This window comes from Candidatus Sphingomonas phytovorans, from assembly GCA_029202385.1.
Classification (GTDB): domain Bacteria; phylum Pseudomonadota; class Alphaproteobacteria; order Sphingomonadales; family Sphingomonadaceae; genus Sphingomonas; species Sphingomonas phytovorans.
The window spans coordinates 1,834,559-1,890,797 of the sequence record CP119314.1 but is presented as its reverse complement, the minus strand read 5'-3'; the positions used below and the strand labels follow the sequence as shown (position 1 = coordinate 1,890,797).

Annotated in this window: 57 protein-coding genes and 1 tRNA gene (2 of these 58 cut by a window edge); 38 read left to right on the top strand and 20 right to left on the bottom strand. The window is 65.0% G+C overall.

Features of this window, described 5'->3' with window-relative positions; translation table 11 throughout:
* Together astD and P0Y59_08705 are read right to left on the bottom strand one after the other, a co-directional pair.
* Window positions 1–97, bottom strand: the start of a protein-coding gene (gene astD, locus P0Y59_08710; GenBank protein WEK01738.1) for a succinylglutamate-semialdehyde dehydrogenase. Its footprint begins 1,316 nt before the window's first position; only the first 97 of its 1,413 coding nucleotides appear in the window; it begins with the start codon at window positions 95–97; its stop codon lies beyond the left edge, outside the window.
* A 48-nt stretch (window positions 98–145) separates the two neighbouring features.
* Window positions 146–1,519, bottom strand: coding sequence for a YdiU family protein (locus P0Y59_08705; protein WEK01737.1), 1,374 nt, complete (start codon window positions 1,517–1,519; stop codon window positions 146–148).
* A gap of 37 nt (window positions 1,520–1,556) precedes the next feature.
* Here P0Y59_08705 and P0Y59_08700 point away from each other — a divergent pair, with 37 nt between their 5' ends.
* The 11 genes from P0Y59_08700 (at window position 1,557) to queE (ending at window position 12,347) form a co-directional block, all read left to right on the top strand.
* A complete protein-coding gene (locus P0Y59_08700; protein ID WEK01736.1) occupies window positions 1,557–2,447 on the top strand; it encodes an alpha/beta hydrolase in 891 nt (296 codons plus the stop codon).
* A 33-nt stretch (window positions 2,448–2,480) separates the two neighbouring features.
* Entirely contained in the window at window positions 2,481–3,239 is a 759-nt protein-coding gene (locus tag P0Y59_08695; GenBank protein WEK01735.1) for an SDR family NAD(P)-dependent oxidoreductase, read from the top strand.
* Entirely contained in the window at window positions 3,236–4,351 is a 1,116-nt protein-coding gene (locus tag P0Y59_08690; protein ID WEK01734.1) for a glycosidase, read from the top strand. The genes P0Y59_08695 and P0Y59_08690 overlap by 4 nt, the downstream gene beginning before the upstream one ends.
* Before the next feature lie 80 nt (window positions 4,352–4,431).
* Complete coding sequence (locus tag P0Y59_08685; protein WEK01733.1) at window positions 4,432–5,568, top strand: glycosyltransferase; 1,137 nt, start codon at window positions 4,432–4,434, stop codon at window positions 5,566–5,568.
* Window positions 5,569–5,634: 66 nt separating this feature from the next.
* Complete coding sequence (locus P0Y59_08680) at window positions 5,635–7,038, top strand: nitronate monooxygenase (protein WEK01732.1); 1,404 nt, start codon at window positions 5,635–5,637, stop codon at window positions 7,036–7,038.
* A gap of 121 nt (window positions 7,039–7,159) precedes the next feature.
* Window positions 7,160–8,350: an aspartate aminotransferase family protein gene (locus P0Y59_08675; protein ID WEK01731.1), complete on the top strand. Its 1,191-nt coding sequence runs from the start codon at window positions 7,160–7,162 to the stop codon at window positions 8,348–8,350.
* 7 nt (window positions 8,351–8,357) lie between these two features.
* Complete coding sequence (gene argF, locus P0Y59_08670; protein WEK01730.1) at window positions 8,358–9,275, top strand: ornithine carbamoyltransferase; 918 nt, start codon at window positions 8,358–8,360, stop codon at window positions 9,273–9,275.
* Window positions 9,276–9,407: 132 nt separating this feature from the next.
* Complete coding sequence (locus tag P0Y59_08665) at window positions 9,408–10,319, top strand: Hsp33 family molecular chaperone HslO (GenBank protein WEK01729.1); 912 nt, start codon at window positions 9,408–9,410, stop codon at window positions 10,317–10,319.
* Window positions 10,320–10,412: 93 nt separating this feature from the next.
* Complete coding sequence (locus P0Y59_08660; GenBank protein WEK01728.1) at window positions 10,413–10,844, top strand: hypothetical protein; 432 nt, start codon at window positions 10,413–10,415, stop codon at window positions 10,842–10,844.
* Between the two features lie 170 nt (window positions 10,845–11,014).
* Window positions 11,015–11,704, top strand: a complete 690-nt coding sequence (gene queC / locus P0Y59_08655) for a 7-cyano-7-deazaguanine synthase QueC (GenBank protein WEK01727.1) — start codon at window positions 11,015–11,017, stop codon at window positions 11,702–11,704.
* A 10-nt stretch (window positions 11,705–11,714) separates the two neighbouring features.
* Complete coding sequence (gene queE, locus P0Y59_08650) at window positions 11,715–12,347, top strand: 7-carboxy-7-deazaguanine synthase (protein ID WEK01726.1); 633 nt, start codon at window positions 11,715–11,717, stop codon at window positions 12,345–12,347.
* Between the two features lie 24 nt (window positions 12,348–12,371).
* Here queE and P0Y59_08645 read toward each other — a convergent pair whose 3' ends face one another.
* The 3 genes from P0Y59_08645 to lipB form a co-directional block, all read right to left on the bottom strand.
* A complete protein-coding gene (locus tag P0Y59_08645) occupies window positions 12,372–13,055 on the bottom strand; it encodes a hypothetical protein (GenBank protein WEK01725.1) in 684 nt (227 codons plus the stop codon).
* A 176-nt stretch (window positions 13,056–13,231) separates the two neighbouring features.
* Complete coding sequence (locus P0Y59_08640) at window positions 13,232–13,486, bottom strand: hypothetical protein (protein ID WEK01724.1); 255 nt, start codon at window positions 13,484–13,486, stop codon at window positions 13,232–13,234.
* Between the two features lie 101 nt (window positions 13,487–13,587).
* Window positions 13,588–14,295: a lipoyl(octanoyl) transferase LipB gene (gene lipB, locus P0Y59_08635; protein ID WEK01723.1), complete on the bottom strand. Its 708-nt coding sequence runs from the start codon at window positions 14,293–14,295 to the stop codon at window positions 13,588–13,590.
* A gap of 69 nt (window positions 14,296–14,364) precedes the next feature.
* On the opposite strand from lipB, the gene P0Y59_08630 reads away from it, so the two are divergent.
* Both P0Y59_08630 and P0Y59_08625 read left to right on the top strand, forming a co-directional pair.
* Window positions 14,365–15,186 (top strand): hypothetical protein, encoded by an 822-nt coding sequence (locus tag P0Y59_08630; GenBank protein ID WEK01722.1) that lies wholly within the window; start codon window positions 14,365–14,367, stop codon window positions 15,184–15,186.
* Window positions 15,183–15,929 carry a hypothetical protein gene (locus P0Y59_08625; protein WEK01721.1) on the top strand — a complete coding sequence of 249 codons (747 nt, stop codon included), beginning with the start codon at window positions 15,183–15,185 and terminating at the stop codon, window positions 15,927–15,929. Before P0Y59_08630 ends, P0Y59_08625 begins: the two co-directional genes overlap by 4 nt.
* On the opposite strand, the gene P0Y59_08620 is transcribed toward P0Y59_08625, so the two are convergent.
* The 3 genes from P0Y59_08620 to P0Y59_08610 form a co-directional block, all read right to left on the bottom strand.
* Complete coding sequence (locus P0Y59_08620; protein WEK01720.1) at window positions 15,896–16,492, bottom strand: GNAT family N-acetyltransferase; 597 nt, start codon at window positions 16,490–16,492, stop codon at window positions 15,896–15,898. The genes P0Y59_08625 and P0Y59_08620 overlap by 34 nt on opposite strands.
* Entirely contained in the window at window positions 16,483–17,322 is an 840-nt protein-coding gene (hemF, locus tag P0Y59_08615) for an oxygen-dependent coproporphyrinogen oxidase (protein ID WEK01719.1), read from the bottom strand. Before hemF ends, P0Y59_08620 begins: the two co-directional genes overlap by 10 nt.
* A 76-nt stretch (window positions 17,323–17,398) precedes the next feature.
* Window positions 17,399–17,848, bottom strand: a complete 450-nt coding sequence (locus P0Y59_08610; protein WEK01718.1) for a tRNA (cytidine(34)-2'-O)-methyltransferase — start codon at window positions 17,846–17,848, stop codon at window positions 17,399–17,401.
* Between the two features lie 184 nt (window positions 17,849–18,032).
* Between P0Y59_08610 and petA the strand changes: the two genes are divergently transcribed.
* From petA to P0Y59_08575, 7 genes are all read left to right on the top strand, one after another.
* Complete coding sequence (gene petA, locus P0Y59_08605; GenBank protein WEK01717.1) at window positions 18,033–18,617, top strand: ubiquinol-cytochrome c reductase iron-sulfur subunit; 585 nt, start codon at window positions 18,033–18,035, stop codon at window positions 18,615–18,617.
* A 10-nt stretch (window positions 18,618–18,627) separates the two neighbouring features.
* On the top strand, window positions 18,628–19,917 hold the full coding sequence (locus tag P0Y59_08600) for a cytochrome b/b6 (GenBank protein WEK01716.1): 1,290 nt from the start codon (window positions 18,628–18,630) through the stop codon (window positions 19,915–19,917).
* Between the two features lie 15 nt (window positions 19,918–19,932).
* Window positions 19,933–20,781, top strand: coding sequence for a cytochrome c1 (locus tag P0Y59_08595; protein WEK01715.1), 849 nt, complete (start codon window positions 19,933–19,935; stop codon window positions 20,779–20,781).
* Between the two features lie 4 nt (window positions 20,782–20,785).
* Window positions 20,786–21,358, top strand: a complete 573-nt coding sequence (locus tag P0Y59_08590) for an adenine phosphoribosyltransferase (GenBank protein WEK01714.1) — start codon at window positions 20,786–20,788, stop codon at window positions 21,356–21,358.
* 126 nt (window positions 21,359–21,484) lie between these two features.
* The gene (locus P0Y59_08585) at window positions 21,485–21,856 is read left to right on the top strand and encodes a hypothetical protein (protein ID WEK01713.1); all 372 of its coding nucleotides are present in this window, start codon (window positions 21,485–21,487) and stop codon (window positions 21,854–21,856) included.
* Window positions 21,857–22,036: 180 nt separating this feature from the next.
* A complete protein-coding gene (locus P0Y59_08580; GenBank protein ID WEK01712.1) occupies window positions 22,037–22,540 on the top strand; it encodes a DUF5681 domain-containing protein in 504 nt (167 codons plus the stop codon).
* A gap of 149 nt (window positions 22,541–22,689) precedes the next feature.
* A complete protein-coding gene (locus P0Y59_08575; GenBank protein ID WEK01711.1) occupies window positions 22,690–23,052 on the top strand; it encodes a hypothetical protein in 363 nt (120 codons plus the stop codon).
* Between the two features lie 22 nt (window positions 23,053–23,074).
* Here P0Y59_08575 and P0Y59_08570 read toward each other — a convergent pair whose 3' ends face one another.
* From P0Y59_08570 to P0Y59_08535, 8 genes are all read right to left on the bottom strand, one after another.
* Window positions 23,075–23,524 (bottom strand): MaoC family dehydratase, encoded by a 450-nt coding sequence (locus P0Y59_08570; GenBank protein WEK02538.1) that lies wholly within the window; start codon window positions 23,522–23,524, stop codon window positions 23,075–23,077.
* A gap of 2 nt (window positions 23,525–23,526) precedes the next feature.
* On the bottom strand, window positions 23,527–24,810 hold the full coding sequence (locus P0Y59_08565) for an ectonucleotide pyrophosphatase/phosphodiesterase (GenBank protein ID WEK01710.1): 1,284 nt from the start codon (window positions 24,808–24,810) through the stop codon (window positions 23,527–23,529).
* Window positions 24,811–24,916: 106 nt separating this feature from the next.
* Window positions 24,917–26,017 (bottom strand): redox-regulated ATPase YchF, encoded by a 1,101-nt coding sequence (gene ychF / locus P0Y59_08560; GenBank protein ID WEK01709.1) that lies wholly within the window; start codon window positions 26,015–26,017, stop codon window positions 24,917–24,919.
* Window positions 26,018–26,123: 106 nt separating this feature from the next.
* Complete coding sequence (locus P0Y59_08555) at window positions 26,124–26,726, bottom strand: TIGR02466 family protein (GenBank protein ID WEK01708.1); 603 nt, start codon at window positions 26,724–26,726, stop codon at window positions 26,124–26,126.
* On the bottom strand, window positions 26,723–27,298 hold the full coding sequence (pth, locus tag P0Y59_08550) for an aminoacyl-tRNA hydrolase (protein WEK01707.1): 576 nt from the start codon (window positions 27,296–27,298) through the stop codon (window positions 26,723–26,725). Before pth ends, P0Y59_08555 begins: the two co-directional genes overlap by 4 nt.
* A gap of 115 nt (window positions 27,299–27,413) precedes the next feature.
* Window positions 27,414–28,106 carry a 50S ribosomal protein L25/general stress protein Ctc gene (locus tag P0Y59_08545; protein ID WEK01706.1) on the bottom strand — a complete coding sequence of 231 codons (693 nt, stop codon included), beginning with the start codon at window positions 28,104–28,106 and terminating at the stop codon, window positions 27,414–27,416.
* Between the two features lie 246 nt (window positions 28,107–28,352).
* Window positions 28,353–29,282, bottom strand: coding sequence for a TraB/GumN family protein (locus tag P0Y59_08540; protein ID WEK01705.1), 930 nt, complete (start codon window positions 29,280–29,282; stop codon window positions 28,353–28,355).
* A 49-nt stretch (window positions 29,283–29,331) separates the two neighbouring features.
* A complete protein-coding gene (locus tag P0Y59_08535) occupies window positions 29,332–30,477 on the bottom strand; it encodes a TraB/GumN family protein (protein ID WEK01704.1) in 1,146 nt (381 codons plus the stop codon).
* A gap of 145 nt (window positions 30,478–30,622) precedes the next feature.
* Between P0Y59_08535 and P0Y59_08530 the strand changes: the two genes are divergently transcribed.
* The 7 genes from P0Y59_08530 to P0Y59_08500 all read left to right on the top strand — a co-directional run bounded on the left by P0Y59_08530 (window position 30,623) and on the right by P0Y59_08500 (window position 43,261).
* Window positions 30,623–31,462, top strand: a complete 840-nt coding sequence (locus P0Y59_08530; GenBank protein ID WEK02537.1) for a glycine--tRNA ligase subunit alpha — start codon at window positions 30,623–30,625, stop codon at window positions 31,460–31,462.
* Window positions 31,462–33,822, top strand: a complete 2,361-nt coding sequence (gene glyS / locus P0Y59_08525; protein ID WEK01703.1) for a glycine--tRNA ligase subunit beta — start codon at window positions 31,462–31,464, stop codon at window positions 33,820–33,822. The genes P0Y59_08530 and glyS overlap by 1 nt, the downstream gene beginning before the upstream one ends.
* 81 nt (window positions 33,823–33,903) lie before the next feature.
* Complete coding sequence (gene ppdK / locus P0Y59_08520; protein ID WEK01702.1) at window positions 33,904–36,570, top strand: pyruvate, phosphate dikinase; 2,667 nt, start codon at window positions 33,904–33,906, stop codon at window positions 36,568–36,570.
* 156 nt (window positions 36,571–36,726) lie between these two features.
* Window positions 36,727–38,223 (top strand): NAD(P)/FAD-dependent oxidoreductase, encoded by a 1,497-nt coding sequence (locus tag P0Y59_08515; GenBank protein WEK01701.1) that lies wholly within the window; start codon window positions 36,727–36,729, stop codon window positions 38,221–38,223.
* Between the two features lie 561 nt (window positions 38,224–38,784).
* Window positions 38,785–40,257: an EAL domain-containing protein gene (locus tag P0Y59_08510; protein ID WEK01700.1), complete on the top strand. Its 1,473-nt coding sequence runs from the start codon at window positions 38,785–38,787 to the stop codon at window positions 40,255–40,257.
* Window positions 40,258–40,321: 64 nt separating this feature from the next.
* Window positions 40,322–42,805 carry an ATP-binding protein gene (locus P0Y59_08505; protein ID WEK01699.1) on the top strand — a complete coding sequence of 828 codons (2,484 nt, stop codon included), beginning with the start codon at window positions 40,322–40,324 and terminating at the stop codon, window positions 42,803–42,805.
* Window positions 42,806–42,871: 66 nt separating this feature from the next.
* The gene (locus P0Y59_08500) at window positions 42,872–43,261 is read left to right on the top strand and encodes a response regulator (GenBank protein ID WEK01698.1); all 390 of its coding nucleotides are present in this window, start codon (window positions 42,872–42,874) and stop codon (window positions 43,259–43,261) included.
* Here the strand turns inward: P0Y59_08500 and P0Y59_08495 are convergent.
* Entirely contained in the window at window positions 43,258–44,103 is an 846-nt protein-coding gene (locus P0Y59_08495) for a methyltransferase domain-containing protein (GenBank protein WEK01697.1), read from the bottom strand. The two genes, P0Y59_08500 and P0Y59_08495, sit on opposite strands and share 4 nt — an antisense overlap.
* A 43-nt stretch (window positions 44,104–44,146) precedes the next feature.
* On the opposite strand from P0Y59_08495, the gene P0Y59_08490 reads away from it, so the two are divergent.
* The 5 genes from P0Y59_08490 (at window position 44,147) to P0Y59_08470 (ending at window position 46,589) form a co-directional block, all read left to right on the top strand.
* On the top strand, window positions 44,147–44,881 hold the full coding sequence (locus P0Y59_08490; GenBank protein ID WEK01696.1) for a ComF family protein: 735 nt from the start codon (window positions 44,147–44,149) through the stop codon (window positions 44,879–44,881).
* A gap of 31 nt (window positions 44,882–44,912) precedes the next feature.
* Complete coding sequence (gene grxC, locus P0Y59_08485; protein WEK01695.1) at window positions 44,913–45,170, top strand: glutaredoxin 3; 258 nt, start codon at window positions 44,913–44,915, stop codon at window positions 45,168–45,170.
* Window positions 45,167–45,991 (top strand): carbon-nitrogen hydrolase family protein, encoded by an 825-nt coding sequence (locus P0Y59_08480; GenBank protein ID WEK01694.1) that lies wholly within the window; start codon window positions 45,167–45,169, stop codon window positions 45,989–45,991. Before grxC ends, P0Y59_08480 begins: the two co-directional genes overlap by 4 nt.
* On the top strand, window positions 45,988–46,443 hold the full coding sequence (locus tag P0Y59_08475; protein WEK01693.1) for a DUF1178 family protein: 456 nt from the start codon (window positions 45,988–45,990) through the stop codon (window positions 46,441–46,443). Before P0Y59_08480 ends, P0Y59_08475 begins: the two co-directional genes overlap by 4 nt.
* Before the next feature lie 69 nt (window positions 46,444–46,512).
* A tRNA-Arg gene (locus P0Y59_08470) sits at window positions 46,513–46,589 on the top strand.
* Window positions 46,590–46,636: 47 nt separating this feature from the next.
* Here P0Y59_08470 and P0Y59_08465 read toward each other — a convergent pair.
* Together P0Y59_08465 and P0Y59_08460 are read right to left on the bottom strand one after the other, a co-directional pair.
* Window positions 46,637–46,909 carry an SWIB/MDM2 domain-containing protein gene (locus P0Y59_08465; GenBank protein ID WEK01692.1) on the bottom strand — a complete coding sequence of 91 codons (273 nt, stop codon included), beginning with the start codon at window positions 46,907–46,909 and terminating at the stop codon, window positions 46,637–46,639.
* Between the two features lie 264 nt (window positions 46,910–47,173).
* Window positions 47,174–49,771 carry a TonB-dependent receptor gene (locus P0Y59_08460; GenBank protein WEK01691.1) on the bottom strand — a complete coding sequence of 866 codons (2,598 nt, stop codon included), beginning with the start codon at window positions 49,769–49,771 and terminating at the stop codon, window positions 47,174–47,176.
* 225 nt (window positions 49,772–49,996) lie between these two features.
* Here P0Y59_08460 and folE point away from each other — a divergent pair, with 225 nt between their 5' ends.
* From folE to P0Y59_08445, 3 genes are read left to right on the top strand one after another with little or no spacing between them, the layout of a single operon-like run.
* Window positions 49,997–50,623: a GTP cyclohydrolase I FolE gene (folE, locus tag P0Y59_08455; protein ID WEK01690.1), complete on the top strand. Its 627-nt coding sequence runs from the start codon at window positions 49,997–49,999 to the stop codon at window positions 50,621–50,623.
* A 3-nt stretch (window positions 50,624–50,626) separates the two neighbouring features.
* Window positions 50,627–51,403: an SDR family oxidoreductase gene (locus P0Y59_08450; GenBank protein ID WEK01689.1), complete on the top strand. Its 777-nt coding sequence runs from the start codon at window positions 50,627–50,629 to the stop codon at window positions 51,401–51,403.
* Entirely contained in the window at window positions 51,396–51,767 is a 372-nt protein-coding gene (locus P0Y59_08445) for a dihydroneopterin aldolase (protein ID WEK01688.1), read from the top strand. The genes P0Y59_08450 and P0Y59_08445 overlap by 8 nt, the downstream gene beginning before the upstream one ends.
* Before the next feature lie 498 nt (window positions 51,768–52,265).
* Here the strand turns inward: P0Y59_08445 and P0Y59_08440 are convergent, their stop codons facing one another.
* The gene (locus tag P0Y59_08440; GenBank protein WEK01687.1) at window positions 52,266–52,964 is read right to left on the bottom strand and encodes an alpha/beta hydrolase; all 699 of its coding nucleotides are present in this window, start codon (window positions 52,962–52,964) and stop codon (window positions 52,266–52,268) included.
* Window positions 52,965–53,621: 657 nt separating this feature from the next.
* Between P0Y59_08440 and paoA the strand changes: the two genes are divergently transcribed.
* The 3 genes in view from paoA to P0Y59_08425 are tightly spaced (each overlapping or abutting the next) and all read left to right on the top strand, a layout consistent with a single transcriptional unit that may run on beyond the window.
* Window positions 53,622–54,251 (top strand): aldehyde dehydrogenase iron-sulfur subunit, encoded by a 630-nt coding sequence (gene paoA, locus P0Y59_08435; protein ID WEK01686.1) that lies wholly within the window; start codon window positions 53,622–53,624, stop codon window positions 54,249–54,251.
* The gene (locus P0Y59_08430) at window positions 54,248–55,204 is read left to right on the top strand and encodes a xanthine dehydrogenase family protein subunit M (protein ID WEK01685.1); all 957 of its coding nucleotides are present in this window, start codon (window positions 54,248–54,250) and stop codon (window positions 55,202–55,204) included. The genes paoA and P0Y59_08430 overlap by 4 nt, the downstream gene beginning before the upstream one ends.
* Window positions 55,201–56,239, top strand: the 5' end (the start) of a protein-coding gene (locus P0Y59_08425; GenBank protein WEK01684.1) for a xanthine dehydrogenase family protein molybdopterin-binding subunit. The gene runs 1,166 nt beyond the window's last position; the window shows 1,039 of its 2,205 coding nt (coding positions 1–1,039); its start codon is at window positions 55,201–55,203; its stop codon lies off the right edge, out of view. The genes P0Y59_08430 and P0Y59_08425 overlap by 4 nt, the downstream gene beginning before the upstream one ends.

Genomic DNA, 56,239 nt, shown 5'->3' with positions numbered 1-56,239 from the left:
CCCGGGCCATCGCCACCTCGGCATCGACATCGCCGATCTCGCGCCGCCAGAGGATCGCGCCGGTCGCGGGTTCTGTCGAAACGATCTCGGATGCCATCTTGTCCCGGTCTTGCCCTAGTTCATCAGCGAATTCCACTGGTCCGGCTCAATCGGTCGATAGCGCCGCACCCATTTGGCGTATCGCGGCGATCTTGGCGTGGAAAGCCGACCAGTCGTCGTGCCGGTCGATTGTCGACCAGATCGCCTCAACCTCGTCGATCAGCATCGAGCAAGGCGAGCCGGCCTGCCAATAAGCGTGGCTGCGCTCGCTGCGGGGCTCATATCCGGCCAGGACCGCGCGCACCTCGTCGAACGCGGGGCCATAGGTATCGGGCAAGGCCCCGCCGAAGGCGTCGAAGAAGAACCGGTCGATCGAGGCATCGTCGCCGCGGAGCGCCCGTTCCACCGCCTGCACAAGCCCGCGATCGCTTTCCGCGTCGCGCGGGCGCAGCCCAAGCCGCCAGAGAATCGCATTCGCCACCGCCGGCTGATAATGCTCGCCGAACCGCTCGATCACGGCGATCAGCGGCTCCGCTTCGCTGACCAGGCGGAGCGACACGGCAAGCTGCATCACGTCCCAATGGATCGCCTCGGGCTGTCGACCGAAGGCATAGAGCCCGGCATGGTCGAAATAGGCGGCGGTGAAGGCGGGGTCCCACGTCGGGGCGAAGCGCCAGGGGCCATAGTCGAAGCTCTCGCCCGTAACGTTAATATTATCGCTATTGAGCACGCCGTGGACGAAGCCGGCGGCCATATAGCTCGCCGCCAGCCGCGCGCCACGCCGGACGACATGGTCGAGCAGCCGCACGGCTGCATCGTCTCCCGCTTCCTCGCCATAATAATGGCGCAGCACATAGGCGACGAGCGCGCGGATGCCGCCCTCGTCACGGCTATAGGCTAGCCGCTGGAAGGTGCCGATGCGGATATGTCCGTGGCTCAGCCGAACCAGAACCGCTGAGCGGGTGGGGGAGGGCTCGTCGCCGCGCTCGAGCGCCTCGCCGGTCTCGATGAGCGAGAAGCTGCGCGATGTCTCGACGCCCAGCGCCTCGAGCATCTCGGTCGCCAGCACTTCGCGCACGCCACCCTTCAGGGTCAGGCGCCCATCGCCGAACCGGCTCCATGGGGTTTGCCCGGAGCCCTTGGTGCCCAGGTCCACGAGACGTCCACGATCGTCGCGAAGCTGCGCGAACAGAAAGCCGCGACCGTCGCCGATATCGGGATTGTACACGCGGAACTGGTGCCCGTGGTAGCGGAGCGCCAGCGGCTGGGCCAGGCTACCCACAAGCGGCTTGAACCGGCCGAAATGCCCGACCCATTCGGCGTCGCTCAACGCCATCAATCCGATGCCGGCGGCGGCGCGGTCGTTGCGGAAGCGCAGCTTCGTTTCCGGAAAATCGGCTGCTTCGACCGGATCGTAGAAACCGCTCCCCAACTCCAGAATCGCGGTTTCGGGCCGATACGCTTGCGGGGGCAGGGTCATCCGGTGATATGGGAGGTGCAAACCGCAGGATGCAACCATGTCCGCCCCAGAAAATCGTCATTGGGAAAATCGTTACTGGTGGTCGAACGACGGACTGCGCCTTCACTATCGCGACTATCCGGGACGGGAGGATCGGCCGCCGATCGTCTGCCTGCCGGGCCTGACGCGCAACGCGCGTGATTTCGAGGATCTGGCGGCGCGGCTTTCCCCGGAATGGCGAGTCATCGCGGTCGATCTGCGCGGGCGTGGCGAAAGCGCTTATGCCAAGGATCCGATGACCTACGTCCCGCTCACCTATGTGCAGGATGTCGAGGCGTTGCTCGGCGAACTGGCGGTGCCTTCCTTTATCGCGTTCGGGACCTCGCTCGGCGGGATCGTTACCATGCTGCTCGCCGGCACCGCGCGGGAGAAGATCGCGGGCGCCCTGCTCAACGACGTGGGACCGGAGATCGAGACGGCGGGCCTGTCACGTATCCGCACCTATGTCGGCAAGTCGAACACCTGGCCGACCTGGATGCACGCCGCGCGCGCCGTCGCCGAGGCCAATGGCGATGTCTATCCGCACTATGAGATCGAGGACTGGCTGGCGATGGCCAAGCGGCTCTACCGGCTGAACAGCGCGGGTCGCATCGTGCTCGACTATGACATGAAGATCGCCGAACCGTTCCGTGTCCCCGGCAACGAGGCCGGGCCGGATATGTGGCGTGCGCTGGAGCAGTTGAAGGAGGTGCCGGTGCTGATCCTGCGCGGCGGCCGTTCGGACGTGCTCGGAGCAAGGACGGCTGAACGCATGGCTGCGGCGCTTGAGGATGCGGAACTGGTGACGGTGACTGGCGTCGGCCATACGCCTGCGCTCGACGAACCCGAGGCGGTCGCGGCGATCGACCGCCTGCTCGGTCGCATCCCGAGGGAACCCGTCACCGCCTGAGCGCGTCTTCCTCCCACACGCTCGGAGGCACGCATGCTCGATCTGTCGGATGCCCATACCGAGGTGGTCGGCCTTGCCGGCAAGCGGGCCATCATCACCGGCGGCACCACCGGTATCGGTCGCGCCATCGCAGTGCTGCTCGCTTCCGAAGGGGTAAGGGTCTTCATCTGCGGCCGCGATCCGACGCATCTGAAGAACGCGCTGGACCGTATCAGGCAGGTCGGCGAGGGGAACGGCATCGCCATCGACCTGGCCGACACCGACAATGTGGCCGCCCTCGTGGAAAAGGGTGTGGCGTGGCTGGGTGGTCTCGACATCGCCGTAATCGATGCCGCCATCCCGGCTGACGGGCTGAGCGAAATGTCGGAGTCCGACCTGCGCTACGCCATCGCGACTGATTTCACCGCCTATCTGCTGACCGCGCATGCGGCGGTGGAGAAGCTCGACGGGCAGGGCGATATCGTCCTGATCGGCTCGATGAGCGCGCACGTGCTCGGCGCTCACTCGACCGTCTATGCCGGGATCAAATACGGCATCCAGGGCTTTGCCGAAGCCTTTCGCCGTGAGATGGGGCCAAAGGGCGTGAAGGTGTCGCTCGTCGAGCCGGGCAAGACGGGTTCGGACATGCAATTGCCCGATATTCCACCAGACAAGCAGCGCGAGATGATCCGCGCGGAAGAATCGCTCCGGGCGGAGGACATCGCCGTCGGCGTCCACTACATCCTCACTCAACCCAACCGCGCCGTCGTCCAGCAATTGACGATCGCCCCTCGTGCACAGGCCAGCGAATGAGCTTCACCGTCGATCGTCTCGTTTTCGGCCCGCGCGACGTGGATCTGTCGCGCTCGCCGCTCGCCGGCAAGCTCGGTGCCGAAACCTATGTGCTCGGCGCGTTCAATCCGGGCATGACCCGCCTGCCCAACGGCAATTTGCTGCTCATGGTGCGCGTGGCCGAGGCATTGCGCACGCCGATCGCCGATGGTCACATCCATGCGATCCGCAGCGATGGCGACGGCTATGTGCTCGACGCCTGGCCGCTCGATTTCGTCGACACCTCCGACCCGCGGAAATTCATGATGCGCGGCGGTGGCTGGAAGGTGATGGCATTGACCTCGCTGTCCTGGCTGCTCCCCGTTGAACTGTCCGCTGACAGCTGCGGGGTGGTTGCGGTGCATTACGACCGGGCGGTCACGCCGCGCGCGCCCTATCAATGCTACGGCGTCGAGGATGCACGGATCAGCAGGGTCGGTGGCCGCTATCTGATGACGACCTGTTCCGTCAGCCCCGAACGCCATTCCACGACGCTCTACAGTTCCGAGGACGCGATGGACTGGACGCTGGAGGGAATCGTTCTCGATCACCAGAACAAGGATATGCTGATCTTCGAGGGACTGATCGGCGGCAAACACTGGGCGCAGACCCGGCCGCTCGGCGATCTTTATTTCGCCTATCCGCCGGGCAGCGAATGGCGCGCCGGGCCGTCGATCAACCTGGCCAGCTCGCCCGACGCGCTTCACTGGAAGCCATTCGACAAGCCCGGCATCCGCCCGCATTCGGCGACCATGGCGACGGCGCGCATGGGCGGCGGTGCGCCTCCCGTCCTGACCGACGATGGCTGGCTCAGCCTGTGGCACGGCGTGGAACCGCTCGGCGTGATCGGCATCTATCGCACCTATTGGTCGCTGCTCGATCGCGACGATCCGTCACAGGTGGTCCGCAGCAGCCACGGACCGCTCATCGAACCGGCTCCGGCACTGACCGAGCCGCTGAAGAATTTGATGTATATCGACAATGTCGTCTTCACGACGGGGATCGCCGACGCGGGCGACCATTACATCGTCGCAAGTGGCGAGGCGGATCTGGCCTGCCGGATCACTCACGTGCCGAAGACGATGTTCGCCTGATCCCATCCCGCCTTCGGGAAGCGGGCAGGATGGCACTCAGTAATGACGCACCAATCTTTTCCCGCTAACGCACCCTCCCGATGCCGCAGCCCGTCAACATCCTGCACCTCCATTCGACCTTCAGCCTGGGCGGCAAGGAGGCGCGGGCGGTTCGCCTGATGAATGCGTTCGGCGAACGCGCGCGGCACACTATCGTCTCCGGCATGCCCGACCAGCTTGGTGCGCGCGACGCGATCGCCGCGGGAATCAGATACGAGATCGCGCAGAATCCGCCGCCGTTGACCGGCAAGCCTTCGGTCTCGCGCTACGAGGCGCTGGCGAAGTTCATGCGGCGTTTCGACCTGGTGCTGACCTATAATTGGGGCGCGGTGGACGGTGTGATGGCGCGACGTGTCTTTTCGAAGGGCATGCCGCCGCTGGTCCATCACGAGGACGGTTTCAACGCCGACGAGGCCAGCGGGCTGAAGATCGAGCGCAACATGTATCGGCGTCTCGCGCTGCCGGCTATGTACGCGCTGGTCGTGCCGTCGCAGACGCTGGAGAAGATCGCCCTGCGCAGCTGGAAGCAGCCGCCGGAGCGTATCCACCGCATCCCCAATGGCATCGATACGGCCCTCTATGCGGGGAAGCCGGATCCAAAGGCGATTCCCGGCTTCCGTCGCAAGCCTGGCGAGGTCGTGATCGGCACGCTTGCCGGCCTGCGCGAGGTGAAGGACCTTCCTGCCCTGGTCCGCGCGGTCGGCGGCGTATCGTCGCGCGTGCGGCTGGTGATTGTCGGAGAGGGGCCCGAGCGAGAGCGGATCATGGATACGGCGGAGGCGATGGGCATGGAGGACCGGCTCCATCTGCCCGGCTTCCTGCCGGAGCCGCATCGCTATATCGGCCTGTTCGACATCCTCGCGCTCTCGTCGAAAAGCGAACAGTTCCCGATCGCCGTCATCGAGGGGATGGCGGCGGGGCTGCCGATCGCGGCGCCGAAGGTGGGGGATATCCCGCACATGGTAGCGCCCGAGAACGACGCTTATATCGTCGATCGGACCGAAGTCCGGCTGCGGGATTCGCTTCAGGCGCTTGCCGGATGTCCGCCGGCCGCCCGTGCCTTTGTCGGGTCCCGAAACAGGGCAAAGGCAGTGGTGGACTATGATGAGGGCGTGATGATCGCCCGCTATGCTGCACTCTACGAAGAGGCGATGGGCAGGCCGGGGACCCTGGCCTGAGTCGCAATTTTCTCGCTAAGCGCAACCCAAACGCTATATCGAACGTAAGTCAAAGTCGGAGGTCGTGTGTTCAAAGGTCTTAAGCCCATCATCTATAACGGCCAGGAAGTCTGGCCGCTGGTGGAGGGCGGAAAAGGCGTCGCCGCGACCAACCACGCGTCAGCCGGCGCCTGGGCGGCGGCCGGTGGTATCGGTACCGTGTCCGCCGTCAACGCCGACAGCTACGATCCCGACGGCAAGATCATTCCGCAGATCTATCGGGCGCTCAACCGCCGCGAGCGGCACGAGGAACTGATCGAATATGCGATCGAGGGCGCCGTGCAGCAGGTCAGGCGCGCATTCGACATCGCGGGTGGCAAGGGCGCGATCAACATCAACGTGCTGTGGGAAATGGGCGGTGCCCAGCGCATCCTGCACGGCGTGCTGGAGCGGACGCGCGGCATGGTCGCGGGCGTCACCTGCGGCGCCGGCATGCCGTACAAGCTGTCGGAGATCGCGGCGTCCTATAACGTCAACTATCTGCCTATCATCAGCTCCGGCCGCGCCTTCCGCGCGCTGTGGAAGCGGGCCTATTCCAAGGCCGCGGACTGGCTCGCTGCGGTGGTCTATGAGGACCCCTGGCTCGCCGGGGGGCATAACGGCCTGTCCAATGCCGAGGACCCGCTGAAGCCCGAGGATCCCTATCCCCGGGTGAAGGCGTTGCGCGAGACGATGCGCGAAGGTGGCATATCCGATGACGTGCCGATCATCATGGCCGGCGGCGTCTGGTATCTGCGCGACTGGAACAACTGGATCGACAATCCCGAACTCGGCAGCATTGCCTTCCAGTTCGGCACGCGCCCGCTACTGACTCAGGAAAGTCCGATTCCCGAAGGCTGGAAGGCCAAGCTCACCAATATCGAGGAAGGCGAGGTCCTGCTTCACCGCTTCTCGCCCACCGGTTTCTATTCAAGCGCGGTCCGCAATCCCTTCCTGCGCTCGCTCGAGGCGCGGTCAGAACGCCAGATCGCCTTTTCCACCCAGGAGGCTGGCGATCACGTCTTCCAACTCGACGTGGGCGTGAAGGGCAAGAATTTCTGGGTGACGCGCAACGACCTGCTCCGCGCCCGTCAATGGTTCGGCGACGGTTTCACCGACGCGCTGAAGACTCCCGACAACACGCTCGTCTTCGTCACGCCCGAGGAGAAGAGCGTGATCCGCAAGGACCAGGCGGATTGCATGGGCTGTCTCAGCCAGTGCGCCTTCTCGTCCTGGGCTGACAGCGAAACCAATTCGACCGGCCGCCTCGCCGATCCGCGCAGCTTCTGCATCCAGAAGACGCTTCAGGACATTGCCCATGGCGGGCCGATCGACCAGAATCTGATGTTCGCCGGGCACGGCGCGTATAATTTCAAGAGTGATCCGTTCTATTCGAACGGGTTCGTGCCCACGGTGAAGCAGCTCGTGGACCGCATCCTGACCGGCGATTGATGGTGTCGGGCGCAGTTTCGACGTGCCCGGACCTTCATATTGACGCGGGGGGCCGCTGCCTCGTAAACACCCGCTCCGGGCGGCCCGGCTGGGCCGCCCTTTTCTGTTGAGGAGACCTGCGGTGCCCATCACCCCACTCATGCCCGTCTATCCCCGCTGCGGGGTGCGGCCGGTTCGAGGCGAGGGCTGCTACCTGATCGGGGAGCAGGGCGAACGCTATCTCGATTTCGCCAGCGGCATCGCGGTCAATGCACTTGGCCATGGTCACCCCAGGCTGGTGAAGGCGATCGCCGATCAGGCCGTGACGCTGATGCATGTGTCGAACCTGTACGGCAGCCCGCAGGGCGAGCATTTCGCGCAGCGGCTGATCGACGCGAGCTTCGCCGATACGGTGTTCTTCACCAATTCGGGCGCCGAGGCGGTCGAATGCGCGATCAAGACCGCGCGGCGGTATCACCATGCCAACGGCAATCCGCAGCGGCACACGCTGATCACCTTCGACACTGCGTTTCACGGCCGCACGCTCGGCACGATCAGCGCGACGAACCAGCCGAAGATGCGCGACGGTTTCGAGCCGCTGCTGCCGGGCTTCGCCTACGCGACGTTCAACGATCTCGCCGGTGCGCTGGCGCTGATCGACGACAATACCGCCGGTTTCCTGGTCGAGCCGATCCAGGGCGAGGGCGGCATTCGTCCGGCAAGCGAGGAATTCCTCCAGGGCCTGCGCAAGGCGTGCGACGAGCATGGCCTGCTGCTGGTGCTCGATGAAGTCCAGGCGGGCTATGGCCGCACGGGCAAGTTGTTCGCGCACGAACTCTATGGCGTCACGCCTGACATCATCGCGGTCGCCAAGGGCATTGGTGGCGGCTTCCCGCTTGGCGCCTGCCTGGCAACCGAAGAAGCGGCCAAGGGCATGGTGATCGGTACGCACGGCTCGACCTATGGCGGCAACCCGCTCGCCATGGCGGCGGGCGAGGCAGTGCTCGACGTGATCCTGGAGCCGGGCTTCCTTGAGCATGTGACTGCGATGGGCGACCGGCTGCGCGCCGGCCTTGAGCAGATGATCCCCAATCACGATCATCTGTTCGACAGCGTGCGCGGCAAGGGGCTGATGCTCGGCATCAAGCTCAAGTCCGACAGCCGGCGCTTCGTTGCGCATTGCCGCGACAATCACGGCCTGCTGACCGTCGCTGCCGGCGAGAATGTCGTGCGGATCCTGCCGCCATTGGTGATCGACGAGAGTCATATCGCCGAGTGCATCGAGAAGCTGTCCGAGGCGGCGCGGGTCTATGTACCCGCCAGCGACGACTAGAGTGGCCGTGCGCCATTTCGTCGACCTGTCCGACGCAGGTGCGGACGGCATCGCCGCGATCCTCGCTGACGCGCTTGATCGCAAGGCGGCTCGCGCCGGCTGGCCGAAAGGCAGGGCGGACGCTGACGCGCCGCTCGCCGGTCATGCGCTGGCAATGGTGTTCGAGAAGAACTCGACCCGAACCCGCGTGTCTTTCGACATGGCGATTCGCCAGTTGGGCGGCAGTTCAGTCGTCATGGACGCCGGCACGACGCAGCTTGGCCGCGGCGAGACGGTTGCCGACACCGCGCGCGTCCTGTCCGGCTATTGCGACGCGATCATGATCCGCACCGACGATCATGCGAAGGTAGAGGAAATGGCGGCGCACGCCAGCGTGCCCGTCATCAACGGGCTGACCGATGCATCGCATCCCTGCCAGATCGTCGCCGATCTGCTGACGATCATCGAAAGCGGCAAGTCGCTCCCCAGGCTCAAGGTCGCCTGGCTGGGCGATGGCAACAATGTCCTCACCTCGTTCGTCGAGGCAGCGTCGCTGCTGCATTTCGACGTCGTGGCCGCCTGTCCGCAAGGGTTCCAGCCCGATGAGGATATGATCGCCCGCGCCAACGGTCGTGCCCGGGTCGTCGCCGATCCGCGCGAGGCGGTCGAGGGCGCCGACATCGTCGTGACCGACACCTGGATTTCCATGGGCCAGCTTCATGCCGAGACCAAGCTTGCGGCAATGATGCCCTATCAGGTCACCGAGGCGCTGATGGAGATGGCTAGGCCCGAGGCGAAGTTTCTCCATTGCCTGCCGGCCCACCGCGAGGAAGAAGTCGTCTCCGCGGTGATCGACGGCCCGCAATCGCTGATCTGGGAAGAGGCGGAGAATCGTCTCCACGCCCAGAAATCGATCCTGCGCTGGTGCTTCGGCCAGATCGGCTGAGTTGTACGGGCCATTTCGCGCCCTATCTTTTGGCTGATAAGGAAACCCGTTCGCCCTGAGCTTGTCGAAGGGCTGTTCTTCCCGTCGACGGAAGGACAGGGCTTCGACAGGCTCACCGAACGGATTTGCTCGATGGAAACACCCAATGCCGATCTCGACCGCGCGCTCGGCTTCACCATTCCGGCGCGTCATGCGCGCGGCCGGATCGTGCGACTTGGCCCGGTGCTCGACGAGATCCTCACGGCGCACGCCTATCCGCCGGCGATCGAGGCTTTGCTCGCCGAGGCGTTGACGCTCGCCGCGCTGATCGGGTCCACGCTGAAGGATGCGGGCGGCCAGCTCACTCTCCAGGCCCAGACCGACGGCGGCGTCGTGAAGCTGCTGGTCTGCGACTATCGCGGCGGCGAACTGCGCGGCTATGTCCAGTTCGACGAGGAGCGGCTCGCTGAAGGGCCTCAGGATCCAACCCTGTTCGCGCTGTTCGGCCAGGGCTATCTCGCGATCACCTTCGACCAGGCGGCTACCAAGGAGCGTTATCAGGGTATCGTGCCGCTCGATGGCGCGACCCTCGCCGAGGCGGCGCAGAATTATTTTATCCAGTCGGAGCAGATCCCGACCCTGGTCCGCGTTGGCATTGCGCGCGGGGCCGACGGCCGTCATGTCGCGGGTGGACTGTTCCTCCAGCATCTGCCCGAGGGCGAGGATGGCCGCGAACGCCTGCATACCCGGCTCGATCACCCGGAATGGGAGCATGTCGCGGTGCTCGGCCAGACCATGGGGGCCGACGAGTTGGCCGATTCGACCATTCCGCTCGATGCGCTGGTGTGGCGGCTGTTCAACGAGGAGGATGAGGTGCGGCTGCTGCCAACCGCGCCGCTCCTGCGCGGCTGCCGCTGCTCGCCCGACTACATCGCCTCGGTCCTGTCGAAATTTCCCGCGGAGGAGCAGCGCTCCATGGCGGACGAGAACGGCATGATCGTGGTCGATTGCGCTTTTTGCGCACGCAAATTTCCCGTGCCCGTGGCCGATCATTACGCTGCCTGAACATTGTTGAATCTCGTTCGCAACTGCGGCAGACATGATGCGGGTCGCTGGCTTGATGCCCTGAGGGGGCACCTGTGGCGAGCGAGGTTCTAGATGTTCGATGTTCAGCGTATCGCCCGGCGCATGGTGGCCGGACTGCTCCTTGCGGCGGCCCTCGGTACGGCCGCACCCGCGCGTGCGCCGCAGCTTGCGGTGCTGGCGCACATCGAGACGGGGCAATGGCAGCTCAGGGAAGCGGGTTCTACTGCCCCGGCGCGATCGCTGTGCGTGTCGGACCCGGCGGTGCTGTTGCAGGTCGGCCATGTCGGCGTGCAATGCTCGCGCTTCGTGATTGACGACACGCCGGAGAGCGCCACGGTCCATTATACCTGCCCGGGTTCGGGCCATGGCCGAACCACCCTCTCGCTCGAGACTCCGCGCCTGCTGCACCTGCAGACTCAGGGCATTGCGGGCGGCGCCCCCTTCGACCTCGATTACGAAGCGCGCCGGACGGGTGCGTGCACGCCGCGGGGGCCCGGGCATTAACGCGTTGGTTACCGCGTCGCGCTACGAGAAGGTCCGTGTCATTCGTGGGCACGGTTTTCTCCCTAGTCGCTCCGAGGAGCATCCCTGGGTCGCTCAAGGGCGGCCCGTTTTTTGTTCGGGGCATAGCGGGATTGCGGATCGGCGCCTCAAGGCCTAACTCTCGCCCCATCATGAGAAATTCAACGACCCTGGCGGTCGCCCTGGTGTCGGGCGGCCTGGATTCAATGGTGGCGGCGGCGCGTGCCCGCGAGGATGGCCACCGCCTGCTCGCCCTTTCGGTGGACTATAATCAACGCCACCGGCTCGAGCTTGCAGCTGCGCGGCGTATCGCCAAGCTCCTCGATGCGGAGCGCCACATCGTCCTGCCGCTGGATCTCTCGGCATTCGGTGGTTCAGCGCTCACCTCGGACATCGCGGTGCCCAAGACCGGCGTTGAGGAAGGCATTCCCGTCACCTATGTCCCGGCGCGCAACACGATCTTCCTCAGCCTGGCGCTGGGCTGGGCCGAGGCGACCGGTGCGCGCGACCTCTATATCGGCGTCAATGCGCTCGACTATTCGGGCTATCCCGACTGCCGTCCCGAATTCATCGCCGAATTCGAAAGACTGGCCGAGGTCGCGACCAAGGCAGGGGTGGAGGGCCATCCTTTCCGCATCCATGCCCCACTCCAGCACATGACCAAGGCCGATATCGTACGCGAGGCGGCACGTCTCGGGCTCGATGCGGGGATCAGCTGGTCCTGTTATGATCCGGCGCCGGGCGGCGTGCATTGCGGGCTGTGCGACAGCTGCCGCCTGCGCGCCAAGGGCTTCGAGGAAGCGGGTATTCCCGATCCGACACGCTACGCCGAACTGCTCTGAGATTCCGGCGATGAGCTATGCGGTCAAGGAGATGTTCCTCACCCTGCAGGGGGAGGGCGTGAATGCCGGCCGGCGCGCGGTGTTCGTGCGTTTTGCCGGCTGCAACCTCTGGTCGGGACGGGAGCAGGATCGCGATGCCGCGATCTGCCGCTTCTGCGATACCGATTTTGTCGGCACCGATGGCGCCGGCGGGGGCAAGTTCGCCGATGCCGCGGCGCTGGCGGCGGCGGTGTCGAGTCATTGGGGCGAGGGCAGGGCCGAGCGTTTTGTCGTGCTGACTGGCGGCGAGCCAATGCTCCAGGTAGATGATGGGCTGGTCGAGGCGCTCCATGCCGCGGGCTTCGTCATTGCCATCGAGAGCAACGGCACGATCGCCGCGCATCCCGGCATCGACTGGGTCTGCGTCAGCCCCAAGGCAGGCAGTGTGGTCGTGCAGCAATCAGGCGACGAGCTCAAGCTGGTCTGGCCGCAGGCCGGTACTGATGTCGCGGTGATCGAAGGCTGGGATTTCCGCCATTTCCTCGTCCAGCCGATGGATGACGCCCGGCAGGTGGAAAATCAGGCGGCCGCGATCGATTTTGTCCTCGCGCGTCCCCATTGGCGCCTGACGTTGCAGGCGCACAAGGCCTTGGGGTTGCGGTAGGGCGCTCGGACTAGCGTCCGGGTCCTAATTGATGGAGCTGAGCTGGAAGGCGCCGCATTTCTTCGCGACCCAATTGCCCTTCTTGTCCCAGCACAGATCGTCGAACCGGGGCAGGGTGCCGGCCTGGCGCGCATATAGCATGCCACGCGGATAGCGCTGCTCGCCGCTTGGGATCAGGCTCTTGCGCAATTCGCGCGTGCGGTTCTCGGCGATCTGGTAGAAGGAGCCGCGCGGCAGGAAGATCGCTTCCCGTGCGATCGACGCTGCCGTCTGGCAAAAGCCATACTGGGCGGCGACGGTGGTGAAGCCAGAATAGGTCCGCGTACCGAATTGGTCGAGCGCCAGCTGGCCCGCCTTGGGCGTCTTGGCCGTACGCACGAAATATTTGGTCAGCGTATCGTAGGACCTTTTGAGCTCGTCATCATGATTGAGCAGGATCACATTGTAATTGGCCTGCGTCAGGAGGCTCGGTTCGAACTGGCATTGCAGCGCCGCGACGTTGAGCGCCGCACGCATGTTCCATACCAGCGCCGCGCGCTGTTCCGCCTCGGTCGCGCCCGGCAGTGCCTGACCCAGGCCGGTTTCGTGGCCGCGCACTGCCTCTGCCTTCATGTCCGGCTCGGCCAGGAAGAACTGGGCCGAAGCGGGGACGGCGGAGAAAGCGCCCATCGCGACGGCGGACGCACAAAGAATACGCAACAGCTTCATGATCGCCTCTTCATCCTCTCGAAGACCTGTCGGGTGTGGTTAAGGCTTTTCGATTCCTAACCCAAGCCCTTTCCTGCACATCGATTTTCGGGTCCCGGCATCGCGCCGGCCTCAGAATCGAAAGGGGCCGCCCGGCGTACCGGACGGCCCCCAACCAATCAAACCCTGGCGGGCGATCAGTGCGAGTTGGTGGTCGTCGTGGTCGAGGTCTCGTTGGTGACGACTGCGGTGTCGTTCGCCATCATGTTGCCGTCCATCGAGGTGCTGTCGACGGTGGTCATGTTGTCGGAGATCGTGGCGTCGTTGCCCATCTCGGTGATGGCGGTGTCGTTGGTCGTCGTCGTCTCGGTCTTCGGGCCGCAAGCCGAAACCATCAGCGCCGCGCCGGCGATCATCGAACCGGTAACGACCTTGGAAATGAATGCACGCATTGGAAAGCTCCCTAGATAGTGGATCTGGATGGTCTCGAGACCTTTAATACCCAAACCGTGGTGGACATTAGTCTGATATCGAGCGCCCCTCAAGCCTCGTTTTATCGGGCAGAAGAAAGAGTTTCGAGAAAGGCGGGAAGGGCAAACGCCAGCGCGGCGTCAAAGGTTGCAAGACCTGCAGGCTTTCCAAGCGCGGTGGCGCTGGTGACCGGGTAGTCGGGCAGGCCGCAGGGGACGATTCCGGCGAAGTGCGAAAGATCGGGCGACAGGTTCACCGAGAAGCCGTGCAGCGTGACCCAGCGTCGTACGCGAACCCCGATCGCCCCGATCTTGGCTTCGGCGATGCCGCCAGAGGAAGCGGGCACGTTCGTCCAGATTCCAACGCGGCCTGGCGCGCGAAACGCCTCGATGCCGATTTCCGCCAGCGCGGCGATCAGCCAGCCCTCCAGGCTGTGCACGAAATGCCGCACGTCGCGCCCGCGCTTGTTGAGATCGAGGACGAGATAGCCGATCCGCTGGCCGGGGCCGTGATAGGTATAGCGCCCGCCGCGCCCCGTCTGGACGACGGGAAAGCGCGGATCCAGGAGTTCGGCCGGGTCGGCGCTGGTGCCGCCGGTATAGACGGGCGGGTGTTCAAGCAGCCAGATCAGCTCATTGGCTTCCCCTGCGCCTACCGCCGACGCACGCGCCTCCATGATGGCGATCGCTTCGTCATAGGGCATTGGCGCAGGCTCGACGCGCCATTCGATGTCGTCGGGAAGAGCAGTCACGCCGGATCGATGCGCTAGTCCGGCCCCATGCGCAAGCATGGCGTGACGTAGGAAGCTGCGCTAACAGGGCCCGCGCGCCGATGCGTGACGGAGGACGGAAAGAACATGGTGAGCATGGGAACGGTCTGGGATCGCACGACCGAATTCTTGAGTGACAATCTTTCCGCGATCACGCCGATCGCCTTCTTCGCGATCTTCATTCCCGCCGCGCTTTCGGCAAGCCTCGAGCCGCTGACGGCTGTTTTCGGCACCACCGCGATGGCGATCCAGATCCTGTCCCTCGGGCTTTCGATCGTATCGCTCTGGGGGCAGCTCGCGATTACCGCCCTGGTGCTCGATCCGGCGGGGGGCAGGAGCGCGGCGACGGCCGTGGCTGGCAAGCGGCTCGTGCCGGTCATTGGCCTCCTGGTCGTGCTGCTCGTCGGGGTTATGGTCCTGATGCTGCCAATCCCGGTCGCGCTTGCCGCCTCCGGCTTCGATTTCCAGACGGCGGTGAACAGTAGAGCGGCAGAGCTCCCGTCCGGCATCGGTGGTTTCGTGCTGCTCTATTCCCTCATCTTCCTGGTCGTCCTGTTGTGGCTTGGTGCCCGGTTGGCCCTCATCACGCCGGTCGTGCTGATGGAGGGGCTCTGGTTCGGGGCACTCGCGCGCTCGTTCAAGCTGACCCGGCCGATCCTGTGGAGGATCATCGGCGTGGTCATCCTCTATATGATCGTCGGCGGAGTCTCGTTCCTGGCCGCGAAGCTCGTCTTCGGATCGATCTTCGGACTGGTCGCCGGTGGCGACGGGCCGGTAACGGTCGGCAGCGTGCTCGCCGCGATCATGGTCAGCATGGTCGTCACTGCGTTCAGCGTGCTGGCTTCGGCGTTTACCGGAAGGCTCTATCTGGCTGTTCGCGATGCGCGCGAGTCGATCGTCGACTCGCTATGACCCTCAATGTGATCGGCGTCTTCAACGACGCCTGGAGGCTGTGGAAGCGCGATCGCGAACTGCTGATCGGCGTGGCGGGATTCTTTCTGTTCGTCCCGCAACTTGCCTTGAAGCTGTTCGTGCCCCTGCCGCCGAATCTGCCCGACTTCGGCGAGGCAGCCAAGGTCAGGGCCTGGGTCGACGCGGCTGAATCCTGGTCTTCCCAATACAGCCTGATCGTCATCCTGCTCTGGCTGGTCACGCTGTTCGGCAGCCTCGCGGTCTTCACGCTCTATCTCGATCGGGATCGGCCCGAGGCGCGGCGTGCCCTGGCGCGGGCGCTGTGGCTCTCCCCACGCTTCCTGCTGCTCACGATCCTGGTCGCGCTGCCCGTTCAATTCGGCCTGATCTTCCTCCTCCTGCCCGGCTTCTATGCGCAGGGGCGCCTCTTGGTTGCCTTGCCCGCGGGCGTGGCGGAACAGCCCCAGGGTGCGCTCGCCTCGATCTCGCGCAGCCTCGCGCTGACCCGCGGCCATGGCATGGTCCTCGCCGGCATGGGGTGCATCGTGCTGCTCGCCGGCGACCTGCTCTCCCGGCCGTTCATTGCCATGGGCAAGATGCTGGGGGGCGCCCCCATGGCCAATCCGGTGGTCGCCGGCCTGCTCGATACCGCTGCCGCAATGGGCGTTGCCGTCGCGTTGCTCGGCGGCATCCTGATCCAGGTCGCGCTTTACCGGCGGCTGGTGTCGAGCCGGGGTATCTGAGGCGCGGCGTCGGGCGGCAGGAAGCCGGTCGCGCGCGGATCGGGGAATGTCTCGATCGTCCTTGAGATCGCGGTGAAGCCCGAGGCGCGATAGAAGCCGAGCGCGGACGGGTGATCGAGCGTGCAGGTATGGACCCAGACTCGTTCGACGCCTTTCGTCCAGCCGCGCGTCAGCGCCTCCGCCATCAGCCAGCGGCCATGGCCTTGCCCGGCCAGTTCGGGAATCAGCCCGAAATAGGAAATCTCGCACTGGTGCCGGGCACGGAAATCAAGTTCGAGCATGCCAACCTCGACACCTGCCGGATCGACCGCCGCGAAGATCGCTATGTCCGGATCATGGATGATTCGGGTGAGCGTCGCCTCGTCCATCACCAGCCGCGAGAACCACAGCCACGGCGCTCCGATTCGCCGGAACAGCGCGCGATATTTGTCGGTAGACGGCTTTTGCCACGCGACGAGCCGCAGGCGCGAGGCCGGCATCGGCCGCAGCGGCGGGCGTCGCCGCATCTCGAGCGTCGTGACGATCGTCGCCACGTCGTTCGGAGAAACGGGACTCAGTCCCATGTGGCGACCGGCGGCAGGCTCATTAGGATCGCGTCGATATTGCCCCCGGTCTTGAGCCCGAACAGCGTGCCGCGATCATGGACAAGGTTGAATTCGGCGTAGCGACCGCGCCATGCGCGCTGGGTCTTGAGGTCGGCGTCAGTGAAGCTGTCGCCCATCCGTCGCCGGACGATTCGCGGATAGGTGTCGAGAAAAGCGCGTCCGACATCTTGGGTGAAGGCGAAGTTCGCCGTGAAGTCGCCTTCCAGATGATCGTAGAAGATGCCGCCGACACCGCGATGGACCTGGCGGTGCGGGATGTAGAAATAATCGTCCGCCCATTGCTTGAAGCGCGGATAATGCGCCGGGTCGTGCGCATCGCACGCTGCCTTCAGCGTTGCGTGGAAATCCTCCGTGTCCTCGGCGCGGGGCAGGGGAGGGTTGAGATCGGCGCCGCCACCGAACCACCGCTTGGTCGTGACGAGGAATCGCGTGTTCATATGCACGGCCGGCACATGCGGGTTCGCCATATGGGCGACCAGGCTGATGCCGGTGGCGAAGAATCGCGGATCCTCGCCGGCGCCGTGGATCGACTTGGCGAAGTCGCCCTCGAAGCTGCCGCCGACGGTCGAGACGTTGACCCCGACCTTCTCGAATATCCGGCCTTTCATCACCCCGCGCACGCCGCCGCCGCCGGGCTCGCCCGAGGGATCGGTCCGGTCCCAGGCGATATAGTCGAATCGCGCATCCGACCCGGCCTCGCGCTCGATCGATTCGAATTCGGCGCAAATCTGGTCGCGCAGGCTTTCGAACCAGGCGCGCGCGGTGGATTGTTCGGAGTCGAGTTCCATGCGCCAGCCTTTGCCGATGGATTCCGTGGAAGTCGAGAAGACGGATTGTCCCAGGCGAAGCCGGTGCCGGGTTGAATCAGGCGGGCCAGCCTCCGGTCTGGCGAAGGGCTTCCCCCAACGCGATTCCCGCGGCGACGGCGACATTCAGCGATCGCCTGCCTGAAACGAGCGGGATGCGCACCGCCAGATCGGCGCGGGCATGGACGTCCGCCGGCACGCCCGCGCTCTCGCTCCCGAGCAGCAGCACATCGTCCGCAAGGAAGGCGGCTTCGTCGATGCGCACGCCGCCCCGCGTCGTCAGCAGCACGATCCGGCCGGGGACCTGCGCTTCGAACGCCGCCCAGTCGACATGGCGGACCACGTCGACGGCCCCGACATAGTCCATTCCGGCCCGCGCGAGCGCGCGATCGGACCAGGCGAATCCCATCGGCTCGATCAGGTCGACGCCCACGCCAAGACAGGCTGCGAGCCGCAGGATCGTGCCGACATTGCCGGCGATATCGGGCTGGTAAAGTGCGATGCGCATGGTGCGGGCATAGGCCTTTGGGCGTAGCCGTAACAACAGGGCTAAAATGCAGTTGGCAAAGCGTGCCCCCCGCGTCTATCAGGCCGCCAGCCTCCGTGGGGACGGAGGATCGGTGGGCGTGCGCGGACAAATCGCATCGCGCTTCTCCGAACGTCGCCGCGACCTGAAGTGCAAGGGCAAGTGAATGGCAATTGTTGATACCGCCGTACCGCCTGGGGAAGACCCGGCACCGTTCCATGAGGAGGTGGAAGATCCCCGCCGCCGCGATTTCATCAATATCGCGGCCGTGGCCTGGATCGGCGTCGGCGGTGCTGTCACCGTGCTGCCCCTGCTCAACCAGATGAATCCGTCGGCCGACGTGCTCGCACAGTCGACCACCGAGATCGACCTGTCGAAGATCCAGCCTGGACAGGCGATCAAGACCTCGTTCCGCAAGCAGCCCTTGTTCGTGCGCAACCTGACGCCGAAGGAAATCGCCGAGGCGGACGCCGTGCCGGTCAGTTCGCTGCGCGACCCGCAGACGCTTGAGCAGCGCACCAAGGCAGGCCACAAGAACTGGCTGATCACGCTGGGCGTGTGCACCCATCTCGGCTGCGTGCCGCTGGGCGCGGGCGAGGGCGAGAATCGCGGGCCTTTCGGCGGTTATTTCTGTCCCTGCCACGGGTCGGCCTACGACACCGCGGCGCGCATCCGCAAAGGCCCGGCGCCGAAGAATCTGGCGGTGCCCGACTATAAATTCAATTCTGCCACCACCGTAACGGTCGGTTGAGGACGCACCCATGAGCTTTCCCTGGGCCAAGCATTACGCACCCACCAACCCGCTGATGAAGTGGGTCGACGAACGGCTGCCGGTTCCGCGCCTCGTCTATAACGCCGTGGGTGCCGGTTATCCGGTGCCGCGCAACCTCAATTATTTCTGGAATTTCGGCGTTCTCGCCGGTGCCGCGCTCGGCATCCAGATCATCACCGGCATCGTCCTCGCCATGCATTATGGCGCGACGGCGGACGGTGCGTTCAACTCGGTCGAGCATATCATGCGCGACGTGAACGGCGGCTGGTTCCTGCGCTACGCGCACGCGAACGGCGCCTCGATGTTCTTCATCGTCGTCTATATCCATATCTTCCGCGGCCTCTTCTACGGTTCCTACAAGGCGCCGCGAGAGATGGTCTGGCTGCTCGGCGTCGTCATCTTCCTGCTGATGATGGCAACCGCCTTCATGGGCTATGTGCTTCCCTGGGGTCAGATGAGCTTCTGGGGCGCGCAGGTGATCACCGGCTTCTTCTCGGCGATACCCGTGGTCGGCGAATATATCCGCATCTGGCTGCTCGGCGGCTACGCTCCGGACCAGGCAGCGCTGAACCGCTTCTTCTCGCTGCATTACCTTCTGCCGTTCGTGATCGCCGCGGTCATCGTCCTGCACATCTGGGCGCTGCATATTCCGGGTTCGAACAACCCGACCGGCGTTGAAGTGAAGGGCGAGCAGGATACGGTTCCGTTCCACCCCTATTACACCGCCAAGGACGGCGTCGGTCTCGGCGTGTTCCTGCTGCTGTTCGCGGTGCTGCTGTTCTTCGCGCCGAACTATCTCGGCCATCCGGACAACTACATCCCGGCGAACTCGCTCTCGACGCCCGCGCACATCGTACCCGAATGGTATTTCTGGCCGTTCTACGCGATCCTGCGTGCCTTCACCTCGGACTTCATCCTCCCGGCGAAGCTGTGGGGCGTGCTGGCGATGTTCGGTTCGATCCTGCTGCTGTTCTTCCTGCCCTGGCTGGACAGTTCGCCGGTGCGCTCGGCCACTTACCGGCCGACCTATCGCACCTTCTTCTGGATCCTGGTGGTCGACGTCCTGATCCTCGGCTGGTGCGGTGGATCGCCCGCGACGCCGCTCTACGTCATCCTCAGCCAGATTTGTGCGGCTTATTATTTCGCGCATTTCCTGATCATCCTGCCGATCATCTCGCGGGCGGAACGCCCCACGCCGCTGCCCAACTCGATCACCGAGGCGGTGCTGGCGAAGCATGGCGGCAGTTCGTCGGCGCAGACCGCGCTCGCGGCCGAATAAGGGGCAATAGGTACAATGGTCCGCAATCTCGCAATGCTGGTCGGCGCCGGGTTCGTCGCCGTACTCGCCTGGGCTCTCTTCTGGACTGTCCAGAGCCAGATCACCGATCCGGCGCCTGCGTCGATCGAGACGACGGAGTGGCACAAGCATCCGAAGGAGCTCGAACTCGACTCCAATGGCTGGTTCGGCAATCTGAAGAACACCCGGCAGCTGCAGCGTGGCTTCCAGGTGTTCAAGGAAGTCTGCGCGGCATGCCATTCGCTGCACCAGGTCTCGTTCCGCGATCTGAAGCAGATCGGCTATAACGATGCCCAGGTGAAGGCGATCGCCAACCAGTGGGTCATCGAGCAGCCATCGATCAATCCGGATACCGGCGAGCCCGCGACCCGCAAGAACATCCCGTCGGATCGTTTCCCGTCGCCCTTCGCGAACGATATCGCAGCGCGCGCCGCCAACAACAACGCGGTTCCGCCTGATCTCTCGCTGATGACCAAGGCGCGTCATGACGGCCCGGCCTATATCTACTCGCTCCTGACCGGCTACCAGGCTCAGTCGGCCGAGATGATCAAGGAATTCCCGGACGTGAAGACGCCCGAGGGCCTGCACGCGAACCCCTATTTCGCGACGATGAACATCGCGATGCCGCCGCCGCTGACCAGCGAAGGCCAGGTGCAGTATCTCGATGGCACCAAGCCGACCGTCGACCAGATGGCGAAGGATGTCTCCGCATTCCTCGTGTGGACCGCCGAACCCAATCTCACGGCGCGTCACTCCGCTGGTTTCGCCGTGGTGATCTTCCTGCTGATCTTCTGCTTCCTTGCCTGGGGAGCGTATCAGAATGTCTGGCGCGACATTAAGCACTGAGACAATGGCGCCCGGCGCCGGTGACGTTGGAGCCAATGACGATCGGGCCAATGACGATCTCAGGGCTCTGATCCGGACGATCCCCGACTTTCCGAAGCCGGGGATCATGTTCCGGGACATCACCACCTTGCTGCTCGATGCACGGGGCTTCGCCCTGAGCATCGACCGCATGGCGGCCTCGGTGGGCGGCAAGGTCGATCTGGTCGCCGGCATCGAGGCCCGCGGCTTCCTTTTCGCCGCGGCGCTTGCGATTCCGCTGAACGCGGGCGTGTTGCTGATCCGCAAGGACGGCAAGCTGCCCGGTGCGACGATCGCCGAGGATTATGCGCTCGAATACGGTACCGACCGGATCGCGATTCATGCCGATGCCTGTACGCCGGGCTCGACCGTCCTGCTGGTCGACGACCTGATCGCGACGGGCGGTACCGCGCGGGCGGCCGTGCGGCTGTTGCGGAAGGCGGGAGCGATCGTGACCCAGGCCGCTTTCGTGGTCGACCTGCCCGAACTCGGAGGCGCCGATGCGCTTCGCGCGGACGACATCGACGTTCGCTCGCTGGTGGCGTTCGACGGGCATTGATCTGCGAGCCCTTGCGGGCATCGCCTTACCCCAGGTTTCCGGACGACGGATTGCGAGCCAGGTGAGGGCAGCAGTCACATTCGCCGGAATCCGCTCACGCCAGACCATGACGATCGGCTCCTCGGCATGGGCAGGGACGATCGTCCTGCTCCTTTTCCGTTCGAAACCGATCGCGCGCTGATAGAGCGAGCCTTCGACCCGGTCGTCGGCAGCGCGCCGGCCGGCAGCGATGCCGGCGGCGAAATCGGGGTATCGCCGGCGCCACGCCTCGCAGGTTTCGATTCCCACCTCGAAAAAATCGGCGATACCGGCCTCGTCAGCGCCGAGCATGCAAAGCTTGCGCGCCTGCCGGGCATATGCCGGCCGGTAGGCAGGTTCCCGCGCCGCCCCGCGTCCCGGGGAATTCCCTGTTCCGGCTTTGGTAACAGGGAAAATAACAGGGAATTCGGGCTTTTCACCCGTCCGCGGGGCCCTGTCCGATACCGAATTATGTCCTGAAACCAATGCGCTGCGTGCAGATTCCCTGTTCCGGTGGAACAGGGAATTCGTCGAACCCGAACAGGGAACGGGACGACCGGAACAGGGAAATCCCGAGTCCGGCAGGATCACGGCTTGATTCAACCATGCGGCGGAATCGGGTTTGTGCGGAGCGACCATCATCATGGAAGGAGTCGTCGCATGGCAAAGGGCAAGCTTGAATCAAGGGCGACCGGATATGGCAATCCGCCGGTCGAGCATCGATTCCGCAAGGGACAGTCCGGTAATCCCGCGGGAAGGCCGCGCGCGACCGGGGCGCTGGGGGATCGGCTGCCAGGATCGACCGAACCTGGCCGGCAGATGATCCTGGCCGAAGCCTATCGCCGCGTGACGGTCGAGGAGGATGGCGTAGCACTCGAACTGTCGACGCATGAGGCGGTGTTGCGCGCGATGGCGACAGCGGCGCGCGAGGGCAACCAGATCGCGCAACATCGCTGGACCCAGTTGGTGAAGGCGGCCGAGGCGGAGCAGAAGCGCGCGCAGATTGCGCTCTACAATGTGCTCGAACGCGACCATCTCGAACGGGAGTGGTCGGACCTCGAGGGGAAGATGGTGGCGCGTACATCCTATGCGGACGACATCGTCGCTGATCCCCGGACCGGTGCCGTCGTCGTACGGGAGGTGCCGGATGGGGGCGAGGCGTAGCGCTGGACATGTCGACCCGGTCTGGTTTGGCGCAAAGGAGGCGTTCGCCGGAACCGTCGCGTCCTTTTTCCGTTGATGACGCATCGAAGCGCCGCTTCGAAGCGCCGCTGCCGCACCACATCGGCGCTCCCATCATGGGAGTTGCGTCAATGTCACCCTTCAAGCTTTCCGTTGCAGGTCTCGCGCTTGCCGCCGGGTTCGGTCTCTCCGGCTGCGCGACCGACGGCTATGGCTATGGCGGAATCTCCGCCGGCTATAGCGACTGGGATCCCTATTATGGCGGCTACCGAGCCGATCCCTATTGGGGCTGGTATGGCGACTATTATTATCCGGGCACCGGCTATTACGTCTATGATCGCTACAACCGCCGTCATCGCTGGAACGACGGTCAGCGCGGCTATTGGCAGGGCCGATCGCAGAACTGGCATCGTGACCACCGCGACATCCGGCCCGTCTGGCGCGACTATGGCGTGAATCGCGGCCAGCATCGCGGCGGTGGACGACGCCGCTGATATAGCGGCGGACCGTCCCGCCTCAATCGGCGGGACGGGTCCTGATCAGCCCGATCGAGGTGAAAGTCATCACCGGGACGTCGTCCTGGTTGATGACGGTCATCCTGCTTCGATAGCTGCCCATCTCCGGCCGGCTTTGCGAGGCGCGCTTGTCGAGGATCTCGGTCTCGCACCGAAGCACGTCGCCGGGATAGACCGGCTTGAGCCAGCGCAGCTCGTCGACACCGGGCGATCCAAGGCCGGCCTGACGGTTCGCCTTCAGATTCTCCACGACCATCGACATGGTCATCGCGCAGGTTTGCCAGCCGCTGGCGGATAGCCGGCCGAAATGCGTGGTCGCCGCTGCCTCGTCCGACAAATGGAACGGCTGCGGATCATATTTCGACGCGAACTCGATCACCTCTTCGCGGGTGACCTCATAACGGCCGAAGCTGCCCTTCGTCCCCACCACGATATCCTCGAAATACTGCATCGTCACTTGCCTCGATTGCCGATCAATATTCCTTGGAACGGCGCGTCGTCGCCGTCCAGTCCGGTTGCCCGGGGGAGGCCGATCAGGTCGCGCACCAGGGGCGCGACATCGACATTGTCGAAGCTCGGCAGGGTGCCGGCGGCACGGATCGCCGGACCGCTGGCGATGAACAGGGCAGCCATTTCCGGCGCCATATTGTCATAGCCGTGATTGCCGCGGTCGCTCATCCTGGCGGACGCGGACTTCACCACCACCCAGCCGGTATCGGCCAGGCAGAGATAAGGCGGGACACGCGGGTTGGCCCCATAATGAAACCGCGCCGGAATGTCGGCCTTGCGCCAGCAGGTGAGGTGATCGTGCGGCTTGAGCAGCGACGCCTCGAGCGCTGCCTCATGGCCGGGCACGGCGGCAAGCGAGACATAGGTCGTCGCCTCGACCACGCGATAGTCCGCGGGGTTGGCGATCCGGTCGATCGGGATGGTTCGGTCCTGGCTTGTCTCCGCCATGCCGTGATCGGCGACGATCACCAGATTGGCCGCCTGGCCCATCCCGGCAAGCCCCCGGACCAAAAGGCCGATCGCCGCATCGACTTCGCCGACCGCCGCCGTCGTTCGCGCATCACCGGGGCCGAAATGATGACCGGCGGTATCGACCGTATCGAAATAGAGGGTGACGAATTGCGGGCGGATGGATGCCGGGCGACGGAGCCAGTCCAGCACGGCGTTGACCCGCTGGGTGTTGTCCACCTGGATGTTGAATTGCTGCCAGTCCTCGGGCCGCGTGCCGCCGGTGATGTCGTTGGGCCATTCCTTTGCGCGGGTGCCGCCGACCGCGACGTTCGATCCCGGCCAGAACATCGTCGCGGTGCGGATGCCGGCCTTTTCAGCGGTTACCCAGACGGGTTCGGCCTCGCTCCACCAGAAAGGGTCGTCGGTCTGCATATCGAAGACCTCGCCCGGCCGTTGGCTGTCCTCCATCTTGTTGGCGACGATGCCGGTGCGATCGGGCCGGAGGCCGGTCACGAGCGTCCAATGATTGGGGAAGGTCTTGGACGGGAAGGAAGGGCGCATCGCAGCCCTGACGCCGGTCGAGGCAAGCGCGGTCAGGTTCGGGGTCACGCCCCGATCGAGATAATCGGGGCGGAAGCCGTCGATCGAGACGAGGATGGTGACAGGTGCGCGAGCCTCGACCGGCGCCTGGGCGAGGGGTGCGGGGGGCGGGACCGCGGCGCAGGCTGACGCGCCGACGGCAAGCAGGGCGGCAAGAAGCAGGCGAATGCTGGCCATCGGGCGACTCCATCGGGATTCGCCGCCTATTGCCCGAGTGAGCGTCCGGGGAACAGCAGGTAACTGGCCGGCGAGCGCGATTGGGCCGCCCGTCCGGCTCGCGCCGTCACACGTTGAAGCGGAACAGCATCACGTCGCCATCCTGGACGACATATTCCTTACCCTCGGCGCGCAGCTTGCCCGCGTCGCGCGCGCCGGCCTCGCCCTTGAACGCGACATAATCGTCGAACGCGATCGTCTCGGCGCGGATGAAGCCGCGTTCGAAATCGGTGTGGATCTCGCCTGCCGCCTGCGGTGCCTTGGCGCCGACATGGACCGTCCAGGCGCGCGCTTCCTTGGGACCCACGGTGAAGAAGGTGAGGAGGTGGAGCAGCTTGTAGCCGGCGGTGATCACGCGGGCGAGGCCGGTTTCCTCAAGCCCCAGCTCCGACAGGAACTCGCCGCGCTCGTCCGGCGCCATGGTGGCGATCTCGGCCTCGATCGCGGCGGAGACGACCACTGCCTCGGCACCCTCTGCCCTGGCCTTTTCGAACACCCTGGCCGACAGGGCGTTGCCGTGCGCCGCATCGCCCTCGTCGACATTGCAGACATAGAGGACGGGCTTTGACGTCAGCAGCTGCGCCTGGGCGAACACGCGCGCTTCTTCCTCATCCTTCGGCACGGTCAGCCGCGCCGGCTTGCCCTCGCGAAGCAGCTCGAGCGCCTGGCCGAGCACCGAGGCGGCGATCTTCGCTTCCTTGTCGCCCTGCTGGCCCTTCTTGATATAGTTGGGCACGCGCTTTTCGAGGCTCTCCAGGTCGGACAGCATCAACTCGGTCTCGACCGTCTCCGCATCGGCGATCGGATCGACCTTGCCCTCGACATGAGTCACGTCGCCATTCTCGAAGCAGCGCAGCACATGGACGACGGCGTCCACCTCGCGGATATTGCCGAGAAACTGGTTGCCCAGGCCTTCGCCCTTGGACGCGCCGCGTACGAGACCGGCGATGTCGACAAAGCCGAGCTGAGTCTCGATGATCTTGGCCGATCCGGCGATCGCCGCGAGCTGATCGAGGCGCTTGTCGGGCACCGCGACGTTGCCGACGTTCGGCTCGATCGTGCAGAACGGATAGTTCGCCGCCTGCGCCGCCGCCGTCTCCGTCAGCGCGTTGAACAGCGTCGACTTGCCGACATTGGGCAAGCCCACGATACCACAACGGAAACCCATCTTCGTTCCTTGTCAGATTGTCGCGACCATTGCCCTTGCGGGGTCGCTCATGATTGCGCGGCCAGATAGGCGTTTCGCCGAGCCAATGCCAGCGTCAGCGCCAGGATCATCTATAGTTGAAGCTGATGCTGATGCGTTCGTCCTTCGCGGTGCCCGCCGGGACCTCATGGCGCAGCCAGCTTTCCCATAGAAGCACGGTGCCTGCCTGGGGCTCGACATAGACGAAGCTGCGCAGATCTTCCGGCGCGTCGTCCAGCCGGGTAGGGGCGGCCATCATCAGCGGCAGGCGTGGATCCTCCAGCTTGAGCGCCCCGGCGCCCGGCGGCACCGCCACATACACCGTCCCCGACACCACGCTGTGCGGATGGATATGGCCCGAATGGGTGCCGCCCGGCTTCAGCACGTTCACCCAGAAGCTGTCGAGCTTCAGCTTGCGCCCGCCCAGATCGAACGCGCATTCGGCCGCGAACGCGGCGACATGCTTGTTGAGCCGCTTCGCCAGCTCGCCGAAGGTCGGATCACGCTGCGGCAAATCGTCGAGCGACGCGTAGCTGGTATAGCCGCGATACCCGTTCGCCCTAGACCAGTGCCGCCCGGCACGGTCGTCCTCGGCCAGCACGCGGCAGGCATGGTCGAGCTCCGCCACGAAATCGGCATCGTTCAGCGCGCCTTCGTAAAGCCGAGTCGCGAACAGGCTGCGCACCGTCATTTCGAATCTCCCAGCCGCAGCGCGACATCGCTCATGAAACGGGCGTCATTGCCCTCGGCGAGCCACTTCGCCTCGGCCGCCACCGCGCCGAGCAGGTCGGCCAGCGGGTCCATCTCCGCCTTGGCGTAGTTGCCCAGCACATAGGGGCTGACCTTGTCCTTGTGCCCGGGATGACCGATGCCGATCCGCACCCGGCGGAATGCGTTGCCGATATGCGCCTCGGTCGAGCGCAGGCCGTTATGCCCGGCGGTGCCGCCGCCGGTCTTCACCTTCACCTTGAACGGCGCGAGATCGAGCTCGTCATGGAAGACGGTCACGTCGCCGACATCGAGCTTGTAGAAGCGCATCGCCTCGCCGATCGAGCGGCCGCTCTCGTTCATGAAGGTCGCCGGCTTGAGCAGCAGGATCTTCTCGGGGCCGATCCGGCCTTCCTGGGTCCAGCCCTGGAATGCCTTCTTCACCGGGCCGAAATCATGCAGGTCGGCAATCGTGTCGGCGATCATGAAGCCGACATTGTGCCGTTGGAGCGCATATTGCGCGCCGGGATTACCGAGGCCGACCCAGATCTGCATTTAGAAATCACCCCTCCCCTTCAGGAGAGGGGCAGGGGGTGGGGGAGTCGCAAACGACGTCGCCCGGTACTGCCCCACCCCAACCCCTCCCCTGAAGGGGAGGGGCGTTTTATATTCAGCCTTCCGAGGCTTCGCCTTCGGCGGCTTCGGCAGCAGCCTCGACTTCGGCGGCATGCTCTTCAGATGCTGCCTCGGCTTCGGCTGCCTCTTCGGCTGCCTGCTCGATCGCTTCGGACTTGAGCGCCGACGGGGCGACCAGCGTGGCGATGGTGAAGTCGCGATCGTCGATCGCCGACGTGACGCCCTTGGGCAGCTTCACGTTCGAGATGTGGATCGAATCGCCCACGTCGGTGCCCTTGAGCGAGATGCTGATCTCGTCGGGGATCTCGGCCGCGTCGCAGATCAGCTCGAGCTCGTGGCGGACGATGTTGAGCACGCCGCCGCGCTTGATGCCCTTGGACAGCTCTTCATCGGTGAACACCACCGGCACGTTGACGTGCACGGTCGCATGCTCGGAGATGCGCAGGAAATCGGCATGGACGGGACGATCGGTGACGACGTCGAACGCAACATCCTTGGGCAGGGTGCGCACGGCCTTGCCGTCGATTTCGATCATCACGACGGAATTCATGAAATGACCCGTCATCAGGGCGCGCATCAGCGCCTTTTCCTCGATATGGATCGAGGCGGGGTCTTGCTTGTTGCCGTAGATCACGGCGGGTACGCGGCCTTCACGACGAAGCGAACGGGAGGCTCCCTTGCCAACCTGTCCACGCGTCTCGGCTGCGAGCGTAAGCTGTTCGCTCATTGCAGTCTCCGATATGCTTGGTTCAAATCTCCGGGCAGGCCTCCAGGGATGACCCTGACCGGAAGCGCGCGCCTATAGGGGAACAAGGGGTGTGAGGCAAGCTTTGCCCGTCTTGGGAGGTATCGCCCATTTTCGTCTGCCGGATCTATTCCGGCATCCACCGTCCCGCTTGCTCTCCGGCTGCTTGTCTGCGGGGCGGTAGACCCCGGACAAGTCAGGGGTGCCGGAGAATATGTGGCGGCCGGATCAGTATTTCACCCGCTTCGCGTTGAGCCGATAGCCCTTGAGCTGTTCCTGCACGCTGTCGTTGCCCGCAAGATGCCCTGCGCCGACCGCGATGAACACCACGCCGGGCTGCTTCATCCGCTGGCTGATCCAGTACGCCCAGCGCTTGTTGCGATCGACCAGCAGGACCTTCTTCACCTCGGGCGAGGCATTCAGATCGTCGTTCAGCGTCTTGCCCAGCGCATCGGGATCGCCCCTGGCCCAGCTGTCGACCATCGAGGTCATCGTCGCATCGAGCTTCGGCAGCTCGTCGATCGTGTTCGAGAGAAAGGCGACCTGAGCCGGCATCGAAAGGCTGTCGAAGAAATTGAGCTGCTCCTCCGCCGTCTCGAGCCCGATCACCGGCTTGCCCTGCGCCGCCGCCGCCTTGGTGATCGACTGTTCCGGCCCGTTGGTGACGTCATAGCCCTTCTTCATCAGCGGCAGCAGCGACAGGTTGGTCGCCGCATACCAGGGCTCCATCGAATCGAAAGCGGTCGCGGGCAGGCCGAGGTCGGTCAGCGCCTTGCCCAGCACGGGGCGCTTCGCCTCGGGCAGCCGCTGAGTCAGGGCGATTCCGTCACGCGCCATGCCCTTGGACGTCACCAGCGCCTGCATGGCGGCCGCGTCGGGCATCACCAGTTCGAGCACGACCTGGCCGGAGGCATCGAACGCCTTCTTCACGGCACCGTCGAACCAGCTCAGGCCGGGCTTCAGCACATGGATCGTGCCGAACAGATAGATGGTCGTGTCCTTGTCCCTGATCACCCACAGGGCCGGATCGGCTTTCCGCACCGCTGCCTTGCCCGCTGCCGCCACTGGCGTCGGCGTCGCTTTGGGGGCGGGCTGGGCGCAGGCTGGCGCCGTGAGCAACAACATCAACGGCGCGATCAGCTTGCCGAGCATCTTCATACACGTGTCCCGAAAGGAATGACGCGCGTGCTTATCGGCAATCCGGGCGTCACTCCACCCGCTTTACCGTGATTCCGCGCTGGCGAAGCAGGTCGAGCACTGACCCCGGGCCGACGAAATGCCCCGCGCCTGCCGCGAACAAGGCCGTGCCGGGCAGGCGCAGGCGTTGCACGAGGCTGTCGGCCCATGCCCGGTTGCGGTTGGTCAGCAGGGGGACGGACAAGGCATCGGTCCCGCTCGATCCAACCATATCCACCGTCAGGGCCGAGTCCGGTCCGACCTCGCCCTTGGCCCAGGCGTGGATCGGTGCGCGCAGTTCGGCCCGGCTCCGCTCTGGCGCGTCGAGCGCCAGATCGAGCATGCGGCGCTGCTCGGCTTCCGGAATTGCGCTGGCCGCCGCATAGACCCTGGTGCCGTCCTCGATCGGCACGACCGGCTTGCCCGCGGCGCGGAACCGGTCGGTCAGCCAGTCGTCGGCGCCGGGCCCCGGGATCTCGCCGGCGCGGAAGTCGCGGACATAACCGATCGCGACCGCGGCGATCCAGGTCGGCATGCCGTCAAGCGCCGCGGCAGCTTCCGGGGCGAGCCCGTCGGTGAATCGCTTGAGCGCGGCGCGATGATCGGGCGAGACGCGAGTCCTGAGCGGCGGCAGCGCGAGGGCAGGCTGACCGGCCAGCACATCGGCCGGGCTCTTCTCCTCAACCGATTCGACGATCAGCGACCCTGACTGGCGCACCACCCGATCGAGCGTCGGGCTGCGCCACTGGAAACCGGGCGGCAGGATATGGATCGTGCCGAACAGATAGATCGTCGAATCACGATCCCCGATCTTCCAGATCGCCGGGCGCGGCCGGTAATTCTGCGAAAGCTGCGCCAGCGCGATCCGGGCATCGGCGGCGCGCATCTCGACGGGGGAGGGGATGTCGCCCGATTCAACGCTGCCGAGCGCATAGCGGACCGGCGCGATCCGTTCGTCCGGCGGCAGTATCGGATAGGCGATGCGCGGCGGCCCCACCTTGTGCCCGCGCCAGATGACGAGGCCGGGCTCGCTGATCGGAGGATAGGCGATCCGCTGCGCCGCCGCGGGGAGGGGCCCCGCGACGGACACGATGAGCGACACGATTCCCGCGAGCCCCACAGCGATGCGCCGTACCCCAAAGCCGTTTTCCGGCCCCCGCGCACCAGTTCGGGCCATATGGTTAACACGCCCCAAACCATGATCGCTGTCAATTGGTGGCGGTTGACCCTTTTCGGGGCATGCGCCAAAGCGGCGCGCATTGTTTTACCGCATCTGCGAAGGGTTTTCCTCGACCGTGACCGAGCCGCTGAGCTTCCAGCGCATGATCCTCAAGCTCCATGACTATTGGAGCGAGCGCGGCTGCCTCATCCTCCAGCCCTATGACATGGAGATGGGGGCAGGCACCTTCCACCCGGCGACGACGCTGCGCGCGCTCGGCCCGGAACCGTGGAACGCTGCCTTCGTCCAGCCCTGCCGCCGCCCGACCGACGGCCGCTACGGCGAGAATCCCAATCGGGGACAACATTATTATCAATATCAGGTGATCCTGAAGCCGAGCCCGCCCGACCTGCAGGAACTGTATCTCGGATCGCTGGCCGCGATCGGCATCGATTTCACCCGCCATGACATCCGTTTCGTCGAGGACGACTGGGAAAGCCCGACGCTCGGCGCCTGGGGGCTCGGCTGGGAAGTCTGGTGCGACGGCATGGAGGTGACTCAGTTCACTTATTTCCAGCAGATGGGCGGCTTCGACTGCAAGCCGGTCGCGGGCGAGCTGACCTATGGGCTCGAACGCCTGGCGATGTATCTGCAGAACAAGGATTCGATGTACGATCTCGCGTTCAACGATCACGGCGTGACGTACGGCGACGTCTTCCTCGAGAACGAGAAGCAGATGTCGGCCTGGAATTTCGAGGTCGCCGATACCGACCGGTTGTTCGACCTGTTCCGCAAGGCGACCGCCGAGTGCGAGAACTGCCTTGAAGCGAAGCTGCCGATCCCGGCGTACGAGCAGGCGATCAAGGCGAGCCATGTGTTCAACCTGCTCCAGGCGCGCGGCGTGATCTCGGTCGCCGAGCGCCAGGCCTATATGGGCCGGGTGCGCGATCTGGCGAAGGGCAGCTGCCAGGCGTGGATGGACAAGAACGGGTGGACGGCGTGATGACCGACTTCCTCCTCGAACTCCGTTCCGAAGAAATCCCCGCGCGCATGCAGGACAAGGCGCGCGATGATCTCGCCCGCCTTTTCGCGGCCGAGCTCGACAAGGCGGGCCTGCGCGCCGACGCGATCGTCACCTTCGCGACGCCTCGACGCCTCGCGCTGATCGCGCGCGACCTGCCCGTCCAGACCGAGGCTACAGCCGAGGAACGCAAGGGCCCCCGCGCCGATGCGCCGGCCCAGGCGCTTGAGGGCTTCCTCCGCTCGACCGGACTGACTCGCGACCAGCTCGAGGAGCGCGACGACGGCAAGGGCAACAAGGTCCTGTTCGCCGTCACGCAGAAACCCGGCCGTGCCACCGCCGATGTGCTGGCCGAGACGATCCCCACGATCGTCCGCGCCTTTCCCTGGCCCAAGTCGATGCGGTGGGGCGATGCCTCCATCTCGACCGAGAGCCTGAGGTGGGTCCGCCCGCTCCAGGGGATCGTCGCGTTGCTCGGCGAGGATGTGGTGCCGTTCGAAATCGCCGGCATCGCCTCGGGCGCGGCGACCGTCGGCCACCGGTTCCATCATCCGGGTGCCATCACCATCGGCTCGGCCTCGGACTATGCCGAGAAGCTGCGCGCCTGCCATGTCCTGATCGACCAGGACGAACGCCGCGCGATCATCCGCGAGCGGGCCTCGGCGCTGGCCGCCGAGGCCGGGCTCGACCTGATCGAGGACGAGGGGCTGGTCGCCGAGAATGCCGGGCTGACCGAATGGCCGGTCCCGTTGCTCGGCCGGTTCGATCCCGAATTCCTGAGCGTTCCGCCGGAGGTGATCCAGCTTACGGCGCGGGTGAACCAGAAATATTTCGTTTGTCGCGACGGCGCAGGAAAGCTTGCCAACGCCTTCATTTGTACAGCGAATATCGACGCGGTCGACGGCGGCGCAAAGATCGTCGAAGGCAATCGCAAGGTGATCGCGGCGCGGCTGTCCGACGCAAAGTTCTTCTACGAAACCGATCTCAAGATGCCGCTCGACGAGCAGGCGGTGAAGCTCGGGAAGATCGTCTTTCACGAAAAGCTCGGGACCGTGGCCGACAAGGTCGAGCGGGTCGCGAAGCTGGCGCGCTGGCTGGTCGAAGAGGGGATCGTCACTTCTTCTCCCTCTCCCCTTGTGGGAGAGGGAAGGGGCCCATCGCAAAGCGATGGGAAGGGTGAGGGGGGCACTCGCTCGGGTCTCGAGCCTCATCCCCCTCACCCTTCCGTCGCTTCGCTCCTCCCTCCCTCTCCCACAGGGGGAGAGGGAATAAGCCTCGCCGACATGGCTGAACGTGCCGCGCGCCTCGCCAAGGCTGATCTCGTCACCGGGATGGTCGGCGAGTTCCCCGAGCTCCAGGGCTTGATGGGTGGCTATTACGCGCGTGCCCAGGGCGAAGACCCCCAGGTCGCCGACGCGATCCGCGATCATTACAAGCCGGTCGGGCAGGGGGACGATGTTCCCACCGCGCCCATAACGGTCGCCGTGTCGCTTGCCGACAAGCTCGATACGATCGGCTCCTTCTTTGCGGTCAATGAGAAGCCGACCGGATCGAAGGACCCGTTTGCCCTGCGGCGTGCCGCGCTCGCGGTGATCGCCCTGGCGATTGAAAACGACCTTCGCTTCACTCTGAAAGCGCCGCTTTGGGCGACCGCCCAGATGCAGAGGTTCCAGCGCGGCGCCGCTGAAGGCGTGGCCGCATCGCTGGCGTTGCTCGACGTCTTCAGCCTCATGTACGAAGGCGACCAGAGACTGACGCGCGAAGCGACAGCGGCGGCGCTCAAGGCGCGGCTTGCTGCCCCGGACAAGCAGGATGACCCGATCGACCTCGATGACGCGGTCAATTTCTTCGCCGATCGCCTCAAGGTCCAACAACGTGAAGCCGGTATCCGCCACGACCTGATCGACGCGGTGTTCGCGCTCGGCGGCGAGGACGATCTTGTCCGCCTGCTCGCCCGCGTGCACGCACTGCAGTGGTTCGTCATCACCGAGGACGGCACCAACCTCCTCGCCGGCTACAAGCGCGCGGCGAACATCCTCAAGAAGGAGGGCTTTACCGCCGCCGAGGATAAAAAGCTGTCCTACGAGCCCGAACCCGCCGAAAGCGCGCTCGTCGCCGCGCTCGATTTTGCCGAGCCGCGTGCGCGCGACGCGGTGGGGGCTGAGGATTTCGAGGGGGCAATGGCGGCTTTGGCGAGCCTGAGGGGACCGATCGACCGGTTCTTCGACGATGTGACCGTCAACGATCCCGATCCTGCGAAGCGCGATGCACGCCTTGCGCTGCTCGCGCGGGTTCGCAACGCGGTCCACTCGGTCGCCGACTTCTCCAAGATCGAGGGCTGACGCACGCACGTTCGCCCCGCCAGACACACTACCCTTTGCCTCGCCTCCCCAGCGAAAACCAGGCACACAGAGGACTGACGAATGACGCAGTACGTTTACCGCTTCGGCGGGGGTGTTTCCGATGGCGGCAAGGGCGACCGCAATCTGCTCGGCGGCAAGGGTGCCAACCTTGCGGAAATGGCCTCGATCGGCCTGCCGGTGCCGCCGGGCTTCACCATCTCCACCGAGTTCTGCGCCGTCTATTATGACGAGGGTGGCCAGTTCCCGGAAGGGCTGCGCGCCGAAGTTGCCACCGGCATCGCCCATATCGAGGGCGTCACGGCCAAGAAGTTCGGCGATGCGGCCGATCCTCTGCTGGTTTCGGTCCGCTCGGGCGCCCGCGCCTCGATGCCGGGCATGATGGATACCGTACTCAACCTGGGCCTCAATGACGAGACGGTGCAGGGCCTCGCCGCAACCTCGGGCGATGCGCGTTTCGCGTGGGACAGCTATCGCCGCTTCATCCAGATGTATTCCGACGTCGTGCTCGAGCTCGATCATCACAGCTTCGAGGAAGCTCTTGAAATCGCGAAGGAAGACAAGGGCTATTTCCTCGACACCGACATGACGGCCGAGGATCTCCAGGCGCTGGTGGTCGAGTATAAGGCGTTGGTCGACCAGCAATGGGGCAAGCCCTTCCCGCAGGATGTGCACGACCAGCTCTGGGGCGCCGTCGGCGCCGTGTTCGGCTCGTGGCAGTCGGAGCGCGCCAAGGTCTATCGCCGCCTCAACGATATCCCGGCGAGCTGGGGTACGGCGGTCAACGTTCAGGCGATGGTCTTCGGCAACATGGGCGAAACCTCGGCGACGGGCGTCGCCTTCACCCGCGATCCCGCCAAGGGCGACCGGGCCTATTATGGCGAGTTCCTGATCAACGCACAGGGCGAGGACGTCGTCGCCGGCATCCGCACCCCGCAATATCTGACCAGGGCTGCCCGCGAGGCAGCCGGCGCCAAGCCGGCGTCGATGGAAGAGGCGATGCCGGAGACCTTCATCGAGCTGGCCAAGGTGTTCGACCTGCTCGAAACGCATTACCGCGACATGCAGGACATCGAGTTCACGGTGCAGCAGGGCAAGCTCTGGATGCTCCAGACCCGGTCGGGCAAGCGCACCGCCAAGGCAGCGCTCAAGATCGCGGTCGACATGGCCGAGGAAGGGCTGATCACCCGCGAGGAGGCCGTCGCCCGGGTCGATCCCGCAGCACTCGACCAGCTTCTCCACCCGACGCTCGATCCCGCCGCGACGCGCGACGTGATCGCCAAGGGCCTGCCCGCCAGCCCCGGTGCGGCTTCAGGTGCGGCTGTCTTCGACAGCGATACCGCCGAGAAACGATCGAATGCGGGCGACAGCGTCATCCTGATCCGAGTCGAGACCTCGCCCGAGGACATTCACGGCATGCACGCTGCCCGGGGCATCCTGACGGCGCGCGGCGGCATGACCAGCCACGCGGCCGTGGTGGCGCGCGGCATGGGGCGCCCGTGTGTCTCCGGCGCCGGGTCGATCTCGATCGACGCCAGGGAACGCGTGATGCGGGTCGGCGGGCGTGAGGTGAAGGAAGGCGATATCGTCACCATCGACGGGTCGACCGGCGAAGTGATGATGGGCGCCGTGCCGACCGTCCAGCCCGAGCTGGCCGGCGATTTCGGCACGCTGATGGTCTGGGCCGATGGCGTGCGCCGCCTCAAGGTCCGCGCCAATGCGGAGACGCCGCTCGACGCAAGGGTCGCGCGCGAGTTCGGCGCTGAAGGCATTGGCCTCTGCCGTACCGAGCATATGTTCTTCGATGCCGCCCGCATCACGGCGGTGCGCCAGATGATCCTGGCCGAGGACGAGAAGGGCAGGCGAGTCGCGCTTGACCGGCTGCTGCCCGAACAGCGCGCCGATTTCATCCAGCTCTTCGAGGTGATGGCCGGCCTGCCGGTGACCATCCGCCTGCTCGACCCACCGCTCCACGAATTCCTGCCGCATGAGGAGACCGAATTCGCCGAGGTCGCCAGCGCGGCCGGCGTGGCGGTCGAAGTGCTGAAGCGCCGCGCGGCGGAACTGCACGAGTTCAACCCGATGCTGGGCCATCGCGGCTGCCGGCTTGGCGTGACCTATCCCGAGATATACGAGATGCAGGCGCGCGCCATCTTCGAGGCGGCGGTCGCCGTGGCGGAGAAATCGGGTGCGGCACCGATCCCCGAGGTGATGATCCCGCTGGTCGCGACGCGTCGCGAGCTCGAACTGATGAAGGCTGTGGTCGACAAGGCGGCGGCGGCGGTGTTCGCCGACAAGGGCAGGACCATCGAGTATCTCGTCGGAACGATGATCGAACTGCCCCGCGCCGCGCTGAAGGCGGGCGAGATCGCCGAGGTCGGTGCCTTCTTCTCCTTCGGTACCAACGACCTGACGCAGACGACGTTGGGCGTCAGCCGTGACGATGCCGCGCGTTTCCTCACCACCTATGTCGAGCGCGGCATCTACCCGAAGGACCCGTTCGTCAGTCTCGACATCGAGGGTGTGGGCGAGCTGATCGAGCTGGCCGCCGAACGGGGCAGGGCGACCCGTCCCGACATCAAGCTGGGCATTTGCGGCGAGCATGGCGGCGATCCGGCAAGCATCGCCTTCTGCGAGAAGATCGGCCTCGATTATGTCAGTGCCTCGCCGTACCGCGTCCCGATCGCGCGGCTGGCGGCGGCACAGGCGGCTTTGGCGGCGCAAAGCTGATTTCGCCGCTCAAGCGGCATATTGATACTTCCCCGGTCCGAACGTCCTGGCCGGGGAAGGACTTTTAGCATCCGTGCCCAAAAAGCATTGCGGATCGAAACCGATCTTTGCGTCCCGGCAAAAAATCGAATATCGGGTATCGTGGGAGAGCGATACATGGGCGTTGAACATTTCGATGTTGTCGTGGTGGGTGCCGGCATTTCCGGCATTGGCGCGGGCTATCACCTGCAGAAGCTGAGCCCCGATCGCAGCTATGTGATTCTGGAGGGCCGCGAGGCGCTGGGCGGGACCTGGGACCTGTTCCGCTATCCCGGCATCCGTTCCGATTCCGACATGTATACCCTGGGCTATTCCTTCCGCCCCTGGACCGAGGCGAAGGCGATCGCCGATGGACCCTCGATCCTGAAGTATGTGAACGACACCGCGCGGGAGGCCGGTATCGACCGGCACATCCGCTATCGCCATCATGTGAAGCGGGCAGCCTGGTCGACGCCCGACGCGCGCTGGACGGTCGAGGCGGACGGGCCGGATGGTCCGGTCGAATTCACCTGCAATTTCCTCTTCATGTGCAGCGGCTATTATAATTATGCCCGCGGCCACACGCCCGATTTCCCCGGCGTCGAGGACTTTGCCGGCCGCATCGTCCATCCGCAATTCTGGCCCGAGAATCTCGACTATACCGGCAAGAATGTCGTGGTGATCGGCAGCGGCGCAACCGCGGTGACGCTGGTGCCCGCAATGGCCGAGAAGGCCGCGCATGTGACGATGCTGCAGCGATCGCCGACCTATGTCGTGTCGCGTCCTGCCGAGGACAGTTTCGCCAACTGGCTGCGCCGCAAGCTGCCGGCGATGACTGCCTATGGCATTACGCGGTGGCGCAACGTGCTGTTCCAGATGTTCTTCTACAATCTGGCGCGCAAGCGGCCGGAGAAGACCAAGGCGCGGCTGCTCGAGATGGTCCGGACGGAACTGGGACCTGATTACGACATCGCCACCCATTTCACGCCGCGCTACAATCCCTGGGACCAGCGCCTGTGCCTGGTACCCGACGGCGATCTGTTCGCCTCGCTCAAGAAGGGGGAGGCCTCGGTCGTCACCGATACGATCGAACGATTCACGCCGGGCGGGATCAGGCTTGCCTCGGGCGCCGACCTTCCCGCCGATGTCGTCGTCACCGCGACCGGGCTTGAACTGCAACTGCTGAGCGACGTGGTGTTCAGTGTCGACGGCGCGCCGGTCGATCTGTCGAAGACGTTCAACTACAAGGGTATGATGTACAGCGACGTGCCGAACATGGCCTCGTCCTTCGGCTATACCAATGCGTCCTGGACGTTGAAGGCCGATCTCACCTGCGCTTATGTCTGCCGGTTGCTCAACACGATGAAGAAGCGTGGCCTTCGCCAGGCGACGCCGCGGATCGGCGACGACGTGCTTACGCCTGAGCCGTTCCTGAGCTTCACCTCCGGATACGTGACCCGGGCGATGGAGAAATTCCCGAAACAGGGCAACAAGAAGCCCTGGAAGCTCCATCAGAACTACGCGAAGGATATTGTGTCGCTGCGGTTCGGTTCAGTCGATGACGGGATGGAGTTCTCGAACCCGGTGCCACACCGGCAGGGGGCCGAACCGGCCCGAGAGCCGGTCACGGCCTGACTCGTTCAAATACGGTGGCCGGGTAGCGGGCGCCCGTGGCGCTTCCGCACTCTGTTCACGACCAGCGACCTCGCCGGGGGCGCTGCGTCATGTCCCGCGATGTCTCGCGCATCAAATTTTTCTAGAAATTTCCGGATGTGCTCCTGGTGGAAACGCCGCCAATTTGGAGCAATCTGAGAAAATAATTTACCGAAATCGGTAAGTCCCGAATCGGGACTGCATGGCTGGCTGAGGCCTTCATGCCCTTGGGCGATCCACGCTGCGTGCTTGAGAAAAAGGGGGCGGTCGTATCGACCCGATCCCCAGCCAACCCTCTATAAAGACAGGTTATTTCGGCCAGGCATCGGGTCGATGGACTGGTTTACCAGGGACGGATGCCCTCGCCGTAGATCAGCGCGATAATGAACTTAAGCACTTGCTTTCTCCCTTGTGCACTCAGGCGAGCGCGTGAATTTCTTAACGGAAAATTAGGGATAAAGCAATCGGATTCCCGTGGGTTTCCGTGCCGGCCGCGGGAGGTTTAAGAGTTCCTTCAGCGGTCCGCTGCTACCGCTCACAACGATGGCGCGCGCTTCAGGTAGATATGGCCCGACAGGGGGACCCAGGGGTCGCGGTACGCGGCGGGTGATGTCCGCCGCCCTTCGCCACCGCGCGGGCGAGGAAAGCGGTGTCGGCGCGCCGCGCGCGGAAGCCCCGCCGGGCGGTATGAGCGGATTCGAGAAGCATCGGCGGCAATTGCTCGACCGTGCCGCCATGGCGCTCGACGGCCCGGACGAGACGCTGCCGCCCCTGCCCAAGGCTTGGCAATTTCTTTGTCTCGCCGAAATCGCGAATTTCGCGGCATTGCGCCGCCACCTCGGCCGGTCGCGGGCCGACCGGTTGCCGATCGATGTCAGCGATCGGATAGACGCGAGCCTGGCTGATGCCCGCATCTCAGTGGTCGGGCGCAATATTGTCGAGATCGCGTTCGAGGGCGATTCGCTGACTGACCTTGCTGCTGCGCTTGGCTGTCTGACCGCGGATTTCGATCTGCCGCTCGATCTGGACGGGGAGCAGCATCGGCTCAATATGCACTTTGGCGCCGCTGCCGCGCCGGTGGGCAATGCCGAAGACGTGCGGCTCGCCGAAGAGGCAGAGAGCGCGCTTGAGCAGGCCCGCAGCGAGGCGCATGCCGTCATCCGGGATCTCTCCGCGGGCACGCCGGCCTTCGACCGGCTGACCCTTACCCGCGAATTGCCCGGCGCGATCAAGAACGGGGAGATGTTCCTTCAATATCAGCCGAAGGTGCATGTCCGCCGTCAGGAGATTGCGAGCGCCGAGGCGCTGGTACGGTGGCAGCATCCGACGCGCGGGCTGATCCTCCCGGGCGATTTCATTACCGTGGCGGAAGAAGCCCGGGAGATCTCCGCGCTGACTCTCTGGACGCTCGACCAGGTGATCGCCGACCAGAGGCTGCTCGCGACCGACGGCAACGATCTGACCATCTTCATCAATATCTCGGGCCAGTTGCTCGCCGATGTGCGCTTTGTGAAGCTCGCCTGCGCCAAGGTACGCGAAAGCGGTGCGCGGATCGGGTTCGAGATCACCGAAACCTCGGTGATCCGCGATCCGCAAAGCGCGATCTTCAATCTGCAGGCGTTTGCCGATGTCGGGATCACCATCGCGATCGACGATTACGGTGCCGGCCTGTCGTCGCTGGCCTATCTGAAGCAGCTCCCCGCCAAGGAGTTGAAGATCGACAAGATGTTCGTGCTGCAACTCACCAGCAGCAATCGCGACCCGTTGATCGTGCGCTCCACCATCGATCTGGCGCATGCGCTGGAGATGGAAGTGACGGCGGAAGGGGTCGAGACACAGGCGGCGATGGCGCTGCTGAGCGTGATGGGATGCGACATGGTGCAGGGATATCTGATCAGCCGGCCGGTCTCGATCGACGCGTTCCGCCAGTTCCTGCGCGACGATAAGGCGCGCACCCCGGAAGACCCGGGCCATGCGATGTTCCGCCGCCCGGCAAGCTTCTGGAAGAGCGCCTGAGCGCCGCATCGACGCAATCCCTTAGCGCGTATTTAACATGTCCCGTTCAAACTGCCCCGCGATGATGGGGTTCACTCTTCGCACCTTGATGGCCGCTGCGCTGATCGCGCTGGCGATGGCGGGCGTGAATGCCCCGGCGCGGGCGCAGGCGGCAGCGCCGGTGATGGACGGAGGAAGCCGTTTCGACTCGATGGTGGCCGACGCCAAGGCGATGATGCTCGTCGATCCGGGCAGGACGATCGAAAAGGCCAAGGCCGCGGAGGGAGAGGCCCGGACATTGCACGGCCGCCGGCGGATCATTGCCGTTGCGACCGCCCAATGGCTTCAGGGCGAGGCCTATCTTCGCCTGAACGATCTTGGCCATGCCCAGCCCCTGATCGATCGCGCTTACGGGGCGGTTGCCAGCGGTGGAGCGCCAACCAAGCTCAAGGGCGATATCCTGCTGTCACGCGGTGGCCTGCATACCGCAAAGGCCGATGTCGCGGCAGCGCTCTCCGATTACCAGGCGGCGCACGCGGTGTTCCGCGATCTCGGCGAGACGCGAAGTCGCGCGGTGGCGCTGCTGAGCATCGCGCTCCTGTATCAGGAGGCGAAGGACTATGCGAACGGACTGCGCTATTCGAGCCAGGCGATGGAGGTCTATCGCGGCGACCCGTCGCTGCTGCTCGCCATCTATAACAATCGTGGCGTGTGCCTGAAGGAGCTCGACCGTTTCGCCGAGGCGGAGAAGCAATTCAACGAGGCGCTGGCGCTGGCGCGGACGATGAAGAGCCCCGGTCGGGAGGTGCAGATCCTGCGCAACATCGCCCGAGCGCAGCTCGCCACCGGCAAGCTTGCCGCCGCGGACCAGACCATCGCCGACGTGGCGCGGGTCTCACGCGCGGCGGGCATGCCGACGGACAGCCAGGATCTGGGGCTGGCGGCACAAGCGGCGCTTCAGCACGGCGATCTCGCCCGTGCGACGGCATTGATCGAGCGCAGCTTCGCCGGCGTCGACCTGAGCACGACCACGCTGGCGTTCCGCGAAGCGCATCAGACCGCCTATGACCTGTTCAAGAAGACGGGCAGGCAGGCGGAGGCACTTGTTCATCTCGAGGCGTTGAAGCGCCTCGACGACCAGACTTCGACGCTGGCGGCGTCGACCAACACGGCGCTTGCCGCCGCGCGCTTCGATTTCGCCAATCAGGAACTGAAGATCACCAAGCTGCAGGCCGCCGAGGCGCAGCGCAAATACGAGGCGGAGCAGGCGCGCGCCGAGACTCAACGGGTCGTCTTCATCGGCGCGGGCGTGGCCACGCTGATCATCGTTTCGATGCTCGCCTTCGGCCTCGTCACGATCCGGCGCAGCCGCAATGAAGTACGCGCCGCGAATATCGATCTCGCCGCGACCAACAGCGCCCTGGGCAAGGCGCTCGCCGCCAAGACCGAATTCCTTGCGACCACCAGCCATGAGATCCGCACACCGCTGAACGGCATCCTCGGCATGACCCAGGTGATGCTGGCCGATCGCAAGCTTGACGAGCCGACCCGCGACCGGATCGAGGTGGTGCACGGTGCGGGGCTCAGCATGCGCGCGCTGGTCGACGACATTCTCGACGTCGCCAAGATGGAGACCGGCAACATGACGATCGAGCGCGAGCCGTTCGATCTGAAGGCGACGCTGCTCGAGGTCTCTCGCATGTGGGAAGAGCAGGCGCGGGGGAAGGGCATCGCCTTCGCGCTTGATCTCGCCGATTGTCCGGACCGGATCGAGGGCGATGCCGCCCGATTGCGCCAGATCACCTTCAACCTCCTCTCCAATGCCCTCAAGTTCACTGAAAAGGGATCGGTGCGGGTGCGCGCCTTCGCCAGCGAGGGTGCGGGCGGGCCGAGGCTGAAGATCGAGGTTACTGACACCGGTATCGGTATTCCGGCGGACAAGAACGAGATCATCTTCGAATCCTTCCGCCAGGTCGATGCCGGAACAACGCGCAAGTTCGGCGGTACCGGGCTGGGGCTTGCGATCTGCCGCAACCTCGCGCGTGCGATGGACGGCGACGTCACTGTCCGCAGCCAGGTGGGCGAAGGATCAGTCTTCACCCTGGAATTGCCCCTGGTCCACGCCGCGGCCGCGGAAGCGGTCGAGGAAATGCCGGGAGCGGGGGCGCTGATCATCCTCGATCGCAATCCCATCTCGCGCAGCATGTTGCGGGCCGTTCTGGAAGCCCGTGCAGGCAATGTGCTGTTTGCTGCCACCGTCGACGAGGCGGTAGCCCTGCTGGCTGCCGGCGGCGTATCCCGGTTGCTGATCGACGACGCGACGGTCAGGGCTGGCGAGGATATGCCCGCTGCGCTCGCGATGCTGGCCGCCGCGGCAACGGAATCCGGAACTGTTTCAGCGCTGCTCTGGCCCGCGCCGAGCGACGATCAGCGCGCTGAATTTCTCACGGCTGGCATCGCTCTCGTGATTGCCAAGCCGATCGCCGGCACGGCGTTGGCCGAGGCGCTTTTCCCATTGGACAAAAGCGACACCGACAACGCCAGCCATCTTGTAACGCGCGCGGCATGATCCGATAGAGACATCCGATATGGTTCCATTTCACCACCAAACGGCCAGCGCCCCGGCGTTCAAGCCATGAATGTCCTCTTTATCGAGGATGATTCGATGAATCGGCGGGTCGTTAAGGACATGCTCGACGTGGCCGGGGCATCGATGGTCGGCGCCGAAAGCGGCGAGATCGGCCTTCAGATGATCGAGGATCAGGATTTCGACATGATCCTTGTCGACCTGCGCATGCCCGGAATGGACGGGCTTGAGGCGATCCGGCATATTCGGGGCCGTGACGACGCCAAGGGCAAGCTGCCGATTATCGTGGTGACCGCCGATACGGCGATCGACCTGCGCGAGCGCTGCCTGACGGAGGGAGCCGACGAGGTGCTGTTCAAACCCGTCGCGATGGATTCGCTGTTCGACGCGATCGGGCGGATGCTCGCCCGGGGTTCTGGTGATGGAATGATCGGCTAATCGGCTTTGGGCGGCACGCGCTTGAGCGCATCCGCCAGTGATGTCGTTGCGCTGCCGCGCCGCGCCGGTTGGGGCTGGGACGGGGCAGGGGCCCAGCCCGTCAGGAAGATGATCTCGAAACGCTCCGATGTGCGACCGTCCGGGTCAGCCTGTGCCGCGAAGGCATGGGCGGCGCGGGCCAGCGTATCGCGGCGAAGCGGCGTGCGCCCGACCAGCAGGTTCGTCGCGGCCATGCCGCGCAGGTCGCCCAGCAGCCTGCCAAGGGTGCCGTAGCGCACGCTCAGCGATTCCACGTCGGCGACGGGCAGCGCGAAGCCTGCCCGGACCAGCAGATCGCCGGCGGATCGTACGTCGATCTGCGGATGGATGCGCGCGGCCGGCCGGTCGCGCTCCGCCTCGCGGAAGGCAGCGCGAAGAGCCGGGAGAGTCCCCGCACCGGTAAAGGCGGCGAGGAACAGCCCGTCGGGCCGCAATGCGCGCCGGATCAGGGTCAGCGCGCCGGGCAGGTCGTTGACGCTGTCGAGCACGCCCGCCGAAACAACCAGATCGAAGGAAGCATCGGCGAAAGGCAGCCGGTCCTCGTCGGCCTGCACGCCATTTGCGCCACGAGCAAAGGCGAAACCGGCGTCGCAGCGGACGACGTGCCCTCCAACTGCCGGAAAGGCCCCGTCGAAGCAGCCGAGATCAAGTATGTCATCGAAGCCGCGCGTCACCGCAGCAAGCCGTTCCTGGATGCCGTCGAGCATCGCCGCGCGGAGGAAGTCATATTCTGCGAAATCGGCGGCGGCGCGGTCGCGGCGTTGGCGTCGTGCGGTCCGGTCGAAGATGTCAGGGATGCTCACCGCGCAGGCTTGTGCCGCCGGACGGGCGGCGCGACAAGGGTGTGTGGCGCGGTTTCTCGATCCGTTGCGTGTTGTCGCCAATCTCGCGCTGCCGCCGCGCTGCCCCGGTTGTGGTGCGGTGACAGGGGAGGACCATCGCTTCTGCGCGGCCTGTTGGGGGGAACTCCGCTTTCTCGGCCCGCCCTGGTGTGCGGCCTGCCACGCGCCTTTCGCCTATGATCGTGGGCCTGGCGCGCTGTGTGCCGCGTGCCATCGGCAGCCGCCGCGTCATGCCGGCGTTCGTGCCGCCGTTGCCTATGGCGATATCGCGCGCACCGTTGCGCTTCGGCTCAAATATGGCGGGCGCACTGCCTTTGCCGAGACGGTTGCCCGGCAGATGGCGCGGCTGATGCCGGAGGGCGCCGAACTGCTCGTGCCGGTTCCGCTTCACCGCTGGCGTATCTGGTCGCGCGGATTCAACCAAGCGGCGCTGGTCGCCCGGGCGCTGACGCGGGCATCGGGCGTCGCGAACGACCCCATGCTGCTCCAGCGTGTCCGGGCTACGCCACCCCTGCGCGGGATGGGCGCGCGGGGCAGGGCTAAGACCGTATCCGGGGCCTTTCATATCCCGGCCCACGCCCGCGAAAGGGTGCGCGGCAAGTCGGTGGTGCTGGTCGACGATATCCATACCAGCGGGGCGACCGGCGATGCCTGTACGCGGTCGCTGCTTCAGGCCGGGGCCGCCAGCGTCGCCATCCTGTGCTGGGCACGGGTGCTCGATCCGGCTGCTGACGATTGACAAGCGGCCGGGCCGCCCACATTTCGGAATCATGGCAAAGATCGAAATCTACACCAAGGCTTTCTGTCCCTATTGCACGCGGGCGATGCGCCTGCTCGAAGGTAAGGGAGTCGAGGTCGAGGAATTCGACATCACCATGGGCGGCCCGAAGCGTGCCGAGATGCTGCAGCGCGCGAACGGTCGCAGCACCGTCCCGCAGATTTTCATCGATGGAAAACATGTCGGCGGATCCGACGACCTCGCCGCGCTCGACCATGAGGGCAAGCTCGACGCGCTGCTCGCGGCATGAGGATCGCGCTGCTCCAGATGACGACGGGGATCGACCCCGCCGCCAATGCCCGCACCATTACCGATGCGATCGCTGAAGCGGCGAAGGGCGGTGCCGCGATGCTGTTCACGCCCGAGATGTCCGGCCTGCTCGATAGCGATCGTGCGAGGGCCGCGAGCCATCTCCGGGCCGAGGCGGATGATGCCGTGCTGGCGGCGGTGCGCAAGGCAGCGGCGGAGCAGGGCATCTGGGTCCATCTAGGCTCGCTCGCGGTGCGCGGCGATGACGGCAAGCTTGCCAACCGCGCCTATGTGATCGATCCGCGGGGCGCGATCCGCGCGCGCTACGACAAGCTTCACCTGTTCGATGTCGATCTTCCGACGGGCGAGAGTTGGCGGGAATCGGCGTCCTACACGCCGGGCAGCGGGGCGGTGGTGGTCGATACGCCCGTGGGGCAGGTCGGGCTCGCGATTTGCTACGACATGCGCTTCCCTGACCTGTTCCGTGCGCTGAGCAACGCCGGGGCAACCATTCTCGCGGTACCGGCCGCCTTCACCCGGCCGACCGGCGCTGCGCACTGGCATATCCTGCTGCGTGCCCGCGCGATCGAGGCGGCGGCCTTCGTCGTCGCTTCGGCGCAGACCGGGGTACATGAGGATGGCCGGGCGACCTACGGTCATTCGCTGGTGATCGATCCCTGGGGCGAGGTGTTGCTCGACATGGGCGAGGAGCCCGGTCTCGGCTTTGCTGAGATCGACCCAGCGCGTACCGCCGATGTCCGCGCGCGCATTCCGGTGCTGGCGCATCGGCGCCCGATCCCGGCGGTCGAGACGGCGTCGTGATCGTCTTCGACCTGCGCTGTTCGGGCGAGCATGTGTTCGAAGCCTGGTTCGCCTCAAGCGGTGCGTTCGAGGACCAGCGGGCTCGGGGGCTGCTGTCATGCCCGCTGTGCGGCGATGTCGATATCGGCAAGGCGGTGATGGCGCCGAATATCCCGGCCAAGGGTAATCGCAAGGATGTAGCCGCGCCCGTGGCCGCGACCGAGGCCCCTACGCCCGCGACGATGAAGGCGGCGATCCGGGCCCTTGCCGAGGCGCAGGCCAGGGCTCTCGAAAAGTCGGAATGGGTCGGCCGGGCCTTTGCTGACCGCGCCCGGGCGATGCATGCCGGCGATGCCGATCCGGCGCCGATCCATGGCGAAGCGACGATCGGCGAGGCCAAGGCCCTGGCCGACGAAGGCGTGGCGATCGCGCCGCTGCCATTTCCGGTGGTTCCGCCGGAAGCGATCAACTGAAGCGGTAATTGCGCGGGGGCTTCCTGCGCGATTGACCCGTGAAGGGCCAATCTCTACGACCCGGCTCGCGCCCCCGTAGCTCAGCAGGATAGAGCGACGGTTTCCTAAACCGCAGGCCGGTGGTTCGAGTCCACTCGGGGGCACCAGCATCGCTTGCGCAAGCGGTGCCCGCCGGAGTGGCTCCTTGAGGCGCTTACGCCTTGACGTGCTGTGCGATGTACTTGTTCATCTCGAACATCGTGACCTTGTCACGACCGAACACCTTCTTGAGCTTGTCGTCGGCGAGGATCTCGCGCTTGTTCGCCGGGTTCTGCAGGTTGTTGGACTTGATATAGTCCCACACCTTGCTGATGACCTGGCTGCGCGGCAGCTTGTCGTTGCCGACGATCGCGCCCAGCTCGGGGGACGGCTGCACAGGCGCATGGATGCCGCCGGTCTTGGGAGCTGCCGTGGGTTCTTTCGCCATAAAATGTCCTTCCTGATGTGTCGTTCATGTCGACATCGGTTTCACGCCTGCTTCAGCGTCTCTCGCTTGTGCGCCGCCTTTTGGGGATTGTCACTCCTTACAATGCGCTAATCCCTCTCCTTGCGGGCACGGATGGGCCGGTTTTCGACCGGGATGCGACGACAGGCGGCGTTTCGGGGTCGGAGGGACGGAAAAACCCCCTCTTCCGGGTGGAAAAGGGGGTGATTCCCCCGGCGCGCGGGCCGGGACACGGGCAAGGCGGTATCAGAAGCTCTTGCGGAGCGTCCCGCCGAAGGTACGCGGCTGGTTCGGATAGCCGCTGTAGCTGCCGTCCTGCGCCACCGTCGGGAAGGTCGAGATCAGGTAATTGTCCTGGGTGAGGTTACGCACCCAGAACATCAGCTCGAGCTTGTTGGCCTTGCTCTGGAACCCGAGGCTGGCGTTGATCGTGTTCTGCCCATAGGTCGACAGGTCCGGCGGCGTGGTTTCGGTGAGCTGGAACTTGCTGGCATAATTATATTCGCCGCGGAGATAGGCGCTGACGTCGTTGGTGAGATTGTGCGACAGCGTGGCCGAGGTCGAGAAGCTCCAGGTCGGGATACCCGCCGGCTTCTGGCCCGAGAGATCGCGGAACGACGGACGAAGCCCCGTCGCCGGATTGATCGGGCACCGGGTGGTATCGTAGTTCACGCACGGGGCGCCGGTGAAGGAATCATATTTCGGATCGAGGTAAGTGACCGAGCCGGTGAGGGCGAGGATCGGGGCCGGGCTGTAGGCAGCGTCCACTTCGAAGCCGCGGACCGATTCCTTGCCGGCGTTGACCAGGCTGTAGCCGAGGCCGGTAAAGGCGTTGGACTGGAAGCCCTTGATCGACTGCTTGAACACCGCGAGGTTGAAATAGCCGCCGCGGAACTTGGCCTTGGCGCCGGCTTCATAGACGGTGACTTCCTCAGGCGCGGCCGACCGGCCGACGCCGTTCAGCGGTGGCCGGCTGTCCGATGACAGATTGACCGCGCTCGCCTTCCAGCCGGTCGAATAGCTGACATAGACGTTCACGAAATCCAGGTCGTAGGCGGCGCGTGCCGCATAGGTGACCTTGTCGCCCTTGAAGATGCCGGATTCATTGGCGTTCGGATAGTTGACCGGCCCATGGTTCGGCGTGTTGGCGTAGAAGAACTGCAGGGCGTTCAGGGCGAAGGGGTTGGTACCCGCCAGTGAACCGGGGCACGGCGCCGAACCGGGCCCGGGCAGCGATGCGCCGAGGCTGGCGCCGAACAGGTTCACCGGAACGCGTCCCCCGGTCGATGCCGGATTGAAGCCCTTCTGCAGCAAGCAGCCGGAGAGCGACGCCGGAAGCGCGGCGAACGGGAGGAAGCCAAGCCCGGGGACGTTCTCCAGGTTCAAGGCGGAGAATTTGTCGTTCATCACGACGTTCGAAACCACGGCCTTGCGATCGTTCATATAGGCGATGCCACCCGTCAGGGTCAGCCGGTCGGTTACCTTGAAATCGGCCTGGCCGAAGAGCGAATAGGACCGCTGCTTCATCTTGTAGTTGTCGGCAATGCCCTGGCCGGGGGTGAAATAGGTGCCACCCGGGATGATCGACGGGTTGGTTGCGTTCTGCAGAGCTTCAAGCCCGGTGATCAATCCGCCCGAAAGCGCGTTGACGAAGGCGCGCGCATCCTTGCCGAAGCGGATGTCGCGGCCGGTGGTGAGCCTTTCGTCCTGATAGAAGCCGCCGACCAGCCAGCTCAACCGGCCATCTCCGTTCGACGCCAGGCGGAATTCCTGGGTGAAGGTCTTGGCATTGTTGGCCGTGATGTTGTTGGCGATATCCGCGGCGGTGAAGTCGATGTCCTGGTTCGACTGGTTGATCTGGTTGCGATAGGCGGTGATCGAGGTCAGCTTCGCGAAGCCGATGTTCCAGTCGACCTGGCCCGAAATGCCCTTGCCGACGATGCGGTTATACGGATCGGTGTTGAAGATCACGTTGCGGTCGAAGATCTTGGTCGTGTCCGACACGGCGAAGCCGAGGGCCTTGATCGCCTGGGTGGCGGGGCCGTTGTAGATCGAGGTGACGCCGCAGCACACTTCCTTGATCAAATTGTAGTCGCCGATGATGCGGACCGAGAAGTCCGACGACGGCTCGAACAGGATATCGCCGCGAACCGACCAGCGATGGCGGTTGTTGACGTCGCTGCCGGTCGTCAGGTTCTTGAAATAGCCGTCACGCTCGTTGAGGCTGCCCGACACGCGGAAAGCGAGGCTGTCGGTGAGCGGGCCGGTAATGGTCGCCCTGGTCTGCATCTGGCTGTAGTTGCCGACGCTGATTTCGGCCTTGCCGCCCCATTCGAACGAGGGACGCTTGGTCACGATGCTGATCGCGCCGGCCGACACGTTCTTGCCGAACAGGGTCGATTGCGGGCCGCGCAGCACCTCGACCCGTTCAATCTCGGGCAGATCGTCGAGCGCGGAGGCGGAGCGCGACCGGTAGACGCCGTCGACGAACACGCCGACCGAGCTTTCGATACCGTCATTGCCGTTGCCGTTGCCGAAGCCGCGGATGATGAAGTTGGTCTGCCCGGCCGCGTTGAACTGCGCCACCTTGAGCGACGGCACGACCGACTGAAGGTCGATCAGGTCGCGGATCTGGGCTTTCTCGATCGTGGCGCTGCTGGTGACCGACACCGAGATCGGCACGTCCTGCAGCGTCTGCTCGCGCTTGGTGGCGGTGACGATGATGTCGTCGCTGTCGTTCAGCGCGCCGTCCTGGGCGGCGGGGGCGGGCGTGCTTTGCGCCAGCGTGGGGGTGGCGTAGAGCAATGCGATGGCCGACGCGGCAAGCAGTTCGAATTTCTTCATGGTGACGTCCCCTCTTGGCCAGCCCGCCGGTCTTATGCCAACTGAGCATTGTTCGTAATCAAGGTATGCGAATTCTGCGTCGAGGTGAATCGGTCGTCAATGGCGGAATCGAAGGAAAACAGCGGGGTTGCACAGTTGTTGCCCAAATGAGACAGTTTCGGAATCGAACTGAGATCGCACAAAGCGAGATTGCCGTAACGTCAGGTTCGAATAAGGCCTAAAGAAATGAGTATTGAACATCACCCTGACGGGCACGAAAACGGCGACCTCGTCACCGAAACGCCCAAGATACCAGTGCCGGACGACGTAGCGGAGGCGGTACGCACCCTGATTCGATGGTCGGGCGACGATCCGACGCGCGAAGGGCTGCTCGACACGCCGCAGCGCGTGGCGCGCGCGTGGAAGGAATATTGTTCGGGGTATGGCGACGATCCCGCGCATCATCTGTCGCGCATTTTCGAAGAAGTGGGCGGGTATGACGAGATCGTCCTGCTGAAGGACATCCCGTTCCAGTCGCATTGCGAGCATCACATGGCGCCGATCATCGGCAAGGCGCATATCGCCTATCTGCCGGGCAATTATGTCGTCGGCATCTCGAAGCTGGCGCGCGTGCTCCATGCCTTTGCTCGGCGCCTTCAGGTGCAGGAGCGGCTGACCGCGGAGGTGGCCGATTGCATCTGGGAGAATCTCAAGCCGGTCGGCGTCGCCGTGGTGATCGAGGCGAGCCATGCCTGCATGACGGCGCGGGGCGTGCGAACGCCGGGCGTCTCCATGGTGACGAGCCGGATGATGGGGGTGTTCCGCGAGGACGACCGCAGCCGCAAGGAAGTGCTCGCGCTGATGGGATATTGAGCGGTGCGGGAGACGGTGTGGACGGTACTGGTGACAGGCGCGCCGCGGCGGATCGGTGCGGCCATCGCGCGGCATCTGGGCGCGCGCGGCTGGCGGGTCGCCGTCCATCACCATCATTCAGCGGGAGAAGCCGAGGCGCTGGCGGCTGAACTGCCGGGCGCCTGCGTGCTGATGGGCGATCTCGCGGCGGCGGAGACGGCAGCCCGGTTGGTGGCGGAGGCCCGGGCGGCGTTCGGCGGGCCGCTCGGCGCTGTGGTCAACAATGCGTCGCTCTTCACTTATGACCGTCCTCCATCGATCGATCCGGCTATGCTGCGCGGCCATGCGGCGGTGAATCTCGACGCGCCGGTGCTGCTTGCATCGGCGCTGGCGGCGCAGGAGGATCTGGCGGCCGGGGCGGTGGTCAACATCCTCGACCAGAAGCTGGCCAATCCGAATCCCGACTTCTTCTCGTATAGCTGCGGCAAGATCGCGCTTGGCGGTGCTACGGCGATGCTTGCCCAGGCGCTTGGGCCGCGCATTCGGGTCAACGCCGTGTCGCCGGGGCTGTCGCTGCCAAGCCTCGACCAGAGCGACGCGGAGTTCCGCGCGGTGGCAAGCGAGAATCTGCTGCGGCGTCCGGTCGATGTGGCGTCGATCGCCGAGGCGGTCGAATTCCTGCTGACCGCGCGGGGAATCCACGGCCAGAATATCTTCGTGGACAATGGCCAGCATTTCCTGCCGCGTGACGGCGATGTGATGTTCGAGACGCGCCGGGCACCCGAGCCGGTGCATGGCTGAGGGCGTGCGGTTCACCACGATCCTGGAAGGGCTTGAACTCGTCATGGGCCTTGGCATCCATGCCGAGGAACTGGCCGGGCCGCAGCGCGTGATCGTCTCGGTACGGATGGAGGTCGACTATCCAACGCCGCCCCACGACGACCGGATCGAGGAAGTGCTCGACTATGACTTCATCCGGGCGGACATCCGGGCGCTGGTCGCCGGGCGGCATTTCCATCTTCAGGAGACCCTGTGCGAGGCGGTCGCTGCCTTGTGCCTTGCCGATCGCCGTGTCGCGCAGGTGACGGTGCGGTCGATGAAGCCCGACATCTACCCGGATGCGGCGGTCGGGTGCGAGATCGTGCGGGGCAGGGGCATCGCCTGACCGATCACCAAGTACTTGCGACGAATCCGTGTTGGGAAATGCGGCGATCCGCGGAAAACCGGTAAATATTCCTCGATTTATGCGACCCATCGACGAGGGGAGCGGATTCCGACGTTTCCTGGGGCCAGTGCTGGTTCTACTGCATAACGGTGCCACGATCAGTTCCGTTACATGCTCCACGAGGCATTGGCGTGGAGACCGGACTGGCGTCTTTCTGCACGAGTTTTTACATATTTTTGCCAGTGGCATCGGATTTTCATCCCGCATTATTTGAGAGGCGAAATCTGTTCTTCGAATGCTGCTCCATCAGCGGGCGAGCCGCGGCGGAGGAGCCTCGATGCGATTTCACCACCGAAGCGGGACGGATTGAATCGCGGGCGGCACGACGGCGGAAGCCGCATGCCTGTCGACGGCGCGATGATGGGTGATGACGAGCCTGGGGCGAGCCTGGCGGCACCTCCTTCAGGATATTCCTTCAGGAGATGCCGCTCTGAACCGTCAGCCTTGAGTTGCTTCCGTGGCCGCCTCGTCGATCAGCGCCGAAACCTCGGCGGGTTTCGAGGCAAGCGAGGCGTGACTTGCCGCGAGCGTGATGATCTTGCGGGCGCCGAGCCGCGCCGCCATCCGCGCCTCGTTGTCCGGGGCGATCATCCGGTCCTCGCTGGAAATCTGATACCAGGAGGGCTTCTTCTTCCAGGCGGGTGCCGTAATCGCATCGCCGAATGTAGAGGCGAGCGGTGCCTTTTGAGTCACGGCCATCACCAGTCCTTCGTCAGGCGTCAGGTCCTGGCAGAAGCTTTCGTGGAATTTTTCGGGTTTCACCCAGAGATATCCATCGCTGTCGGGCGCCAGATTGGCTGCGGCCGCGGGCAGATGTTCCTGGGTGATCCCGCCCGGGCTTTCTCCGGCATCGGGCGCGAACGCGGCGATATAGACGAGGCCGATCACATTGGGCAGATCGCCCGCCTCAGTGATGACGGCGCCGCCGTAGGAATGCCCCACAAGCAGCACCGGCCCATCCTGCTGTGCGACCATCTTGCGGGTGCGCTCGGCATCGTCGGCAAGCGAGGTAAGCGGCATTTCGACAGCGTGGATTGACGTATATCCCTTGCGGGTCAGTTCGACGATCACCTTGCTCCAATGCGCGGCGCCTCCCCAGAAGCCATGTACCAGGACGATGGTGGGTTTGCCTGTCATTCCCTTGCTCCTCTTGTGTGACTGGTGAAGTAGCCGTCGTGCTCAAGGACCGGCCGGCGGTTTGGAGGCGATACCGGCGGCGGGGCGGAAGCGGCCGGGCGACGCGCCCGGGGCGACCGCAACAATCACCTGAAAGAAGAGGTGGTCCGACATGTCGTGTACCCAGCTCCGAAGAGAACCGCATATTCGCGCGATCGGCGGTTCCTGACCCGACAGAGTTACCATGGCGGGGCTTCCGTAGCCATGTCGCGGCTGGTGGAGTCGGCTGGGGCCACCGCAACCTTCCCCCGGCTGGACGAGAATCCGTCCCGGTTCACCGGCGAAACCACCAACAGCGTCGTGTTGACATGGAAAACCGCAGTCGTGCGACGGGCCGCGTTCAGGGCAACGATCGTGAATCGGCATCAGCGCTTCACTCCCGAACGGGCATCGCGCCTCTCGACGACGCTGGCGGATCGAGGAACTGGCGTTTCGCGCGCGGTATCGCCGGCCAGAATGATATTGCCACCGCTTGCAAAGCACGATGATATGCTCCGGTATCGTATCAGCGCATCGCGGGGCCGGTGTCGTGCGTTGGGATCGTTGGAGGTGCCCCGGTCGCGTGGTGCCTTGTCCGAATTCGCTGTTCCCGAGACTCTGCAGAGGATGAATCCCGATATGGCTGGCGACATGGAGATATCGCGCCGCGGCGTTCTGGCGGTCACCGCCGCCTCGGCCGCGCTTACCGCCGTTCCCAGGGTTGAGGCGCAGGGCGGGCCGCCGCGCGCGACGCCGTCGATGATGACGGTCTCGCTCGAGGTGAACGGCAAACGTCGGGAGCTTGAGCTCGATACCCGCACGACATTGCTTGATGCGCTGCGCGAGCATTTGCAGCTTACCGGCACGAAGAAGGGGTGCGACCATGGCCAGTGCGGCGCCTGCACGGTGCTGGTCGATGGCAAGCGGATCAATTCCTGCCTGACCCTGGCGGTGATGCACGAGGGGGACAAGGTCACCACGATCGAGGGCCTGGGCACGCCGGGCGACCTGCACCCGATGCAGGCGGCCTTCATCAGGCATGACGGATATCAGTGCGGCTATTGCACGCCCGGCCAGATCTGCTCGGCGGTGGCGGTGCTGGGCGAGATCAGGGCAGGCGTGCCGAGCCATGTCTCGGCCAGCCTGACCGAACGGCCGAAAGCCACCAACATCGAGATGCGCGAGCGGATGAGCGGCAATATCTGCCGCTGCGGCGCCTATTCGAACATCGCCGAGGCAATGGCAGATGTCGCGGGAGGCGCGGCATGAAACCCTTCAGCTACGAGCGCGCCGAGACGCCCGCCGCAGCCGCGGCGGCCGTCGAACGGACACCCGGCGCCAAGTTCATCGCGGGCGGCACCAATCTGCTCGACCTGATGAAGCTGGAGATCGAGGCGCCGGCGCACCTCGTCGATGTCGGGCCGCTGAAGCTCGACCGGATCGAGAAGACACCTGAAGGCGGCGTGCGGATCGGCGCACTGGTGACGAACACAGCGCTTGCGTCGGACGATCGAATCCGGCGGGACTATGGCGTGCTGACCCGCGCGATCGTGGCGGGCGCGAGCGGGCAGTTGCGGAACAAGGCGACGACCGCGGGCAATCTGCTCCAGCGGACGCGCTGCCCCTATTTCTACGACACCAACCAGGCGTGCAACAAGCGCAAGCCGGGCTCAGGCTGCGCGGCGATCGGCGGATTCAGCCGGCAGCTTGCCGTGATCGGGACAAGCGATGCCTGCATCGCGACCTATCCGGGCGACATGGCGGTGGCGCTTCGACTGCTCGATGCGACGGTCGAGACAGTCAATGCGACGGGAACGACGCGCTCCATTCCGATCGCCGATTTCCATCATCTGCCGGGCAAGACCCCGCATATCGAGACGGGGCTAGGACGTGGCGAACTGATCACCGGAGTCACCCTGCCGGGACCGATCGGGGGCACGCATCTCTACCACAAGGTGCGCGACCGGGCGTCCTATGCCTTCGCGCTCGTATCGGTGGCGGCGGTGATCCGGCCTGACGGCACCGGGCGGGTTGCGGTCGGCGGCATCGCGCCGAAACCATGGCGGGTCGAAGCCGCGGAGACATCGATACCGCGCGGAGCGAAGGCGGTTGCCGCGCACCTGCTCGCGGATGCCCGACCAACCCATGACAATGCCTTCAAGCTGCCGCTGGTCGAGCGAACGATCGCGGCGGTGATGAGCGACGCGAGGAGCCAGGCATGAAGTTCGACACGCCAGCGGGCACCAACCCGATCGACCAGCTCAAGGTGATCGGCAAGCCGACCGACCGGATCGACGGCCCGCTCAAGACCACCGGGTCGGCACCCTATGCCTATGAGCGGCACGATGCGGTGCCGAACCAGGCCTATGGCTATCTGGTCGGCAGCGCGATCGCCAAGGGCCGGATCGACCGAATGGACACGGACGAGGCGAAGGCGGCGCCGGGGGTGCTGGCGGTGGTCACCACGCTCGACATGCCGAAGCTGGCCAAGGGCAATTTTAATACCGCCTCGCTGTTCGGCGGCCCGGTGGTCGAACATTATCACCAGGCGATCGCGATCGTCGTGGCCGAGACGTTCGAGCAGGCCCGCGCCGCCGCCAATCTGGTGCGGGTCGAGTATAGCCGGACCAAGGGGCGTTTCGACCTGGCGGCGCTGGCGCCTGCAGCCCCCTATAACAGCGATAACGGTGCACCGAAGATCGCGCGGGTAGGCAATTTCGAGGCGGCCTTCGCGTCGGCACCGGTGACGCTCGATGCGAGCTATACGACGCCCGACGAATCCCACGCCATGATGGAGCCGTTCGCGACGATCGCGGCCTGGGAAGGCGACAAGCTGACCCTTTGGACGTCGAACCAGATGATCGCCTGGACCAGGGGAGACGTGGCCAAGACCCTGGGCATCCCCAGGGAGAATGTGCGGCTCGATTCCCCGTTCATCGGCGGCGGGTTCGGCGGAAAGCTGTTCCTGCGCGCCGATGCGATCCTGGCCGCGCTTGGAGCGAAGGCGGCGAAGCGCCCGGTCAAGCTCGCGATGCCTCGCCCCATGATGATCAACAATGCGACTCACCGGCCGGCGACGATCCAGCGCATCCGGCTGGGCGCCACGCGCGAGGGGAGGATCACCGCGATCGCGCACGAAAGCGTATCGGGAAACCTGCCTGGCGGAGACCCCGAGGCAGCGGTCCAGCAGACCAAATTGCTTTACGCGGGCGAGAACCGGCTGACCGCGATGCGGCTTGCCGAGCTCGACCTGCCGG

Bases quoted from the DNA above. Each gene is read 5' to 3' on its own strand.
- P0Y59_08705 (WEK01737.1), bottom strand. From the start codon at position 1,519: ATGACCCTGCCCCCGCAAGCGTATCGGCCCGAAACCGCGATTCTGGAG.
- P0Y59_08700 (WEK01736.1), top strand. From the start codon at position 1,557: ATGTCCGCCCCAGAAAATCGTCATTGGGAAAATCGTTACTGGTGGTCG.
- P0Y59_08695 (WEK01735.1), top strand. From the start codon at position 2,481: ATGCTCGATCTGTCGGATGCCCATACCGAGGTGGTCGGCCTTGCCGGC.
- P0Y59_08690 (WEK01734.1), top strand. From the start codon at position 3,236: ATGAGCTTCACCGTCGATCGTCTCGTTTTCGGCCCGCGCGACGTGGAT.
- P0Y59_08685 (WEK01733.1), top strand. From the start codon at position 4,432: ATGCCGCAGCCCGTCAACATCCTGCACCTCCATTCGACCTTCAGCCTG.
- P0Y59_08665 (WEK01729.1), top strand. From the start codon at position 9,408: ATGGAAACACCCAATGCCGATCTCGACCGCGCGCTCGGCTTCACCATT.
- P0Y59_08660 (WEK01728.1), top strand. From the start codon at position 10,413: ATGTTCGATGTTCAGCGTATCGCCCGGCGCATGGTGGCCGGACTGCTC.
- queC (WEK01727.1), top strand. From the start codon at position 11,015: ATGAGAAATTCAACGACCCTGGCGGTCGCCCTGGTGTCGGGCGGCCTG.
- queE (WEK01726.1), top strand. From the start codon at position 11,715: ATGAGCTATGCGGTCAAGGAGATGTTCCTCACCCTGCAGGGGGAGGGC.
- P0Y59_08645 (WEK01725.1), bottom strand. From the start codon at position 13,055: ATGAAGCTGTTGCGTATTCTTTGTGCGTCCGCCGTCGCGATGGGCGCT.
- P0Y59_08640 (WEK01724.1), bottom strand. From the start codon at position 13,486: ATGCGTGCATTCATTTCCAAGGTCGTTACCGGTTCGATGATCGCCGGC.
- lipB (WEK01723.1), bottom strand. From the start codon at position 14,295: ATGCTTGCGCATGGGGCCGGACTAGCGCATCGATCCGGCGTGACTGCT.
- P0Y59_08625 (WEK01721.1), top strand. From the start codon at position 15,183: ATGACCCTCAATGTGATCGGCGTCTTCAACGACGCCTGGAGGCTGTGG.
- P0Y59_08620 (WEK01720.1), bottom strand. From the start codon at position 16,492: ATGGGACTGAGTCCCGTTTCTCCGAACGACGTGGCGACGATCGTCACG.
- hemF (WEK01719.1), bottom strand. From the start codon at position 17,322: ATGGAACTCGACTCCGAACAATCCACCGCGCGCGCCTGGTTCGAAAGC.
- P0Y59_08610 (WEK01718.1), bottom strand. From the start codon at position 17,848: ATGCGCATCGCACTTTACCAGCCCGATATCGCCGGCAATGTCGGCACG.
- petA (WEK01717.1), top strand. From the start codon at position 18,033: ATGGCAATTGTTGATACCGCCGTACCGCCTGGGGAAGACCCGGCACCG.
- P0Y59_08600 (WEK01716.1), top strand. From the start codon at position 18,628: ATGAGCTTTCCCTGGGCCAAGCATTACGCACCCACCAACCCGCTGATG.
- P0Y59_08595 (WEK01715.1), top strand. From the start codon at position 19,933: ATGGTCCGCAATCTCGCAATGCTGGTCGGCGCCGGGTTCGTCGCCGTA.
- P0Y59_08590 (WEK01714.1), top strand. From the start codon at position 20,786: ATGGCGCCCGGCGCCGGTGACGTTGGAGCCAATGACGATCGGGCCAAT.
- P0Y59_08585 (WEK01713.1), top strand. From the start codon at position 21,485: ATGGGCAGGGACGATCGTCCTGCTCCTTTTCCGTTCGAAACCGATCGC.
- P0Y59_08580 (WEK01712.1), top strand. From the start codon at position 22,037: ATGGCAAAGGGCAAGCTTGAATCAAGGGCGACCGGATATGGCAATCCG.
- P0Y59_08575 (WEK01711.1), top strand. From the start codon at position 22,690: ATGTCACCCTTCAAGCTTTCCGTTGCAGGTCTCGCGCTTGCCGCCGGG.
- P0Y59_08570 (WEK02538.1), bottom strand. From the start codon at position 23,524: ATGCAGTATTTCGAGGATATCGTGGTGGGGACGAAGGGCAGCTTCGGC.
- P0Y59_08565 (WEK01710.1), bottom strand. From the start codon at position 24,810: ATGGCCAGCATTCGCCTGCTTCTTGCCGCCCTGCTTGCCGTCGGCGCG.
- ychF (WEK01709.1), bottom strand. From the start codon at position 26,017: ATGGGTTTCCGTTGTGGTATCGTGGGCTTGCCCAATGTCGGCAAGTCG.
- P0Y59_08555 (WEK01708.1), bottom strand. From the start codon at position 26,726: ATGACGGTGCGCAGCCTGTTCGCGACTCGGCTTTACGAAGGCGCGCTG.
- pth (WEK01707.1), bottom strand. From the start codon at position 27,298: ATGCAGATCTGGGTCGGCCTCGGTAATCCCGGCGCGCAATATGCGCTC.
- P0Y59_08545 (WEK01706.1), bottom strand. From the start codon at position 28,106: ATGAGCGAACAGCTTACGCTCGCAGCCGAGACGCGTGGACAGGTTGGC.
- P0Y59_08540 (WEK01705.1), bottom strand. From the start codon at position 29,282: ATGAAGATGCTCGGCAAGCTGATCGCGCCGTTGATGTTGTTGCTCACG.
- P0Y59_08535 (WEK01704.1), bottom strand. From the start codon at position 30,477: ATGGCCCGAACTGGTGCGCGGGGGCCGGAAAACGGCTTTGGGGTACGG.
- P0Y59_08530 (WEK02537.1), top strand. From the start codon at position 30,623: ATGATCCTCAAGCTCCATGACTATTGGAGCGAGCGCGGCTGCCTCATC.
- glyS (WEK01703.1), top strand. From the start codon at position 31,462: ATGACCGACTTCCTCCTCGAACTCCGTTCCGAAGAAATCCCCGCGCGC.
- ppdK (WEK01702.1), top strand. From the start codon at position 33,904: ATGACGCAGTACGTTTACCGCTTCGGCGGGGGTGTTTCCGATGGCGGC.
- P0Y59_08515 (WEK01701.1), top strand. From the start codon at position 36,727: ATGGGCGTTGAACATTTCGATGTTGTCGTGGTGGGTGCCGGCATTTCC.
- P0Y59_08510 (WEK01700.1), top strand. From the start codon at position 38,785: ATGGCGCGCGCTTCAGGTAGATATGGCCCGACAGGGGGACCCAGGGGT.
- P0Y59_08505 (WEK01699.1), top strand. From the start codon at position 40,322: ATGGGGTTCACTCTTCGCACCTTGATGGCCGCTGCGCTGATCGCGCTG.
- P0Y59_08500 (WEK01698.1), top strand. From the start codon at position 42,872: ATGAATGTCCTCTTTATCGAGGATGATTCGATGAATCGGCGGGTCGTT.
- grxC (WEK01695.1), top strand. From the start codon at position 44,913: ATGGCAAAGATCGAAATCTACACCAAGGCTTTCTGTCCCTATTGCACG.
- P0Y59_08480 (WEK01694.1), top strand. From the start codon at position 45,167: ATGAGGATCGCGCTGCTCCAGATGACGACGGGGATCGACCCCGCCGCC.
- P0Y59_08465 (WEK01692.1), bottom strand. From the start codon at position 46,909: ATGGCGAAAGAACCCACGGCAGCTCCCAAGACCGGCGGCATCCATGCG.
- P0Y59_08460 (WEK01691.1), bottom strand. From the start codon at position 49,771: ATGAAGAAATTCGAACTGCTTGCCGCGTCGGCCATCGCATTGCTCTAC.
- folE (WEK01690.1), top strand. From the start codon at position 49,997: ATGAGTATTGAACATCACCCTGACGGGCACGAAAACGGCGACCTCGTC.
- P0Y59_08445 (WEK01688.1), top strand. From the start codon at position 51,396: ATGGCTGAGGGCGTGCGGTTCACCACGATCCTGGAAGGGCTTGAACTC.
- P0Y59_08440 (WEK01687.1), bottom strand. From the start codon at position 52,964: ATGACAGGCAAACCCACCATCGTCCTGGTACATGGCTTCTGGGGAGGC.
- paoA (WEK01686.1), top strand. From the start codon at position 53,622: ATGGCTGGCGACATGGAGATATCGCGCCGCGGCGTTCTGGCGGTCACC.
- P0Y59_08430 (WEK01685.1), top strand. From the start codon at position 54,248: ATGAAACCCTTCAGCTACGAGCGCGCCGAGACGCCCGCCGCAGCCGCG.